This window comes from Thiemannella venezuelensis (assembly GCF_014203605.1).
GTDB classification, from domain to species: Bacteria; Actinomycetota; Actinomycetes; order Streptosporangiales; family Streptosporangiaceae; genus Planomonospora_A; species Planomonospora_A venezuelensis.
The window spans coordinates 57,672-115,342 of sequence record NZ_JACHJJ010000014.1; the positions used below are offsets into that span (position 1 = coordinate 57,672).

Below are 57,671 nucleotides of genomic sequence, written 5' to 3' on the forward strand. Positions count from 1 at the left end.
AGGCCGTCGGCGGCCAGGCCGACCCGGTAGCCCTCGTACTCCAGGCTGCTCTGCAGCGCCTCCCGGAGCGCGGGCTCGTCGTCCACGACCAGCACCCGCGCCGCCTCACCGTCACCACCCATGGCACCCACGGTAGGCACCCTTCATGAGAACCCCATGAAGGGGCACCGGCGTTTCCCCGGGAGGTCCCCTCCCGTCCCCCGGCGGGCACCGGACCCCGGCGCGGCCTCCGGCCTCTCAGCACCGGGTCCGGCGGGGCGCTCCCGCGGCGCCGTACCGCTCAGGGGCCTTCCAGCACCGCCATGGCCGCGTTGTGGCCGGGGATGCCGCTGACCCCGCCGCCGCGCCGGGCGCCCGCCCCGCAGAGCAGGACCCGCTCGTGGCCGGTCTCCACCCCCCAGGTCCCCGCCTCGCCGAACGGCCAGGACAGGTCGCGGTGGAAGATGTGCCCGCCGGGCAGGCCCGCCTCCGCCTCCAGGTCGACGGGGGTCTTGGCCTCCAGGCAGGGGCTCCCGTCCGGGGCGCGCAGCAGGCAGTCCTCGATCGGCTCGGCGAGGACCGCGTTCACCGAGGCCAGGGTCGCGCGCAGCGCCTCCTCCCGCGCGGCGGCCGGATCGCCGCGGAACAGCCGGGCGGGCATGTGCAGCCCGAACAGCGTCATCGTCTGGGCGCCTGCGGCGCGCAGCTCCGGGCCGAGGATCGACGGGTCGGTCAGCGAGTGGCAGTAGACCTCCGCCGGGGGCAGGCTCGGGACCTCCCCCCGCGCGGCCTCGGCGTAGGCGCGGGCGAGCTGGTCGCGGCCCTCGTTGATGTGGAAGGTCCCGCTGAAGGCCGCAGCCGGGTCCACCCGGGCGTCCCGCAGGCGGGGCAGCCGCGAGAGCACCATGTTGACCTTGAGCTGGGCGCCCTCCGGAGCGGGCTCCCCGCTCTCCGGCTCCCCCAGCAGGCGGGCCAGCACGGCGGGCGGCACGTTGGCGAGCACCCGCTCCCCGGTGACCGTGTGCTCCCCGGCCGCGTCGCGGAAGACGACCTCCCCGGAGGGGTCGACCGCCAGCACCTCGGCCCCGGTGCGGAGCTCCGCCCCGGCGGCGCGGGCGGCCTCCGCCAGGCCCCCGGAGACCGCGCCCATGCCGCCGACCGGGACGTTCCAGTCGCCGGTGCCGTCGCCGATCACGTGGTACAGGAAGCACCGGTTGGCCAGCAGGCTCCCGTCGCCCGGGTCGGCGAAGGTGCCGATGAGCGCGTCGGTGAGCACCACCCCGCGCACGGTGTCGTCGGCGAACCGCTCGTCCACGGTCTCGCCGATCGGCCGCTCGAACAGCTCCCGCCAGGCCTCGGGACCCACGAGGTCCCGCATCGCCGTACGGTCCGCGAGCGGTTCGAGCAGCGTCGGCGCGACCTTGGCGGCGACCTCGGCGGTCATCGCGTAGAAGCGCCGCCACGCGTCGAGGTCGGCGCCTCCGCCGGTGACCCCCTCGAACGAGGCGGCGGTGCGCCCGGCGTCGTCGTTGTCCACCAGCAGGCCGGTCTCCCCCACCGGCGTGTAGGAGGCGTACCGGCGGCGGCGCAGTTCCACCGCGAGCCCGAGGTCCTTGACGATCTTCGAGGGCAGCAGGCTGACCAGGTAGGAGTAGCGCGAGAGCCGGGCGTCCACGCCGGGGAAGGCGCGGGCCGAGACGGCGAGGCCGCCGACGTGGTCCAGGCGTTCCAGGACGAGGACCCGGCGCCCGGCGCGGGCGAGGTAGGCGGCGGCGACCAGGCCGTTGTGGCCGCCTCCGGCGATCACGGCGTCATAGCGGGAGAGCATGGGGCGTCCAGGGGTGAGGGCCTGCGGGGCTGCGGTCTTCTGGGACGTCCCGCGGGTCGTCCCGCGGGTCAGAGCCCGCTCTGCCAGTGCGGCTCGGGCCGGAGCACGCCCGCGATCTCGATCGGCGCCATGCCCGGACCCTACCCCGAATACGACAAATCGACCATAGTCACCTCAGGCCCGCGGTCACCTCGGGGACGCGGCCAGGCTGATGGCCAGGAGCGCGGCGGCGGGCCCGGTGGGAGTGCGGCCCCGCCGCCAGATCGCGCGCAGGCGCCGCTCCAGGTCGATGCCCCGGGTGGCCACCTCGGCCAGCCGCCCGGTGGCCAGCTCCGCCTCCACGGCGTAGCCGCTGAGCACCGCGGGGGCGGCCCCCTCCCCGGTGGCGCCCTTGACCGCCGCGTTCGAGCCCAGCTCCAGCCGGGGGGCCGCGGCGGCATGGCCGGCCAGCGCCCGGTCCAGGGTCTCGCGCGTGCCGGAGCCGCGCTCGCGGACCACCAGCGGGGTCGCGGCCAGCTCGGCGGCGAGCAGCGGGGTGCGGCGGCGCGCCCACGGGTGGCCCGGCGCGACCACGACCACCAGCCGGTCGGCGGCCACCACCCGGGAGGCCAGCCCCTGCGGCACCGACGGCCCCTCCACGAACCCGAGCTCGATCCCGCCGACCTCCCCGGCGACCAGCCTGGCCACCTCCGCGGAGTTCTGCACGTCCAGCCCGACCTGGACCTGCGGCTCCCGGTTCTGCAGCTCCCCCAGCCAGCGCGGGAGCAGGTACTCGGCCACGGTCATGCTCGCCGCGATGTGCAGGTGCGCCGCCCGCGCGTGCCGTACGGCCTCCGCGCCGCGCATCAGCTCCTCGGCCGCGTCCAGCACCTGCGTCGCCCAAGCCGCGATCATGGTCCCCTGCGAGGTCAGCGTGGAGCCGCGGGGGGTGCGCTCCAGCAGCGGCAGGCCGAGCCGGCGCTCCAGGATCGCGATCCGCTTGCTCGCCGAGGGCTGGGCGATGCCCGCCGCCCGGGCCGCCTGCCCGAGGCTGCCCAGCCGGTCGACGTCGACCAGCAGCCGGAGGGATTCGAGGTCGGGCAGATAGCTCATAGCCCTAGGCTATGACCTACGAGGGAGATGGCCGCTACCGGCCGCGTCCGCCCGGGCGAACACTCGGCTCATGACCGTCTTCCCGTTCTCCCGCCGCCCATCCCGCGGCACCGGGGCACCCCCCGCGCCGGACGGGACCGCTCGCCGATCCGAGCGGCCGCATCCGGCGCCCGTCCACCGCCGCGCCCACCCGGCGCCTCCCGGCCCGGGACGGGATGTTCCGCGGACCAGGTGCCTTTACACTGTAGATTCGTTTCGTCGGCTCCGCGCTCCCGCCCCCGGCCTGTGCCTGGCGGCCGCGGCCGTCGCCGCCTCGCTCTGGCTCAGCCGGGCCCTCACCGGAGTGAGCCCGGCGGTGATCGCGGTGGCCGGCGGGGTCGCCCTGGGCAACCTCGGCGGCGTGCACGCGTCCTTCCGCCCCGGTCTGCGGCTGGCGAGCCGCCCGCTGCTCCGCCTGGCGATCGTGCTCCTCGGCCTGCAGATCGCGCTCCCGGAGATCCTGGCGCTCGGCTGGCGGACGCTGGCCCTGGTGGCCGCGGCGACCGGCATCACCTTCGTGGCGACGCGGTGGGCCGGGCGGCTGCTCGGAGTGAGCCCGCGCAGGTCGCTGCTCATCGCGACCGGCGTGTCCGTCTGCGGGGCCGCGGCGATCGCCGCGATGCACGAAGTGGCCGGGGGCGACGACGACGACGCGGCCAGCGCGGTCGGCGTGGTCGTCCTGTACGGCAGCGCCGCGATCGTCGCGGTTCCGGCCCTCGGCGGCCTGCTCGGCCTGACCCCGCACCAGCTCGGGCTCTGGGCCGGGGCCTCGGTGCACGAGGTGGCGCAGGTCGCGGCCATCGGAGCGGCCGCCGGGACCGGCGCGCTGGCGACCGCGGTGGTGGTCAAGCTGGCCCGGGTGGTCCTGCTGGCGCCGCTGGTGGCACTGGTCTCGGCGGGCCTGCGCCGCGCCGCGGATCCCCGCCGGGCGGCGCAGGCCGGAGCAGCGGACCGCGGCGGCGCGACCGGCGGGAGGACGGGCGGCGGGGAGACGGGCGGCGGGGAGACGGGCGGGCGGAGGCCGCCGCCGGTGCCGCTGTTCGTCGCGGGGTTCGCGGCCATGATGGCGGTGCGCGGCACCGATCTCGTCCCGGAGGAGGTCACCTCCCTGGTCCCGGAGGTGACCGGGGCGCTGCTGGCCGCGGCGCTGTTCGGGCTGGGGACCGGGATCGACCTGGGATCGGCGGCCCGCGGCGGGCGGGCGCTCGCACTCGGCGGGGCGGCCACGGCCGTCATCGGCACGATCTCACTACTGGGAGCCCTCGCCATCGGCTGATCTCCCGATGGACGCCTCCGAAGCAGGACCCATACCGTGCTTTTTTAGAACAAGACCATCCGTTTACACCGTTCTCATCAGGCAAGCATACGGTCCTGACCCGAGGAGACAGAACCAGCCCATGCGTACCACCCAGCAGTCGGCCGACACCGTGTTCCGCCCGTCCCAGGAGGTGGCGGAGGCACTGGCGCAGGGCGCCCCGGTCGTGGCACTCGAGTCCACGATCATCTCGCACGGCCTCCCCCAGCCCCGCAACCTGGAGGTCGCGACCGAGCTGGAGGAGATCGTCCGCGGCTGCGGAGCGGTCCCCGCGACGATCGCGGTGCTGGACGGGGTGGCCCGCATCGGCCTGGACGCCGGAGAGCTCAAGCGGATCGCCACCGAGCCCGGCCTGCGCAAGCTGGGCTTCCGCGACCTGCCCGCCGCGGCGGCGCTGGGGGCCAGCGGGGCGACCACGGTCTCGGCGACCTCGTTCCTGGCCGCGCGGGCCGGCATCCGGGTCTTCGCCACCGGCGGTCTCGGCGGCGTGCACCGGGGATGGGCCGACAGCCAGGACGAGTCGGCCGACCTCGACCTGCTCAGCCGTACCCGCATCACCGTCGTCTGCGCGGGCGTGAAGTCGATCCTGGACGTGCCGGCCACCCTGCAGCGGCTGGAGACCCGGGGCGTCACCGTCGCCGGGTTCCGCACCGACGAGTTCCCCGGTTTCTACCTGCACACCTCCGGCGAGCGCCTCGACTGGCGGATCGAGAGCCCGGAGGAGGCCGCCCGGATCATGCGGGCCCAGGACGCCCTCGGCGGCCCGGAGACCGCGCTGATCGTGGCCAACCCGGTGCCGGCGGCCGAGCAGCTCGACCCGGCCCTGCACGACCGGGTCCTGGCCGAGGCGCTGGCCGCCGCGGAGCGGGAGAAGGTGGCCGGCCAGGCCATCACCCCGTTCCTCCTGGACTACCTGGTGCGCGGCACCGACGGTGCCTCACTGGAGGCGAATCTGGCCGCCGTACGTGGAAACACCCGCATCGCCGGACAGATCGCTGCATCATGGAGTAAGGAAAGTTGAGGTATCCGTGACCGAAATGGGCCTGCTGGTCATCGGCGACGTGGTCACCGACGTCGTCGCGCTTCACGGAGAACAGAACCTCGCCGGCCTCGCCACCGGGACCGACACCGCCGCCGACATCGTGCTGCGCCCGGGCGGCTCGGGGGCCAACACCGCCTCCTGGGCCGCCCGCCTGGGCGCCGACGCCCGGATCCTGACCAGGGTCGGCTCCGACACCAGCGAGTGGCACGGCGCGGAGCTGCGGCGCAGCGGCGTCCGGCCGCACCTGCGGGTGGACCCCGAGCGCCCGACCGCCGTGGTGATCGCCATGGTGGACGTGACCGGGGAACGCTCCATGCTGACCAACCGGGGCGCGGGCGGCCACATCGGCACCGACGACTGGGACGAGGAACTGCTCGACGGGGTGGCCCACCTGCACCTGTCGGGATACACCCTGTTCGCCGAGCCGGGCCTGCGGCTGTCCCGGCTGGCCCTGGCCGAGGCCGCCCGGCGCGGCGTCACCACCAGCGTGGACCCGGCCTCGGCCGGTTTCCTGCGGGCGTTCGGGCCCGAGCGGTTCGTCCGGGAGACCGCGGACGCCCGGCTGGTCATCCCCAACCTGGACGAGGCGCTGCTGCTCACCGGCGAGACCTCCGCCGAGCGGGCGGCCGAGAGACTCAGCGTCCTGTACGGCACGGCGGCGGTGAAACTGGGCCGCATGGGCGCGCTGATGGCCAGGCAGGGACGGCTCGTCGCCCGGGTCCCCGGGCTCCCCGTCGAGGTGGTCGACTCCACCGGCGCCGGCGACGCGTTCGCCGCCGGGCTGATCACCGCCCTGCTCACCGGGGCCGGGGACGAGGCCGCGCTGGACGCCGGACGCCGGGCGGGGGCGGAGGCCGTTACGGTCATCGGCGGCCGTCCGCGTATCCTTCAATCGGATTTGGCCACCAACTAGCTTTACCCTCTTAACACCAATTGATAGCTTGCGGCCTTAGACTGCACCATTAGCCACATGCGTCACTTTGGGGAGGTTGCGGTCCGCCGATGGATGCCGAGTCATCGATCTGCCTGAGTGATCTGGTCCCGGCCCTGCGCTGGAGCCGTCAGCAGCAGGTCGCCGAAGCCCTGGCCGATCCCCGCCTGCCCGCGGGCTGGTGGTCTTCCGTCACCCTGCCCAAGGCCCTGCGCGCCGCCGGCCTGGACTGGGTCTGCGACCGGCTGGCCCGGCTCTCGGTGGCCCGCTGGGATCACCTGCCGCTGAGCGACGTGCTGCCCGCCCTGCACGTGCACACGGTCGACCCGACGCTGCCCGGCTGGTCCGAGCCCGCGCGCGCGGCCATCACCGGCCTGGGCGGCTGGTCCCGGCTGCGCCGCCTGACCCCCGGAGACCTGGCGGGATCCTCGGTGCCCGCCTCCCCCGAGGTCCTGGTCACCGCGATGTTCCGGGAGGTGCTCGGCGGGATGCCCGGGATCTCCGAGCAGCCCGCCCAGGACGCCCAGGCAGGTCGGACCGCTCCGGCCGCCCAGACCGCGCAGGGCGCCCCCGCCGTCCCGGCCGCGGCCGCGGCGCCGGGCGTGCCCGCCGTGCCGAGTGCGCCCGCGGTGCCGCCCCAGGCTCAGCCCCAGGCGGCCCCGCAACCCCAGCCGGCCCCGCAGCCCCAGCCGGCCCCGCAGTCCGCACCGCTCGCCGCGCCGGCCGCCGCTCCCGCCGCCCAGCCCGACCTCAGCGCCTATCCGCTGGTGCGCCTGGTGGACACCATGTTCCGGGACTGGGCCCCGCTGGAGCGGGCGGTCGCCGTGGAACGCCTGTTCGCCGTCGACCCGATCAGCCTGCGCGCCCTCGCGCACAAGCTCAACGCCGACCTCGGCGCCCTCTCCGCGGCCCAGCGCGCCGCCGAGGAGCGCATCCTGCTCTGGCTGCGCTCCTCGGAATCCGCCCCGCTCACCGGTCACATGTTCGGTCTCACCGAGTGGCTGGGCGCCGCCGCCACCGAGGAGCAGCTCGTCGGCGCCGACCCCGCGCACCCCGTGGAGGTCCCCACGCTGCGCACCCCGCTCTGGCGCGTGCTGGTCACCCTCATGCCCGACCGGCGGCTCCAGGACGGCTGGCTCGTCGTCGGCGACCTGGGCGGCCTGCGCGACCGCACCCGGCAGCTGCTGGCCGGCAAGCCGGCCGACGCCGACGTCGTCGTGCTCATGGAGCACCAGCTCGGCATCCGCGCCCACTCCGCCCAGGCCTGGCTGGACGCGCTCGCCGCGGCCGCCGCGCCGCAGGAGCCCGCCGCGGCGGCCGCCTCCGAGGCCACCAGGCAGCTTCCCCGCCGTACCCCCGGCGTCAACGGCCACCACCGCGGCGGCCAGCCGATCCCGCAGGTCAACACCGCCTCGATCGACCCGCGTGCGGCTCTGGCCGCGCTCTCGGCGCTGTCCGGCAACAGCCGGCCGCACCTGATCACCAGCCAGCGCGCCGCGCCGCCGCCCCCGCAGACCAGCCCGTCCACCGACCCGAGCCGCTGGCAGCGGATCGAGGTGACCAGCGAGCACCTGCGGGGCGGTCCGGTGGCCGTGCCCGAGGGGTACGCGACCCGGCTCGGCATGCGCCCCGGCACCCTGCTCTCGGTGACCGGTCCGGGCGACAACGCGGTGGTCCTCGTCTGGCGGGACCACCCGGTCTTCGACTCGCTCCAGCCGGTGCTCATGCGGCTGAACGCCCGCCCGGGCGACCAGGTCTACGTGACGGTGGACGGCTACCGCCTGGACGCCCAGCTCCCCGCCTGAGACCGGGCGCCGCCGTGCGCTGGGCGCTCGCACCCGTCTGCGGCCGCGGAGCCGCTGCGGGGGCGGCCCCGTGGGGAACCGGGCGGATCGGGTACGGCTCCCGCCCGGGAACAACGGGCGGGAGCCGTACCCGATCAGGGGGCGCCGCGGGTCAGGCGGCGGAGCAGCTCACCGCGGACGGCGCCGGGTTGCTCCCGGTCCAGGTGCCGGTGAAGCCGAAGGAGGCGGACGCTCCGGAGGAGAGGCCGCCGTTGTGGTCGGCGTTCTTCACCGAGACGGCGGCCCCGCTCTGGGTGTGGCGGCCGTTCCAGAGCTGGCTGATCTTCTGGTCGCCGGAGAAGGACCAGTCCGCCGTCCAGCCGGACAGGGCCGCGCCGCCGGTGTTCTTGACCGTCACCTCGGCCTGGAAGCCGCCCTGCCAGGAGTTGACGATCTTGTAGGTGGCCGTGCAGGCCTTGCCTCCGGTCGGCGTCGCGGTGGGCGTCGCGGTCGGCGTCACCGTGGGGGTGGGGGTCACCGTGGGCGTCGCGGTCGGGGTCGGCGTGGCGGTGGGTTCGGGCGCCGCCATGGCCAGGTCGTAGGCCCGCTGCGGGACGAACCGGCCGGCCCCGGCGATGCAGCCGTCGGCCTCGCCCGGCAGCTTGATCCAGAGGAAGGCGTCGATCATCGAGTCGCCCGTCGCGGTCGTGCTCGGCGTGCCGATCGCCCGGCCGGCCGGGTCGCACCACTCGCTGCCCAGCGGGCCGTTGCCGTTGCGGCTGGTGTCGACGACCGCGCGGAGCCGGGAGATCCCGGTGGCGGAGATGACGCTCTTGGCGTACGCCACCTCGGTGGAGGTCCACCGGTAGTTGGAGACATTGAGCGAGATGCCGTCCGCGCTGCCGTCGATCCCCGCGGCCCTCAGCCGGTTGGCCGCCTCACCGGCGCCCAGCCAGCCGGAGTGCCCGATGTCGAAGTAGACCTTCGCCTTGGCCGAGCCGGCCTTCAGCTTCCTGCCTGCGTAGGCCATGGACGCGTTGACCTCCTGCTGCTGGGCGGAGCTCATGCAGTTGGTCATGATCGGGAGCACGTCCGGTTCGAGGATGATCGAGGCCGGGCGGTCCTGCAGGCCCGCGGCGAGCTCGTCGATCCACTGCCGGTAGGCCGTGTGGCTGGGCGCGCCGCCGGTGCTGGCGCCGCTGCAGTCGCGGTTGGGGATGTTGTAGACGACCAGGATGGGGGTCTTGCCCGCGTTCGCGGCCGCGCCGACGAACGCCGAGACCTGGGCGCGGACCGCGGAGGTGTTGGTCGTGGTGAACCAGCGCGCCTGGGGCACGGCGGCGATCCGGTCGCGGATGACCGGCGCCCGGGAGTCTCCGGGGTTGGCCGCGACCCACGTGGCGGCGCTGGTCTCCGGGTCCACGTAGAACGTGGAGTCGGCCGCCGAGGCCGCCGGGGTCGCGGCGGCCAGGGACACGGCGGTGCAGGACAGCGCGGCCAGCGCGGTGCAGACCGCGGCCAGGATGGATTTTCTCCGCATGGTACGGCTCCTTGAGGGTGAGGTGGGAGCGCTGCCAAGCTAGCCGCACACCGCCGTCCCGCACCTTCCCTGGGCCGCCCCCGCCCACCGCTGACCCCCCTGAACTGGGAAGACGCCTCTCCGAGCCCATGAAACTTTCACGGGCGGGGCCGGGCGTCTCAGGGCGCCTCCGGCTCGCGGATCTCCGCCAGGGAGAGCCGCATGATCTCGGCCGCACGCGTGAACCAGTCGGAGATGACGCCGAGCTCACCCGGGCCGTAGTCCTCGAAGAGCGCGATCAGCCGCCGGTAGACCGGCTCGTAGGCCGCCGTGACCCGGGCGGCGGCGTCGCCCTCCGGGACGATCCGGATGCGGCGCCGGTCGTCGGAGTCGGACAGCCGCCGGACGTATCCGGCTTTTTCCAGGCGGTTGACCACGCCGGTGACGGCGCCCGTGGTGAGTCCGGCACGCTCGGCGAGCCGGCCGGCGGTGATCGGATCCTCCGCCGCTTCGAGGATGAAGCCGAGGCAGGTCAGGTCCGTGACGTTGACGCCGAGCCGGTCGGCCATGGCCCCCTGCCCGACCAGGCTCAACGCGATCATCTGGTCCATCCGGGCCAGCGCGTCGGGCGGCGTCACCCCGGGCGGCTCGTTCTTCGCCACAAAATCCCCTTACTATCTAAGATATTTAGATCGTAAGATGAATCTTATCAGCGCGCCCGTCCCGGCGGCCCATGCCGTCATGGCCGCGGGCGCCCGGGAACGAAGGAGAAGGACCGTGGGGATCCACGAGGACCACGACCTGGGGCACACCGTCGCGGGCTGGACCGGATCGATCGTCTGCACCTCCGGGTTCGCCCTCGCCGGGCTGGGGATGGTGCTCGCCTCCACTCCCCTGATCTGGACGGGAGCCGGGGTCACGGCCCTGGGTCCGGCGCTGGGGCTGCTCCTGCACGAGCTGGGGCTCGGCAAGGAGATCGGGCCGAGACCCGTCGGCGAACGCGCCCTGCGCTGGCGCCCCTCGCTCGAGAGGTTCCGCGACCGCCGGTCCGCCCCGGCTCAGGAGGTACGGGAGAGGCCGGACCGCAGGACGGTCAGGACCTCGGCGGGGGTGTCGGCGAAGAAGCTGACCGAGGTGACCTCGGCGCGGCGGCCGAGAGGGCGGACGACGGTGACGGGCTCCGCCAGCTCGACGGCCACGTTCGTCTGGGAGGAGACCGCCACGCCGAGCCGGCCGTCCTCCACGGTCACCATGCCGGACTCGTTGTAGTTGCGCGCCACCCGCACCGAGGAGATCAGCTCGCGGGGGATGCGCAGGTCGAGGTAGACGCCGTAGCGGACGCGCAGTTCCGCCGCGGAGACGACGTGGGGCCGGGTCACGCAGGCCGCGGCGAGCGCCAAGCCGTACACGACCCCGTAGACGTCCAGCACCAGAACCGTGAGCCGCAGCCCGTCCGGCACCTCCAGCGCCCGCAGCAGCACCTCTACGCCCACCGTCTCCACGGCCATCGCGAACAGCATCAGCAGCAGCATCGTGGACTGCCCGCCCGCGTACGGCACGGCGGTGGCGCCGGGCGGCACGCCGTGGCGGCGGCGCGCCGCCCAGTGGGCGAGGGCGAGCACGCTCTTCAGCTCGAACTCCATGATCCTGAGCACCCGGGCGGGCACCAGCCGGTGGGCGGCCGCCCGGAGCGCCGCCCGCCGGTCCGCGCCGCTCCGGCGCTCGGCCAGGAAGAGCCGGCAGGCGACCACCGCCTCCAGGAGGAGCACCGACGCCACGGCCAGCTCGCCCGCCACGATCACCGGGACGGGCAGGGACACTCCTGACAGCAGCAGGACCACGAGGACCAGCTCTGCGGGGAGTGCCGCCAACAGCGCGGCGCGCGCGAGTCCGAGCATCACGTTCTCTCCTTCAGGACGGCCGCCATCAGCCGGAGGACCTCGGCCTGGGCGGGCGGCAACTCGGTGGACAGCGCCTCGAACCACACCCCGCCGTCGGCGTCCCGCGGACCCGGCCGAGGCGCGGCGGCGCCGCCCCCGGGCGCGGAGCCGGACGGGTCCGCGGAGGCGGGCAGGTGCTCGATCATCACCGCCGCCAGCTCGGCGGGGATGTGGGCGGCCAGGTCGGCGGCGAGCGCGGGGACGCGGGGGTCGCCGGGATCGGCGCCGGCCAGCTCGTCGAGCCGCGCGTAGAGGGCGTGGCTCCGGGCCAGGGCGCCGGGCTCGGTGAGCGGGCGCATCATCTCGAGCATCCGGTCGCGCTCGGCCGGGTCGGCCACGGTGTCCATCAGCGCCAGCATCTCGCGGTCGGCCGCGGCGAACGCCGAGCCCTCGGCGTGCAGGTCGCGCAGGACCGCCGTCATGTCGGGGGAGACCGCCGAGTCGGGATGCAGGTCCGCCTCCGCCAGCAGCGCGGCCAGCCGGGCCCGCCGCAGGGCGATCGCCTCCTGCTGCCCGGCCAGGTCGGCGTCCAGCTCCACCAGCACCTCGCGCAGTTCCCTGTCCCGGTCGTCGGCGAGCACGTCGCGGATCTCGTCCAGGGACAGACCGAGCTCGGCCAGCCTCCGCACCCGCGCCAGGGCGACCGCGTCGCGCAGCCGGTACTCGCGGTAGCCGTTGGCCAGCCGTACCGGCTCGGGGAGGAGGCCCAGGTGGTGGTAGTGCCGCACGGTCCGGGTGGAGACCCCGACGAGCGCGGCGAGTTCGCCGATCCGCATACCCCGATTAGAAACGTTGACGCTACGTCAAGGTCAAACGTGCCGGGGAACCGCAGCGGACGAGCTCCTCCCCGGAGAGCGTGAGGCCGGACGCGGATCGACCGGCTGCCCCCAGGGCGAACCAGGGTACGAACTGTTGGCTGTTTTCACTAAATGTAACCGAGCTATCACTATAATCAGTTCATGACGTTGCCCGGGCCTGCCATCACCACGGCATGGCCCGGCCACGGCCTAAGAACCCCGCGCCGACAGAGGGTCATTTCCCCGCCCTGTTCCGGCATCCGCCGAAGGGTTGGGCGATGACCGGGCAGATATCTCTGACATCGACCGCGTCGTGCACCGGCCTGCGCGCGGTCGCCGAGCACACCGGTGAGGCGGTCGGAGAGCGGGAGCTGGCCCGCCGGGTCGGCCACCTCACCGTGCTGATCCAGGCCATGGCCGCTCACCTGGTCGCCGCACACTGGACCAGTGCGGATCTGGACCTGCTCGCTTCCGGCAAGAGTCTTGACGGGCGGGCGCTGCCGTCCAAGGGGTGGATGGCGCTGCGCAGGCTGGGCTGGGCGGCTGCTGCTCCGGACGGGGTGGCGGTGTGCGACCGCCTACGGCGCTGCGCCGAGGAGGAGGCCGCCCGGACCTTGCGGCTGGCACTGCATCGCCGCCGGATCCTGGCCGCGCTCGTCGCGACCTGGCCCGAGCAGCCGGGCAAGCGCAGCCAGGTCGAGTGGACGGCACTACGTGCCGTGCTGCCGGACGGGGTGAGTCCGGTGGAGATCCGCAACCGGACCCGGCAGATACGCGCCTGGGCTGAGGCCCACGGCGTGGCACTGCCGGGCGATCTGGTCGAGGTGGAAGACCCGCCGCAGGTGGCGGCCCAGGCGCTGCTGGCCGCAGCCGACCGGCAGCTGACCACCCTGGAGCGCACTGGCGAGCAGTCTGCGGTGCTGCGGGTGCAGCTACCTTTGGTCGCCGCCCCGGCTAGCCGCCGAGACTGGGCCTGGCACGCCCTCCCCTTCACCCTCCCGCCGATTATCGCCGCCGAGGCGGTGCTGTGCGCGCCGACGCTGCGGTCGGCCGCCCACCGGGTGCGCCTCGACCTACCGCACCGCAGCCCTATCACCCACCCCTCCCCGGCCGGGCACACGACGGGCCTGGGCCTGGACTGGGGGGTCAACACGCTGCTGACCGGCGCGCTGGCCCGCCTGACCGACACTTCGGCCGGGCCGCGGGTGCTCTCCGACGGCCGCAGGCTGCGCTATGACGCGAGTGCGGTCTCGGCGAAGCTGCACCGGTTGCGGCAGGTGCGTGAGCACGTGGCGGCCCGCCGCGACCATTATGAGGCGCTACTAGCCGGGCTGGCCGCCCCGCAGCCGCTCTGGGCGGAGCTGCAGAGCAAGCACGCCGTCCTGGTTACTGAGCATGCGCGGATCTGCGCTCGGCTCCGGCAGCTGAACCGGGCGCTGGCGTGGTCGGCGGCCCGCTGGGCGGTCGACCAAGCGCGTGCGCTGGGCGCGAGCGTGATCTACCTCGAAGACCTGGCGACTCTGGAGGCGCGTGGTAAACGCTCCGGCAACGCCCGCCTGGCGGGACAGGTGCGCGGCCTGGTCGCCGAGGCGATCGCGCATCTGGCGGCCCGGGAAGGGATCGCGGTGGTGGCGGTCCCGGCCCGCGGCACCTCCAAATACTGCCCGCGCTGCGGGAGCGGCACCCAGCCCTTGAAGCATGTCGCAGCGCCCGACCGGATGCGGGAGTCGGGCTGGAAATGGGCGGCCTGCACCTCCTGCGGCCTGTCGTGCGACCGCGATCACGCCGCGGCCGAGCGCATCGCCGCCCGCGGCCTGCTCTCCCAGACCCGGGTGCGCACCGACCGCCACACCGGACGCCGCACCGTCACGATCGCGGTCGAGGGCAACGTGGCCCGCGCCCGCCGCCGCACCCCCCGCCCCACCCCGCCGAGAGCGGTGGTCGGCCGTCCGGCCGTGCGGGCCGATCGGGCCAAGACCGGCCCCACCCCGAAGCGGCCCGCCGCCGCTTCCCCTGGAGTTTCCCGCCGTGTGCCCGACCGGCGCGCGGTCCCCGCCCCACCATCCGGTGGCCAGTGTCCGGCGGGGCAGGCACCCCAGAACCACCCCCACCCGGGGGCGCGTTCAGGTCCTGCACACGGTTTCCCGAACCCCCAGCACGACCGGACCGGCTTCCACCGCGTCCGCGCCAGCCCCGTCCTCGCCCTCGGCGACTTCGGAGCAGGCGCGGACCGGCCACGTCACGCCCGGAATGTCCGATTCATTCAGACACACTCAGGAAACCAGAGACGCTGACCGTCGCCACCTTCACCAGCGGCGGCCGCCGGCTGCTGCCGTACGCGCTCCGCCGGTTCGTCGCCGGGCATCCGGAGGTCGAGGTCAACGTCGTGGAGGCCGAGCCCGAGGAGAGCCTGCCCATGGTCCGCGAGGGCCGGGCGGATCTGGCCCTGGCCTACCATTTCGACGGGCCGCTCCCCGCGGCCGGCGGCCTGGAGTGGACGCCGGTCATGGAGGACCCGATGTCGGCCGCGCTGCCGGCCGGACACCCGCTCGCCGGGCGGGAGAGCGTCGAGCTCGCCGAGCTGGCGGCCGACCCGTGGGTCATCGGCTGCAGCAAGACCGAGGCGTTCCTGCGCCGGTACGCCGCGCAGGCCGGGTTCGAGCTGAAGGTGGCGGGCAGCAACCGACTACTTCTTCGCGCAGGCGCTCGTGGCCTCCGGACTGGGCGTCGGCCTCATCCCCCGGCTCGGCCTGGACCCCTCGGCGGCCGAGACCGTCCTGGTGCCGGTCGGCCCACCGCGCCCGGCCCGGTACGTGGGGGTTGCCACCCCGCGAACGCGCCGCTCCCCGCTGGCCGGCGCCGTCACCGACGCCCTGCGCCAGGCCGCCGCGGCCGTACGGTGAGCCCGCCGGTGGAGCACCGCCCCCAGGAGGGGGCCTACGATCAGCGGGATGCGGATCGACCTGATCACGATCGTCGTGGACGACTACGACCCGGCCATCGCGTTCTTCACCGGCGCCCTGGGCTTCGAGCCGGCCGAGGACTCCCCGTCCCTGACGAACGACGGCCGCCCGAAGCGGTGGGTCGTCGTCCGCCCCCCGGGCGGCGGGACCGGCATCCTGCTCGCCCGGGCCGACGGCGAGCGGCAGCGCGCCGCCGTCGGGGAGCAGGTCGCCGGGAGGGTGGGCTTCTTCCTGCGGGTGGACGACTTCGAGGCCGCCCACCGGCAGATGACGGCGGCCGGCGTCGAGTTCGTGACCGCCCCGCGCACGGAGCCCTACGGCCGGATCGCCGTGTTCCTGGACGTCGCAGGCAACCGGTGGGACCTACTCGGCCCGGCCTGATCAGGAGGCGAGCAGGCGGCTGGTGAATCCGGCGGCCAAGAGAGCTTCATAGGCGGCATGCACGTCCTCTGGGATGTCCTGGGCAATGGCGAAGCCGAGCTGGGGATACTGGATCACCCGCTGCAGGTCGCCGACGAGCATGTCGATGACGAGCCGTTCGTCGCCGATACTTTTGATGTAGTCGTCGAACTCCAGCGGTTCGGACGCGCACACGAGCTCGGCCTCGGACCACAGCTTGCGGGCGGTGGCGAACGCGCGGCGCTCCATATAGGGCTTGGAGATCAGCAGCACCGAGGCCGGGTGGATGCCTGTCTCGGCCAGGACCTGCCGGGAGAAGGTGATGTTGTCGCCAGTGTTACCGGCGCGGGGCTCCAGCAGGATCGCCGAATCCGGCACACCGAGTTCCAGCGCGTGCTCGTGGTAATGCACAGCTTCGCCGCGCGGGAAGCGGGCGGCGGTGGTGGGGCTGTTGCCGCCGCTGAACACCACGACGGGAAACAACCCGGCGTGATACAACTCGGCGGCGAACGCCGCGACCCCGAGGTCGTGGCTGCCCAGGCCGATCGCGGCCTCGACGGGGCGCACCTGGTGGTGCATCTGGTGGTAGTCCCAGATCAGCTGGGCCTGGCGGAGCTGCTCGTCGGTGATGGCCTGCCGGTTGTCGATCACGTGCGTCTCTTCCTGGTCATCGTCGCCGGGGGCCGGATGTCCCCTTGCCTGACGGCCCTGATGTTCTCGATGCTGGCCAGCTGATGGCTCAGGCCGTATTCGGCGGCCGTCTGGGCCGCCTGATCGAGAACGCTCAGCCCATCATCCACGGTGGCCGGATCGGACAACAGGATGTGACCATAGGCGGTATCCAGCCGCACCCGCTGCATGGGTGCGTCGGTCACCGCGGTGCTGCGGGCGATGTCGATGAAGTGCAGGGCCTCATCCAGATGTCCGGCGCCGCGATGGGCCAGGGCGAGTTTCTGGTGGGCGACCGACCAGTCTTCCGGCTCGGCCAGCTCCTCGAAGTCACGGGTGGCGGAGAGCATGACGCGGGCGGCATAGTCGTGGTCGCCGTCCTTGCTGAGCGCGGTGCCCACCCACAGGCGGGCCCGGGCGCGGTCCCGGCGCGAGAGCCGGTCATCGACGGCCAGCGCCTCATACCGGCGCGCGGCGATCTCCAGCTTTCCCGACATCTCGGTGACCACCGCCAGCGACAGTTCCAGCTGGGCGATACGGCGGGGGATGTCGAGCTGGGTGAACACCGAACGGGCCCCGGCATAGGAATGCTGAGCCGACAGCGGCCCGATCACGGCGCCCTGGTCGCGTTGAAGGTCCCCCAGCAGGGCGGTGGAGCGGGCGAACAGATACAGGCCCTTGTCGTCGAGCTCCCCCGGTTGAAAGCGGGTCAGCCACCGGTTGAGCAGGGTGCCGGCGAAGGTGAAGCTCTGGCGCGAAAGCGCCACGATGGCCCGGTCCAGATCATCGGTCCATGATTCGTACTCCCAGGCGCGGGGGCCGACGACCGTCACCCGTCGGCCCGGACCGGCCGCAAGGCGGCCGGATTCCGACAGGTTCGTCTCAAAGCGCAGATGCACCGCGGCGTCCGCCCGCGCCAGCGCGGTGTCCAAGATGGCCTGGGTGTCGGGGCGGGGCTCGGTGCCGGTCAGGAGCTTCTCCCATTTGGAGACGGTGCGCACCCCAACGCCGAGATGCTCGGCAAAAGCGCGCACGCTCAGCCGCAACGCCAGCCGCAGGGCACGGGCCTCCAGGCCGCTCCAGTGATGCACGGTCGCCACGCGTCGCTCCCTTCCGCACCCGTCATGCAAGCACGGCGAAGGCAGGCGGGGACACGAAAGTGCGACGCAAGTGCAACAGCGGACCATTCACGCCGGTGAGCATCACGGCCACGCTCGAAGCATCACCACGTTCCCGCACTTGTTGGATGGTCATCGCGCATGGAACCCCTCACCGAACATCGCGACGTCAGTGACCTGGTCGTCTACGGTTTCCTGCGGCTGGTGCGCACCTCCGCCGCCCGGCAGGCGGCCCTGTCGGCGTCACTGATCGAGTACTGCCGACAACATGAGCTGCTGCTGTCGGGGGTGTTCACCGAACGCGCCCCCTACCTCACCTCGGCGGCGTTCGTCGGGCTGCTGGACGTGCTGGCGCTGCCCGGCACCTACGGGGTCGTCCTACCGGCTGCCTCCCACCTCGGGCCCAAAGCGATAGCGGCCCAGCGGCGACAGCAGATCGAGACGAGCGGGGCCCGGCTGCTGCTGGTGCGCGGCGCCTCCACGCCTGAGGCCTCCGGCCGCTCCGCCTCCAGATCGCCCGGCAGCGGCTACCGGCGCCGCCGCAGCCCGGGACCGGCACCCGCCTTGGACGCCGAGACATGAGGCAGCTCATGCGCGAGGCGGTGCAGCAGTTCTTCGACGCGACAGCGGAATCGGTCGGCCTGGCCCGCGATTTCACCACCGCGACCCTGACCGCCTGGGGCCTGACCGCCTGCGTCGAAGACATCCGGGTCTGTGTCTCGGAACTGGCCTCCAACGCCCTGGTCCACGGCACCGAGCCCGGATACGGGTTCCTGGTGAGGCTGGAGGCCGAAGAGGAGTTCGTCCGGCTGGAAGTGCACGACAGCCACAACAGGTGGCCCCGGATTCGCCACCCGGCCGATACCGACACCTGCGGACGCGGCCTGCTGATCGTCGAGGCGCTCGCCGAGGACTGGGGAGTGCAGGAAGGCGACCCGCTCGGCAAGGTCGTCTGGTCACGCCTCCCCGCGATCCCGCCTGATCCGGACAGCTTGCGAACCGGATGAGGCCACCGCGACCACCGGACCCTCGCCTGCCTGCAAACCCCCAGCCACCCCATGCACCACCCACCTTCACCGACGAGAGGGAACGGCCATGGAAGCCTTCGAACGCGCCCGGCTGGACGCCTACTTCGCCAAGATCGCCGAACGGTTCGCCCCCGAAGAGCAGGTCACCTCCTTTCTGATCACGCACCTGCTGGCCGAGCGGCCCGGTTTCGTCCGCGCGGTCGCGGCGATGAGCCGCCTGCGCGCGGTGCTGCCAAAGCCCAAGTCGATCAACCCCGCCGCCCAGCGCGAGATCGAGCAGACCATCCCGGTCGACGCGCTCTCCCGCGAGCTGTTCGCCGCTGCGGACGCGGCCCTGGACTACGTCGAGTCCCGGGCCGCGGCCGAGGAGATCGCGCTACTGGACGTCGGCGGCTACTTCGCCCCGTCCTTGACCGGCCTGCACAACCGCTTCTCCGGCCACCTGCTCGGCGTGATCGAAGACACCGAGAACGGCCACCGCCGCTACGCCGACCTCGACAAGCTGCCCTGCCCGGTGATCTCGGTCGCCCGCTCCCCGCTGAAGGACCCCGAAGACTTCCTCGTCGGCCAGTCGGTGGTCTTCTCCACCGAGGCCGTCATGCGCAGCCGCGGCGACATCCTGCACGGCCGCCCGGCCCTGGTGCTCGGCTTCGGCAAGCTCGGCAGCTCGATCGCCCGCCTGCTGCACGCCAAGGGCGTCCAGGTCACCGTCTTCGACATCGACCCCGTCCGCCGCACCCAGGCCCTGTCCCAAGGGTTTGCCGTCGCCCGCGACCGCCACAGCGCACTGATAGGCGCCGGACTCGTGCTCTGCGCCACCGGCGCAGTCTCCCTGCGCGGCGAGGACTTCCCCCACCTGCGCAACGGCGCCTACATCGCCACCGTCACCTCCAGCGAAGACGAACTGGAACTCAACGGACTGCCAGACGTCTACACCCGCACGATGGTCGGCGACCACGTCACCCGCTACCAGACGACCGGCCACTACTTCTACCTGGCCAACGGCGGCAACGCCGTCAACTTCCTGCACGGCGCCAGCGTCGGGCCGTTCATCTTCCTGGTCCAAGCCGAGATACTCGCCGGGATCAGGATGCTCACCCGCAGTGACCTCGCCCCTGGCATGCACGAGGTCTCCGCGGACGACCGCGCCGCCATCGCGGCGATTTGGCTCTCCTACTTCAACAGGTGATCGACTTGGCCATCACGGCAGACCACATCCGCGACGTCATCGGTGACTACCTCGACGCGCACCCCAGCGACAAAGCCGCCCTCGCCCCGATCCTGGAGTTGCTCGACGACGGCGCCGATCTGACCACCCGCAAGGAGTTCCGCGGGCACGCGACCGCCGGCGCGATCCTCACCGACCCCAACGGACTCATCCTGCACATCCACCACCGCGCCTTGGAGCGGTGGCTCCTGCCCGGCGGCCACCTGGAGGCGTCCGATGCCACTCTCTGCGGCGCGGCCCTGCGAGAGCTCGTCGAGGAGACCGGCATCCCCGCCGCCATGGTGATCGCGGTCGGCAACCGCCCCGTCCACATCGACGTCCACCCCATCCCCGCCAACGGCTTCAAGGGCGAGCCGGATCATCAGCACTTCGACTTCCGGTTCCTGTTCCGCACCATCGCCGACGTCGGCCAGCTCCAAACCGAAGAGATCACCGATGCCGCCTGGCGTGATGCCGACAGCATCAGCGATCCCATCCTGCGGCAGCGCGTCACTCAGGCTCTTGGCTGACCCTCCTCGATCAGGCCGCCCCGCGCTTGCGATCTCGACTCGCGCAGGGGCGGTCATCCATTTCAGGTCCGTCCACAGGAACGTGCCTAATGTCCCTCACACCTCAATACAGCTTCTATCAGTCGACGAGGACGGCGCCGGTATCGGCGGGCGCCTCATCCACCGGCCGGAGCCCGCCGGATGCGGCACGCGCCTTTCTTGCAGCACCGCACGTGTCCCGGGTCAGAGGTCGCCCAGGCCGAGCTGGCGGGCGATCAGCATGCGCTGGACCTCGCTGGTGCCCTCGCCGATCTCCAGGATCTTGGCGTCGCGGTAGAAGCGGCCGACGGGGTACTCGTTCATGAAGCCGTACCCGCCGAAGACCTGGGTGGCGTCGCGGGCGTTGTCCATCGCGGCGTCGGAGGAGACCAGCTTGGCGATGGCGGCCTCCTTCTTGAACGGCTCGCCGGCCAGCATCTTCTCCGCCGCGTGGTAGTAGGCCAGGCGGGCGGTGTGGGTGCGGACCTCCATATCGGCGATCTTGAACTGGATGGCCTGGTAGTGGCCGATCGGGTGGCCGAACGCCTGGCGCTCGCGGACGTAGCGCAGGCACTCGTCCACGCAGCCCTGGGCCAGGCCGACCGAGAGCGCCGCGATCGCGATGCGGCCCTCGTCGAGGGTCTGCAGGAACTGGGCGTACCCCCGGCCGCGCTCGCCGAGCAGGTTCTCCGCGGGGACCCGGCAGTCGGTGAAGGCCAGCTCGCGGGTGTCGGAGCAGTTCCAGCCGACCTTGGAGTACTTCTTGGCGACGGTGAAGCCGGGCGTGCCCGCCGGGACCAGGATCGTGGAGATCTCGGGACGGCCGTCGGCGCGCCGCCCGGTGATCGCGGCCACGCCGACGACGCCGGTGATGTCGGTCCCGGAGTTGGTGATGAACGCCTTCGAGCCGTTGATCACCCACTCGTTCCCGTCGAGCACGGCCGTGGTCCGCATGCCGCCCGGCACGTCGGAGCCGCCGCCCGGCTCGGTCAGGCCGAACGCGCCGAGCATCTCGCCGGTGGTCAGCTTCGGCAGCCACTGCGCGCGCTGCTCGGCCGTGCCGAACCGGTAGATCGGCATGGCGCCCAGCGAGACGGCGGCCTCCACGGTGATGGAGACGCTGGAGTCGACCCGGGCCAGCTCCTCCAGGGCCAGGCAGAGCGCGAAGTAGTCGCCGCCCATGCCGCCGTACTCCTCGGGGATGGGCAGGCCGAACAGGCCCATCCGGCCCATCTGGCGGACGATGTCGTAGGGGAACTCCTCGCGCTCGTACAGCTCCCCGATCACCGGGGCCACCGCGTCGCGGGCGAACGCCTCGACGGTCTTGCGCAGGTCTTCGTACTCTTCGGTCAGTTTCATGGTGCCTGCTTCCTGGGTGAGAGGGCCTGGACGACCCGGGAGGGGCTGGGACGGCCGAGCCGGGCGGCCAGCCAGGTGCTGGTCTCCACCAGCGCGGGCAGGTCGAGGCCGGTCTCCACGCCGAGGCCGTGCAGCATCCAGACCAGGTCCTCGGTGGCGAGGTTGCCGGTGGCGCTCTCGGCGTACGGGCAGCCGCCGATGCCGCCGGTGGAGGCGTCCACCACGGTCACGCCCGCGCGCAGCGCGGCCAGCGTGTTGGCCAGGGCCTGGCCGTAGGTGTCGTGGAAGTGCACCGCCAGCCGGTCGGGGCCGCCGAACGCATCGATCAGCGCGCTCACGTGGCCGGGGGTGCCGACGCCGATGGTGTCGCCGAGGGAGAGCTCGTGGCAGCCCAGGTCGAGCAGCCTGCGCCCGACCTCGGCGACCTGCGCGATGGGGGTCGGCCCCTCCCAGGGGTCGCCGAAGCACATCGAGACGTACGCCCTGACCTTGAGCCCGTGCTCCAGCGCCCGGGCGACCACCGGCGCGAACATCTCGAACTGCGACTCCAGCGTGCGGTTGAGGTTCTTGGCGGCGAACGTCTCGGTGGCGCTGCCGAAGATCGCGATCTCGGTGACGCCGTGCTCCAGGGCCCGGTCGAGGCCGCGCTCGTTGGGCACGAGCACCGGGTAGCGGACCCCGGGGACCCGCTCCATCACGGTCAGCAGCTCGGCGGCGTCGGCCAGCTGCGGCACCCACCGGGGGTGCACGAAGCTCGTCGCCTCGATCACCGTGTGCCCGGCCGCCGCCAGCCGGGCCACGAACTCGGCCTTCACCGCGACGGGCACCACCGCGGCCTCGTTCTGCAGCCCGTCGCGCGGCCCGACCTCGTAGACCGTGACCCGCTCCGGCAGGCCCTCCATCCGGTACGGCTCCCGCATCACGCCCTCCATCCCGTACGGCTCCCGCCCCGCGGCCCGGTCGTCGCGCCCGCCGCGCGGCCCCCGGGTCCGCCGGCCGCCGCGGCGCCCCCTGCGGAGGCCGACGCGGTCACGGCGCCTCCTCCGGCCGGACGACGGCCAGGACGGCGTCCATGTCGACCGCCTGACCGGCGCGGACCTGCAGCTCGGCGACCACTCCCCCGACCGGCGCGGTCACGGTGTGCTCCATCTTCATCGCCTCGACGATGACCAGCGGCTGCCCCTCCTCGACCCGGTCCCCGGCGGCCGCCTTCACCACGAGGACCGTGCCGGGCATCGGGCTGCGGACCACGCCGTCCCCGGCCCCGGCCGCGCCCGCCCGGTCCCCGGGGTCGCCGAGGTGGTGGCGGGTGAGCAGCCAGGCGTTCCCGTCCCGGCCGAGCCAGACCGCGTCGCCGTCGCGGGCGAGCGCGTAGCGCCGCCGTACCCCGTCGAGGGTGACGAGCAGCCCGGATCCGTCGCGCTCCAGCCGCGCCCGAAGGGTCCTGACCGCCGGTTCCGCACGGCCGCCGCCGGCCGGTTCCGTGCGGTCGCCGGCGTCCTGCACGGGCAGCCGGACCTCGGCTCCGGAGGCGGGCAGGCCGCGCACACCGATCTCCGCCACGCCGCCGCGGCCCTCCAGCCGCCAGGCGGTCCACGCCGCCGGGGCGCCGGGGCGCCAGCCGTCGGGCACGTCCCACGGGTCGGCCGGGGCGGCGGGCACCCGCTCGTACTGGAGGAGCAGGGCCGCGGCGGCCAGGACGTCCTCCGGCGTGCCCGCGGCGGGGAGCAGGTCGTCGAGGCGGCGCTCGACCAGACCGGTGTCGAGGTCGCCCGCCGCCACCTCCGGGTGGGTGACCAGCGCCCGCAGGAAGGCGATGTTCGTGGTCACGCCCAGGACGGTCGTCGCGGCGAGGGCGCCGTCGAGGGTGCGCAGCGCGCTCGCCCGGTCCGGCCCCCAGGCGATGACCTTCGACAGCATCGGGTCGTAGTCGCTGCCGACCGTCCCGCCGACCGCGAGGCCGGAGTCGACCCGGACCACCCCGGACGATGAGGTTCCGGATCCGCCCGGGGTGCCGGGGGCGCTCGGGAAGGCGGGACCGGCCGCCCCCGGGGCGCCGGGCTCGTGGAGGGCGAGGATGCGGCCGCCGGTCGGGAGGAAGCCGCGGGACGGGTCCTCGGCGTAGACGCGGGCCTCGACGGCGTGGCCGCGGAGCCGTACCCCGTCCTGGGTGACCGGGAGCGGCTCGCCCGCCGCCACCCGGAGCTGGAGCTCGACCAGGTCCAGGCCGGTGACCATCTCGGTGACCGGGTGCTCGACCTGCAGGCGGGTGTTCATCTCCATGAAGTAGTAGTCGGCCGTGGCGCCCTGGACGATGAACTCCACCGTCCCGGCCCCGACGTAGCCGACGGACCGGGCGGCCTCCACCGCCGCCGCACCCATCCGGGCCCGGGTCTCCTCGTCTAGCAGCGGGGACGGCGCCTCCTCGACGATCTTCTGGTGGCGGCGCTGCAGGCTGCACTCGCGCTCGCCCAGATGGACGACGTTGCCGTGGGCGTCGGCGAGCACCTGGATCTCGATGTGCCGGGGGTTCTCCACGAACCGCTCGATCAGCAGGGTCGCGTCGCCGAACGCGGCGGCGGCCGTACGGCGGGCGGACGCCAGGGCGTCCGGCAGCTCGGCGGCGGAGCGGACCAGCACCATGCCCTTGCCTCCGCCGCCCGCCGAGGGCTTGATCAGCGCGGGGAAGCCGATGTCCGCGGTGAGCAGGTCGTCGTCCGGCTCGGCCGCGCCGGGGACGACCGGCACCCCGGCCGCCGAGACGGTCGCCTTGGCGCGGATCTTGTCGCCCATGGCCTCGACGGCCTCCGCGGGCGGCCCGACGAAGACCAGCCCGGCCTCGGCGCAGCGCCGGGCGAAGGCGGTGTTCTCCGCCAGGAAGCCGTAGCCGGGGTGGACGGCCTGGGCGCCGGTGACCGCGGCGGCCCCGACGACGGCCTCGACGTCGAGGTAGCCGCCGGGCAGCCGGACCGCGACGTCGGCCTCGCGGGTGTGCCGGGCCCCGGCGTCGGCGTCGCTGTACACCGCGACGGAGCGCACGCCCAGCCGGCGGAGGGTGCGGATGATCCGCAGGGCGATCTCGCCCCGGTTGGCGATGAGGACGGTGTGGAACATCGCGGGAGGGGCGGTCGGTGAGCTGGTCATGGTCGCGGTCACATCCGGAAGACGCCGTAGCCGACGGGGTCGAGGGGGGCGTTGGCCGAGGCGGACAGGGCCAGGCCCAGGACGGTGCGGGTGTCGAGCGGGTCGATGACGCCGTCGTCCCACAGGCGGGCGGTGGAGTAGTAGGGGTTGCCCTGGTCCTCGTACTGCTCGCGGACGGGCCGTTTGAACTCCTCTTCCTCCTGCGCGCTCCAGGCGTCGCCGAGCTGGTCGCGGCGGACGGTGGCCAGCACGTTGGCGGCCTGCTCGCCGCCCATCACCGAGATGCGCGCGCCCGGCCACATCCACAGGAAGCGGGGCGAGTAGGCGCGCCCGGCCATGGCGTAGTTGCCCGCGCCGAACGAGCCGCCGATGACGACGGTGAACTTGGGCACCCGGGCGCAGGCGACGGCGGTGACCATCTTGGCGCCGTGCTTGGCGATGCCGCCGGCCTCGTACGCCTTGCCGACCATGAAGCCGCTGATGTTCTGCAGGAAGAGCAGCGGGATGTTGCGGCGGTCGCACAGCTCGATGAAGTGCGCGCCCTTGAGCGCGGACTCGGCGAACAGGATGCCGTTGTTGGCGATGATCCCGACGGGGTGGCCGTGGATCCGGGCGAAACCGGTGACGAGCGTGGCGCCGTACTCGGCCTTGAACTCGCCGAACCGGCTGCCGTCGACGATGCGGGCGATGACCTCGCGGACGTCGTACGGCGTGCGGGTGTCGGCGGGCACGATGCCGTACAGGTCGCGGGGGTCGTGGAGCGGTTCCTCCGGGGCGGCGCGCTCCCATGGCGCGGGCGGCCGGGGGCCGAGGGTCGAGACGATGTCGCGGACGATCCGCAGCGCGTGCGCGTCGTCCTCGGCGAGGTGGTCGGTGACGCCGCTGACGCGGGCGTGCAGATCGCCGCCGCCCAGTTCCTCTGCGGTGACCTCCTCGCCGGTGGCGGCCTTCACCAGCGGCGGGCCGCCCAGGAAGATCGTGCCCTGGCCGCGGACGATGACCGCCTCGTCGCTCATCGCCGGGACGTAGGCGCCGCCCGCGGTGCAGGAGCCGAGGACCGCGGCGATCTGCGGGATGCCCCGCGCCGACATGGTGGCCTGGTTGTAGAAGATCCGGCCGAAGTGCTCGCGGTCGGGGAAGACCTCGTCCTGCTTCGGCAGGAACGCGCCGCCGGAGTCGACGAGGTAGACGCACGGCAGGTTGTTGTGGAGGGCGATCTCCTGGGCCCGCAGGTGCTTCTTGACCGTGACCGGGTAGTAGGTGCCGCCCTTGACGGTGGCGTCGTTGGCGACGACCACGCACTCGCGGCCGGAGACGCGGCCGACGCCGGTGATGATCCCGGCGGCGGGGGCCTCGCCGCCGTACAGGCCGGTGGCGGCGAGCTGGGAGAGCTCCAGGAACCGCGAGCCGGGGTCGAGCAGGGTGTCCACCCGGTCGCGGGGCAGCAGCTTGCCGCGCGCGACGTGCCGGGTCCGCGCCCGCTCCGGGCCGCCCAGCGCGGCGTCCGCGACACGCTCGCGCAGCTCGGCGGCGAGCCGCTCGTTGCTGGCGGCGTTCGCCTTGAACCCCTCGCCGCCCGGGTCGCAGGTGCTCCTCAGCACCGGCCAGCCACTCATGCAGGCCCCCTCCACCCGGCTCCGTCGCCGGGGTTAACGGTCACTAACTCCGTTGGCGATGTTAGTCATCATTAACGCCACCGTCTACCATGCGAGGGTGACGACTGCCCAGACCCCTACCCGCAATCGCGGGTCACGGCGCACGGAGATCCTGGACGCCGCCGCCCGGCTGTTCGCGGCACGCGGCTTCCACGGCGTGTCCATCGAGGAGATCGGCGCGGCGGTCGGCACCTCGGGTCCCGCCCTGTACCGGCACTTCAGCGGCAAGGAGGCGCTGCTGGCCGAGATGCTGCTGGACGTCAGCGAGCGCCTGCACGCCTCGGGGGCCGCCCGGGTCACCGCCGCCCCCGACGCCGAGCAGGCCCTGGACGCGCTGCTGGCCGGGCAGGTCGAGTTCGCGCTGGGCCATCCCGCGCTCATCACCGTGCACGACCGCGAGCTCGGCAACGTCCCCGAGCCGGCCCGCCGGCAGATCCGCCGGCTCCAGCGCCTGTACGTCGAGGAGTGGGTCACGGTGCTGAGCGAGCTCTACCCCCGCTGCGCGCCGTCGCGGCTGCGCGCCGCCACCCACGCGGTCTTCGGGCTGCTCAACTCCACCCCGCACAGCGCGGGCGAGCTCCCCGCCGAGGCGATGGCCCCGCTGCTGCGGGACATGGCCCGCGCGGCGCTCGCCGGAGCCCTCGGCCGGGACGCGGTCACGCGCTGAGGGCGGGCCCCCGGCGGCAGCCCAGGTTATGGATCATTAACACCACATCCGGGCATTGCCCTGCCATGTTTATAGATATATCTTTGACTTATCGCGATATTCGACATATTTCGCCCTGCGGGCAACGACGGGACGGGAGGCCGGTCCGCGGAGAAGAATCAGACGCAGCCGCATGTACCGGCATACCGGCCCGGCGGCGGGCGGGGTGGGAGAACGGGTGACGATGGGCGAACCGGCGGTGGCCGTCAGGGGCCTCACGAAGACGTACGGGAAGGTCGAGGCCGTCAAGGGCGTCGACTTCGAGGTGGCCCCGGGCGAGGTGTTCGGCTTCCTGGGGCCGAACGGCGCGGGCAAGACCACCACGATCAGCATGCTCTGCACGCTCGCCGACCCCACGGGCGGCTCGGCCGCGGTCGCCGGGCACGACGTGGTGCGCGAGCGCGACGCGGTGCGGCGCAACATCGGGCTGGTCTTCCAGGACCCGACGCTGGACGGCTACCTGACCGCCGAGCAGAACCTCAGGTTCCACGCCGAGCTGTACGGCGTGCCGAAGGCCCTGGTGGGCGACCGCATCCGGCAGGTGATGGAGATGGTCGCCCTGTGGGACCGCAAGGGCGACAAGGTGCAGAACTTCTCCGGCGGCATGAAGCGCCGCCTGGAGATCGCCAGGGGACTGCTGCACTCCCCCAGGGTGCTCTTCCTGGACGAGCCGACCGTCGGCCTGGACCCGCAGACCCGCTCGGCGATCTGGGGCTACATCAACCGGCTCCGGCACGCCGAGGACATCACGATCTTCATGACGACGCACTACATGGACGAGGCCGAGTTCTGCGACCGCATCGCGATCATCGACCACGGGGAGATCGTCGTGATCGACTCCCCCGAGGCGCTCAAGGCGAGCGTCGGCGAGGACCGGGTCCAGATCCAGACCGCCGACGACACCGCCGCGATCGCCGCGCTCCGCGACCGCTTCGGCCTGGAGGCCGCGGTCCGCGAGGGCCAGGTGACGTTCGCGGTCGCCTCGGGCGAGCAGTTCGTGCCCCGGCTCTTCGCCGAACTGGGCGTGCCGATCCGCTCGGTGAGCGTCTCGCGGCCCTCCCTCGACGACGTGTTCATGTCCTACACCGGCTCGACCATCCGCGACGCCGAGGCCGAGGGCTCGGCGAACGCCTGGATGCGGGCCATGGCCCGCCGCTGAGCCCGGCGCGAGAGGAGAAGGCGATGGCCACCGACGTGGTGAGCGTGCGGGTCCCGCTGCGCACCGCCGGACACGACCTGCGAGCGGTCAAGGTCGTGCTCCACCGGGAGATGCTGCGGTTCGTCAACGACCGCACCCGCATGCTCTCGATGCTGGTCCAGCCGGTGCTCTGGCTGTTCGTGATGGGCACCGGGTTCGGCTCCCTGGCCCAGGGGGCGATCCCGGGGATCGACTACCGCACGTTCATGTACCCCGGGATGATCGCGATGACGGTCATCATGACCGCGATGTTCTCGGCCGGCTCCATCGTGTGGGACCGGGAGTTCGGGTTCCTGCGCGAGATGCTGGTCGCCCCGGTCAGCCGGGGCGCGATCGTGGTGGGCAAGTGCCTGGGCGGGGCGCTGGTCGCGGTCGGGCAGGGCGTCGTGATCCTGGCCCTGGCCGGGCTGGTCGGCGTGCCGTACGACCCGCTGCTGATGCTGACGCTTCTGGCGGAGATGTTCCTGGCGGCGTTCACCATCACCGCGTTCGGCGTCACGCTCGCGGCGCGGATGAAGAACATGCAGACCTTCTTCGGCCTGATGCAGATGGCCGTCATGCCGATGATGTTCCTGTCCGGGGCGATGTTCCCGCTGGCCGGCCTGCCCTCCTGGCTGCACGTGCTGACCACGGTGAACCCGCTCACCTACGCGGTCGACCCGATGCGCCAGGCGGTCTTCGCCCGCCTGGACGTGCCCGCGCAGGTGGACGCCGTGCTCAACCCGGGCGTGCGCTGGTTCGGCTGGCAGGTCCCGGTCCCGGTGGAGCTCGGCCTGGTCGCCTTGATCGGCGCCGCCCTGCTGGGGGTGGCGGTCGCCCAGTTCCGCCGGAGCGACTGACCCCCGCGGCGGTACGGCACGGCCGCCCGTCCCCGGGGGACGGGCGGCGGAGACGGGGACGGCCCGGGTGCTCGAGCACCCGGGCCGCCGTTCTCCGCCGGGCCCGTCCTCACCGAATCCTCGTGAGAGGGCGGGCCCGGGTCCGTCAGCGCCTGACGCGGACGTAGTCGCTCCGGCTGGAGTCGCCGTAGAAGTCCTCGTCACCCTTGAAGACGAATTTCCAGTAACCCGAGTTGTAGGCCTTGGCCTTGGTGGAGAGCTTGCCGCTCCCGGTGGACCACGTGGTCTTCACGAAGTACCACTTGTGCGAGCCCTTGGGCTTGAAGTACAGCCCGACCTTGGCGCGGTGGCCGTCCCAGCCCCAGTCGTCGCGGACCTGGAGCGCGCCGCGGAACTTCAGGTAGCGGCCGTAGCGGCCCGGCTCCGGCGAGGCGTTGAACTTGATCACCCGGCTGTCGGCGCGGTCCGGCTCGGGCTTGCGGACCGTCACGTGCTCGGCGTGGCTGCCGTCGCCCTCGACGCCGTCGTTACCGGCGAACTCGGCACGCCAGTGCCCGGAGCGCTCGGCGGTGACGTCGACGCCGAAGCGCCCGCGGTGGTCGGTCCAGTCGTTGGAGACGTGGTCCCACCGGTGCGAGCCGTCGGCCCGGAACAGGATGGCGACCTTCTGGCCCTTGTAACCCTCCCAGCCGTGCTTGCCGTCGACCTGCAGGGTGCCGCGCACGCTCAGCCTGTCGCCCTCGTCGACCGGGTCGGGCCCGGCGTCGAAGTCGACGATCCTGCTGTGTAGGGTCCTGCCCCTGACGTCCACGCGGTCCGTCTCGCTCTTGGCGGAGAGCGCGGTGGCCGAGCCGTCGTACTCGGCACGCCAGTGGCCGGTCTTGAACGCCCGGGCCGTCAGCTCGAACCTGCCCTTGGAGTCGGTCCCGTCGCTGACCGGGAGCCGGGTGTAGGAGCCTCCCAGCGGGCGGAAGGCGAGGTGCACCTTGACGCCGGCCAGTGCGCCCCAGCCGCTCGCGGTGTTCTGCCTGAGCACTCCGCCGAGGGTGATCCGCTCTCCCTCGCGGACGGCCGAGGGCCTGGCCGCGATGTCGTCGAAGTCGGTCTGGTAGACCTGCTTGACCGTGAAGGCCTCGGTCCTGCCGCCGCTGCCGCCGGAGTCGACGGCCGCGGTGAAGTTCCATCTGCCCGGAGCGAACTGCCGGTCGACGTCCTTGGTGTACTTCCAGCGGGCCTTGCCCGCCCCCAGGTCGTCGGTCTTCACGAGGTTGAACTGGGTCCTGGCGCCGACCGGAGGAGTCATCCAGCCGACGACCTGGGTGGCCGTGTCCGAGGTCTCGGCGGTGAAGGCGACCTTCACCGTCTCCCCGCCCGTGACCACGACGGGCGAGGGGTTGACCGAGACCGCCGTGACGGCGGGGGCGGTCGCCCCCGCTGATGCCGCCGTGACCGGGCCCGCGACCAGAGTCGCGCAGCCCGCTGCCGCCACGACGGCGACACGAATGCGTTTCACCATTCGGGTCTGCCGTCCTTCCCGGTTGATTCACGCGGCATTGAGGGTGCCACGTCGTTCTCCCAAGTAGACGCCTATACGGGGCAAACGGATCGTAGATCTGACAAATTGTTATTAATAACTGTCGAATAGGACCGATCCATGAGATCCGTCGAAGCAATGCGGCCAAGGGTGGCGACGGGACCGCCTTCCGGGGACATAATCGAGCCTGTGGTGCGCGACGTTGTTGAGACCCACTTCGCCCAGACGGTGGCGGCCCTGGCCCCCGGTGCCCCGCGCGACCCGGCCCTGCCGGTGCGCGACGGCACGGGCCTGACCGGGGCCCGCTGCAGGGAGCTGTTCGACCTGCAGCTCGGCAGCCGCCTGCTGGACGTGACCGCCCGCTGGCTGCGGGAGAAGGGCGAAGGCTTCTACACCATCGGCTCGGCGGGGCACGAGGGCAACGCGGCCGTCGCCGCGGCCCTGCGCACGACCGACCCGGCCCTGCTGCACTACCGCTCCGGCGCCTTCTACCTGACCAGGTCGGCGATGGCCGGCCGGCTTCCCGAGGAGGGTCTGCGCGACGTGCTGCTCGGCCTGGTGGCCGCCGCGGAGGAGCCGATCGCGGGCGGCCGCCACAAGGTCTTCGGCCACCCGGATCTGGCGGTGATCCCGCAGACCTCCACGATCGCCAGCCACCTGCCGCGCGCGGTGGGCGTGGCCTTCGCCATCGAGCGCGCCCGCCAGCTCGGCGTGCCGGGCGCGTGGCCCCAGGACGCGATCGCGGTGTGCAGCTTCGGCGACGCCTCGGTCAACCACGCCAGTGCCCTGTCCGGCCTCAACACCGCCGCCTACGGCTCCTACCAGGGCCTGGGCCTGCCGATCCTGTTCGTGTGCGAGGACAACGGGCTGGGCATCAGCGTGCGGACCCCCAGCGGATGGGTGGAGGCCGCCCGCCACCCCCTGCTGGAGTACTTCGAGGCCGACGGCTGCGACCTGGCCGACGTGCACGACGTGGCGCGGGTCGCCGCCGAGCACGTCCGCACCCACCGCTCCCCCGCCTTCCTGCACGTCAGCACCGTCCGGCTGATGGGCCACGCCGGCTCGGACGTGGAGCTCTCCTACCGGGCCAAGCGGGAGATCAACGCCGACCTGGAGCGCGACCCGCTGGTGGCGACCGCCCGGCTGCTCGTCGAGGCGGGCCTGGCCACCCCCGACGAACTGCTCGCCCGTTACGAGGCGACGCGGGAGCACCTGCTCAAGATGGCCATGGAGAGCTCCCGGCGCCCGCGCCTGACCTCCGCCACCGACATCGTGCAGCCGCTGGCCCCGCGCAGGCCCGAGGCCGTCGCCCCGGCCAGCGCGGTGGCGTCGACCTCGCGGGAGAAGGCCTTCGGCGGCAGGCCGCCCGAGCAGGAAGGCCCGCTGACCCTCTCCCAGGCGATCAACCGGACCCTCGCCGACACGCTGGCCGCCCACCCCGACGTGCTGGTCTTCGGCGAGGACGTGGCCCGCAAGGGCGGCGTCTACGGCGTCACCCGCGGCCTGCAGAAGCGCTTCGGCGCCGGGCGGGTGTTCGACACGCTCCTGGACGAGCAGGCCGTGCTCGGCCTGGCCCTCGGCTCCGGCGTGTCCGGCCTGGTGCCGGTCCCCGAGATCCAGTACCTCGCCTACCTGCACAACGCCCTGGACCAGATCCGGGGCGAGGCGGCGACCCTGCCGTTCTTCTCCCGCGGCGCCTTCCGCAACCCGATGGTGGTGCGCGTCGCCTCCTACGCCTACCAGAAGGGCTTCGGGGGCCACTTCCACAACGACAGCTCGGTCGCCGCGCTGCGCGACATCCCCGGCCTGGTCATCGCCTCCCCGGCCCGGCCCGACGACGCGGCCTCCATGCTGCGCACCTGCCTGGCCGCCGCCCGCGTCGACGGCAGCGTCTGCGTCTTCCTGGAGCCGATCGCCCTCTACAACACCCGGGACATGTTCGACGACGGCGACAACGGCTGGCTGGCGCCGTACGCCCCGCCGGCCCGGTGGGCGGAGACGCACGTCCCGGTCGGCCGTGCCCGCAGCTACGGCGACGGCCGCGACCTGACCATCGTGACCTTCGGCAACGGCGTGCGGATGAGCCTGCGCGCGGCCGTCAGGCTCACCGTCGAGGGCTACAGCTGCCGGGTCCTCGACCTGCGCTGGCTCTCCCCGCTGCCGGTGGAGGACCTGCTGCGCGCCGCGGAGCTGACCGGCAAGGTGCTGATCGCCGACGAGACCCGCCGCACCGGCGGCGTCTCCGAGGGGATCGTCGCCGAGCTGCTGGACGCCGGGTTCACCGGGAAGATCGCCCGGGTGACCTCCGCCGACAGCTTCGTCCCGCTGGGCGACGCCGCCAAGCACGTGCTGCTCTCCGAGGACGAGATCGAGGAGGCCGCCCGCAAGCTCCTCGGCTGAGCCCTCCGGAACGCCGGCGGGCGTTCCTCCGTTCACCGGATGGGCTCCCGGGTGGGTCCCGGCGGATGCCCGGCGCCTCCCGGCTGTCGCCACCGGAGGCGATGTCGTGGGACGCTGTGCTCCGCTGTTCCGGAATGTCCGCAAGGAGAAGTGATCGTTGTCCGAGGTCTGGGTGACCCTGACCACGGCCCAGCCCGGGCCGCCCGCATGGGTCGTGCTGCTGTCCGCCCTGTCCGCGCTGGCCGTGGTGGCGTGGTCCACCTCCTGGCAGCTCTCCCGCGGGCTGATCACGATCGCGCACGAGGGCGGGCACGCCCTGATGGCGCTGCTCACCCGGCGCAAGCTGCAGGGCATCCGGCTGCACTCCGACACCTCGGGCGTCACGCTGACCCGGGGCAGGCCCACCGGCCCGGGGATGGTCCTGACCGCCGCCGCGGGCTACGTCGCCCCGTCCCTGCTGGGGCTGGGCGGGGCGTGGCTGACCGCCTCCGGCTACGTGGCCGTGCTCATCGCGGTCATCATCGCGCTGCTGGTCTGCATGCTGCTGCTGATCCGCAACCTGTTCGGAGTGGTGAGCCTGCTGGCCACCGGCGGCGCGATCGCCGCACTCACCTGGTACGCCCCGCCGGACGTGGACGCGGTCATCGCCTACCTGGCGGTGTGGTTCCTGCTGTTCGGCGGCGTCCGGCCGATCCTGGAACTGCGGCGCAAGCGCAGTCACGGCCACGTGCCCGACTCCGACGCCGACCAGCTCGGCCGGCTCACCTTCCTGCCCGCGGGGTTCTGGGTGCTGCTGTTCCTGCTGGTCGCGGCCGCCTCCCTGGCGGGCGGCGCCTACCTGCTGGTTCCGCTGTCCCTCCTGCCGCTCTGAGGAGCGCGTCCTCCCGATTCGCGGACCGCGGCGGCCGGTCCGGCATAACACCGTGCACCGACTCCACATTATATTGACAAATATTCAGGCAATTGATTGCATGGCCAGGCGGAACCCGCCTTTTTGCCGTTAGGCAGTCAATGGCCGACCAGACCAACATTCCGGCGACGGTCGCATTCTTCGCCCTCGCCGTGGCCCTCGCCGTCATATTCCGTCTCACCCTGCGGATCGCGCGGCTCACGGCCGAGCGGGACGCGGCGGCCGCGCGGACCCGCGAGGAATTCGCCCGGGACATGCACGATCTGGTGGGCCACTGGCTCTGGCTGGCCTCGATCAGGAGCGAGACGGCCTACCGGCGCGCCGCCGGAGACCCGTACGTGAGCGAGGAACTGGGCGAGGCGCTCCAGGCGCTGCGGCATGCCGCGCACGCCGTCCGGAACGCTTCCAGGGGCGTCCTGCAGCCGCTCCTGGACGGGGAGGCACTGCGGGCGGAGCAACTGCTGGCGAGCCTGGACGTCGACTGCGTGACGCGGGTGGACGCCACCGGCCTGCCCGCACCCCTGAGCGCGGCGCTGGGCGCCGTCGTGCGCGAGGGCGTCACCAACCTGCTACGGCACAGCTCGGCCGGGAAGTGCATGATCGAGACGACCTGCCGTGAAGGCCGGATCCGGCTGACCGTCGCCAACGACGGCGTCCCCGGCCCCGGAGGCCCGCGGGCTCCCGGCACCGGACGGCCGCCCGCCACCGGTCCGGACCCGTCCGGCCGGGCCCGCGCCGCCGCTCCGGCGCCGCCCGGCGGCCTGGAGAACCTCCGGCAGCGGATGGCCGCGGTCGGGGGCGCCGCCTGGACCGCCGTGGACGAGGACGGCTGGTTCCGCCTCGTCGCCGAGGCCCCCCTCGACCGCCCCGCCTGATCCCCACTCACATCAATTTCCGCGCCCTACTTCACGCATGGTTCAGTGAATTTTACACATATGATCGATTGAAATTGTAACTAGGAATCTCCCGGCGGGTCCGCGATCGTTTTCCGTGAAGGACATCGAGGAGATCACCGTGAATGACCGGTACGAGCTTTACTGCCTAGCGGACCCGTTCTTTTATGACACCCTCGACGGCGGCGGGAACGACCATCCGGACTTCCCGCTCGCCGGCCGGGAGGTCCCCGACGGCTGGGCTCACCAGCGGACCGACACGTGGCTGCACTACGCCCCGCTCGACTGGCCCGCCCCGGCGCAGGGCTGGAAGATCCATGTCTCCGCGTGCGCCCGGGACGCCGAACGCGCTCTGGAAGCGGTGTGGGACTACTGCGTGCCGCGGGGCATCGCCTTCAAGTTCCTGCGGAGCCTGCCGGTCATGACGATGCTGAACTCCAAGGCGGCGGCGCGCGGCTCCAGCGGCAAACTCGTGACGATCTATCCCGAGGACGACGACCGGCTGGAGCCGGTGCTCAAGGATCTCGATGTCCTGCTCCACGGGATCGAGGGGCCCTACGTCCTCAGCGACCTGCGCTACGGCGACGGCCCGCTGTTCGTCCGGTACGGCGGCTTCTTCCCGCGCCACTGCCTGGACGGGAACGGCGAGATGGCGCTGGCCGTCGAGGACGGCGAGGGAAACCTGGTTCCGGACGTCCGGGGGCCTGTTTTCAGCACCCCCGCCTGGGTGACGCTGCCGGCGTTCCTCCAGCCCCACCTCACGGCCCGGAACGCGGTCACCGTCGAGGGCCTGCCGTACACGATCGAGAGCGTCATGCAGTTCTCGAACGGCGGCGGCGTCTATCTGGGCCGGGACACGCGCACCGGTGAGCGCGTGGTGCTGAAGGAGGCCCGGCCGCACGCGGGGCTCGACGTCGCGGGCCGGGACGCCGTGGCGAGGCTCGCGCACGAGCGGGACATGCTGGAGCGGTTGTCCGGCCTGCCGGCGGTGCCCGCCCTGCTGGACCACTTCTCCGTGGGAGAGCACCGCTTCCTGGTCCAGGAGTTCGTGGACGGCAACCCTCTGCAACGACTCCTGCTGCAGAGGTACCCCCTGACCCGGGCGGACTGCCGGCAGGAGGACCTCGACGACTACACCGCCTGGGTGCTCGACGTGCTGCCCAGGGTCCGGCAGGCCCTCGGCTCCCTGCACGGGCGCGGAGTGGTCTTCGGCGACCTGCACCCGAACAACATCCTTCTCACCCCGCAGGGCCGCCTGGTCCTCATCGACTACGAGGTGGCCACCCTCGCCGAGGACCGCGGACGCGCCGCCCTCGCCCACCCGGCGTTCGCCGCGCCGCGCGACCGCCGGGGCCTCGACGTCGACGCCTACGCGATGGCCTGCCTCTGCCTCGGGCTGTTCGCCCCCCAGCTGACGATCATGCTTCCGCTCGACGGGTCGAAGGCGCACCACCTGGCCGAGCTCATCGCACGCACCTTCCCCGTCCCGGAAGGGGTCGTCGAAGAGGCGATCACCGTCATCACGGGCGGTCCCGCCGCGGACGGCGGGCCGGTGGCCCCGTCGCGGACGCCCCGGCCGGGCCGCGACGAGTGGCCGCGCCTCCGGGAGGCGATGGTCCGGGCCATCCTGTCCAGCGCCACCCCCGGCCGCGACGATCGGCTCTTCCCCGGCGACCCGGCCCAGTTCGAGCCCGGCGGAGGCCTCGGTTTCGCCTACGGCGCGGCGGGCGTGCTCTACGCCCTGGACAGGGCCGGAGCGGAGCGCCTCCCCGAGCACGAGGCGTGGCTGCGCCGGCGGGCACGCTCTCTCGGGCGGGGCGCTCCCCTCGGGTTCTACAACGGGCTGCACGGCATCGCCCATGTCCTGGACCTGCTCGGCCACCGCCAGGACGCCGTCGGCCTCGTGGCCGGCCGGCTGGACGAGAAGTGGGAGAGCCTGGACCTGAGCCTGTTCGGGGGACTCTCCGGGATCGCGCTGAACCTGCTCCACCTGGCCGGCACCGCCGATGAGCCCGCCTTCGCGGACACGGCCCTGCGGATCGCCGGCATCTGCGCCGACCGCCTCGGCGGGCCCGAGGACGTGCCGGAGACCAGCGGCGGAGCCAACCCCCGCGCGGGCCTCATGCACGGCTCGGCAGGGGTCGCCCTGCTCTTCCTCCACGCCTACGAGCGGACCGGTGACCCGGCGCTGCTCGACCGGGCGGCCGTGGCCCTCCGCCAGGACCTGCGGCGTTGCACGACGGGCCGGGACGGCACGCTCCAGGTCGACCAGGGCTGGCGCACGCTGCCCTACCTCGACGAGGGCTCCGTGGGGGTCGGCCTGGTCCTGGCCCGCTACCTGGCCCACCGCGAGGACGCGTCCTTCCGGGTCGCGCTCGACGCCTGCCGGCGCGTCGGCCTGGGACGGTTCTTCGTGCAGTCCGGCCTGTTCGCCGGCCGGAGCGGGGTGATCGCCGCCCTCGCCGGAGGGCTGGGACCCGCGGCGGACGGGACCGGCTCCGTCCTGGCCGAGCAGCTGCGCGGCCTGCAGTGGCACGCGCTGTCCTGCGGCGGCGGGCTCGCGTTCCCCGGCGACCAGTTGCTCAGACTCTCCATGGACTTCGCGACCGGCACGGCCGGAGTCCTGTTCGCGATGAGCACCGCGCTGCACGAGCGCCCGGTGTTCCTCCCCTTTGTCCAGCCGCCCGGCGGCACAGGCGCCACGGTCACGGAACGGCCTGTGCACACCGACGCCGGGCGGCCCAACTCCGGCGAGACACCGAAGGAGGTGTGAACAGATGGTACTTCTCGATCTCCAGTCCCTGGAAGCCCCCACCGGGGGCGGCCACGGCGGCGGGGGCGGCAGCACGCTCACCGTCGCGAGCTGCCACTCCGGCCAGCCGAGCAACCTGAGCGTCCTGCTCTGCCACTAGTTCATCGCAGACCCTGTTCACGAAACCAGCAGAACCGGAGAGATCCAATGGTCCTTCTCGACCTTCAGTCCCTGGAAGCCCCCACCGGCGGCGGCCACGGCGGCGGGGGCGGCAGCACGCTCACCGTCGCGAGCTGCCACTCCGGCCAGCCGAGCAACCTGAGCGTCCTGCTCTGCCACTAGCGGAGTGAGTGCCCGGGACGGCCCGCGGACCGTCCCGGGCACTCCCGCCACCTGTACGCACCTGCCAGCGGAGACGGAGAGGAGGCGCCGGTGCAGTCGGCGGATCGGCTGGTCGCCCAGACCGTACGGCACGGCGGCCCCTGGCCGGCCGTCCTGGCGGTCGTGTCGATCGCCGGAGCCCTCGCGGAGCTGGCACTCCCCTTCTCCCTGGGCCGGGCCGTGGACGGTCTCACCGCCACCGGCCCGGTGCCCGGGGACCGGCTCGCCGTGTGCGCCGCGCTCGTCGCCGTCGCGGTGTCCTGTGACGCCGTCGGCGTGTGGGCGGCCGGGGCGGGCGGGGCCCGGGCCTCGCGCTGGCTGCGCGACCGGCTGGTGCGGCACGTGCTGGGCGTCGGCCCCGCGGTGACCCGCCGCATCCCCGAAGGGGACCTCGTCACCAGGGCGGGCGTCAACGCCGAGGAGGTGGGCCGCGCGCCGGAGACCGTCGTCACCGGCGCGGCGCTGCTCCTGCCCACGGCGGGCGGCCTGGTCGCGCTCACCCTCATCGACCCCTGGCTCACCGCCGCGCTGGCCGCCGGCCTCGTCGTCATCGGCTTCGTGCTCCGCGCCTTCCTGCGGGTGAGCACCTCGCTCGCCGGCGACTACCAGCAGGCCCAGGGCGACATCGCGGCCCGCCTGGCCGACGCCCTGGCCGGAGCGCGCACGATCGCCGCCGCGGGGACCGCCGGCGAGGAGCGGGCGCGGGTGCTGGCCGTGCTCCCCCGGCTGCGCGTCCACGCCATGGAGATGTGGCGGGTCAACGCCCGCGCCGGAGTCCAGGCGGGCGTCGTGGTCCCCCTGCTGGAGGTGGTCGTGCTCGGTGCGGGAGGGCTCCGTCTCGCCTCCGGGGACCTGTCCGCCGGCGAGTTGTACTCCGCCGCGCGCTATGTCGTGCTCGGCGCCGGGGTCGGCGCGGCCCTGGGCCACCTGGGCGGCCTCGCCCGGGCGCGCGCCGCCGCCGGGCGGATCTGCGGCCTGCTCGCCGGCGAGCCCCGCGGATACGGTGACCGCACGCTGCCCCCCGGTCCGGGAACCCTGGAGCTGAAGGACGTCTCCGCCGCCGGCCTGGCCGATGTCGACCTGGTCGTCCCGGGCGGGTGCGCGGTGGCGGTGGTCGGCCGCTCCGGCGCGGGCAAGTCGCTCCTGGCCGCCCTCGCCGGCCGCCTGGCGGACCCGGAGCGCGGCGCGGTCCTGCTCGACGGCGTCCCGATGCCCGCGCTCTCCCGCGAGGCGCTGCGCGGGGCCGTCGGCTACGCCTTCGAGCGCCCCGTCCTGGCCGGCGACACGATCGCCGACGCCATCGGGCTGGGCCTGCGCGACCGTGATCCCCGCACGGTGCGTGCGTCCGCCCGCGCGGCGTGCGCCGACGCCTTCGTCCTGCGGCTTCCCCTGGGCTACGACACCGCGCCGGGGGACGCGCCGATGTCCGGCGGGGAGCGGCAGCGCCTCGGCCTGGCCCGCGCCTTCGCGCACGGCGGCCGCCTGCTCGTCCTGGACGACGCCACCTCCAGCCTGGACACCGTCACCGAGCGGCAGGTGAGCGAGGTGCTCTCCGGCCGGTTGCGGAACCGCACCCGGCTGGTCGTGACCCACCGGGTCGCGACGGCGGCGGCGGCCGACCGGGTGATCTGGCTGGAGGACGGCCGGGTCCGCGGCTACGACCGGCACCGGGCGCTGTGGGCCGACCCCGCCTACCGGGCCGTCTTCCAGCCGGACGCGCCGCCGGCGGACAGCCCGTGAGCCGGGAACCGGGCGGGTCCCCCGCGAACCGGCCGGTCCGGCGGGCCCTGCTCCGTGATCCGCGCCTGCTGGTCCGGCTCGGTCTCTGGTCCGCGGTGGAGGCCGCGCCCGCGCTCGTCATCGGCCTGGCCGTCGCCCGGGCGATCGACGACGGCTTCGCGGCGGGACGGCCGGCCACGGGTTTCGCCTGGCTGGCACTCCTCGGCGGGGCATGGCTGGTGGCCGCGGCGGGCGCGCGGCAGGTCGTGCTGGCCGTCGCCGCGATCGCGGAGCCGTTCCGCGAGGACCTGCTCGGCCACGTCGTGGAGAGCGCCCTGAACCAGGCCACCGCCTCGGTCCGGGACACCGGCTCCCGCGCCGTGGCCCGGTCGAACCTCCAGGTCGAACTGGCCCGCGACGCCTTCGCCTCGGTCGTCATGGTGGCCAGGTCCTTCGTCTTCACCTCCGTGGGCGTGCTGCTCGGGCTGGCCACCCTGATCCCGCAGGTGCTCGTGCTGGTGCTGCCGCCGTTCGTCACCGGCCTCGGCCTGTTCCTGCTCTCCCTGCCCGCGCTGGCCCGGCGGCAGCGCTCGTTCCTGCTGGCCGACGAGCGGACCGCGGCCTCGGTCGCCGCCATGGCCGGCGGCCTGCGGGACATCGCCGCCTGCGGAGCGCAGGAGCGCGTGGCCCGGGCCGTCGGCGTCCGGGTGGCGGAGCAGGCCGCGGCGGCACGGGCCCTGGCCCGGATGACCGCGCTGCGCACGCTGTCGCTGGCGGTGGGCGCCTGGCTGCCCGTCCTGCTGGTGCTCGCAGGCGCCCCCTGGCTCATGGCGCAGGGCACGGGAACGGGCACGGGAACGATCCTCGGCGCGCTCGCCTACGTCTCGCAGTCGCTGGCCCCCGCCCTCGGGAACCTCGTCCAGGGCCTGGCCGTCAGCGGGGTACGGCTGCGGGTGTCGCTGGAGCGCATCCTCGGCGACGACTGTCCCGGATCCCGGCCGGCGGCGGCCCGTGTCCGCGGCCGGGACGGGAGCGCCGAACTGCGCGGCGTGACGTTCGCCTACGGCCCGCACGCCGAACCGGTGGTCACCGCTCTCGACCTGTCGGTCCCCGACGGGGACCACCTCGCCGTGGTGGGACCCAGCGGCATCGGGAAGTCCACGCTCGCCGCGCTCCTCACCGGCGGCCTGCTGCCCGGAGCGGGCCGGGTCACGGTCGGCGGCGTGCCCGCGCACCGGCTCGACCCGGCGGACCGGGTGCTCATCCCGCAGGAGGCCTACGTCTTCCGCGGGTCGCTCCTGGAGAACCTGACCTACCTCGCCCGGACACCCGGGAACCCGGAGGGGACGGCGGAGGTGGAGGCCGCCGTCGCCGCCATCGGGCTGCGCCGCCTGGTGGACCGGGTGGGCGGCTACTCCGCCGAGATCCGTCCCGGCATGCTCTCGGCGGGTGAACGCCAGCTCGTCGCGCTGTGCCGGGCCTACCTCGCCTCCGCCCGCCTGGTGATCCTCGACGAGGCGACCTGCCATCTCGACCCGGCGGCGGAGGCCCGTGCCGAGGAGGCCTTCGCGCGCCGGGGAGGGACCTTGATCGTCATCGCCCACCGGCTCAGCTCGGCGCTGCGCGCCCGCCGCGTGCTCGTCATGGACGGCGCGCGCGTGTGGCTGGGCGGGCACGGGGACCTGCTCGCCTCCTGCCCGCTCTACGCCGACCTGGTCGGGCACTGGACGCCCTCCGACATGCAGGAGCAGATGTCATGATCTATCCCCCTGCCGAGCGGGGACCGGTCGTCGACCGTCTCCACGGCCACGCCGTACCCGATCCGTACCGATGGCTGGAGGACCCGGAGAGCCCGGAGAGCAGGCGGTGGCTGGCGGCCCAGGACGGCCTGTGGCGCGCCCGCGCCGCCGCGCTGCCCGGCCGCGACGGCTGGCGCGCCCGCGTGGCGGAGCTCACCGCCGTCGGAACGGTCACCGCGCCGGTGTGGCGCGGCGGGCGCCGCTTCTTCCTGCGCCGTACGGCGGAGCAGGAGCACCCGGTGCTCTACACGGCCTGCTCCGACGGGGCCGAGCGCGCGCTGATCGACCCGGCGGGACTCGATCCCGAAGGCCTGACCACGCTCGAGGCCTGGCAGCCCGCCCCGGACGGCCGCCTGCTGGCCTACCAGCTGTCCCGGCGCGGAGACGAGCGGTCGGAGCTGCGCGTCATGGACGTGGCCACCCGGCGGACCGTGGACGGCCCGATCGACCGCTGCCGTCGTTCCCCGGTGGTGTGGCTGCCGGGAGGCACGGCGTTCTTCTACGTCCGCGACCGGCGGGTCCGCCTGCACCGGCTCGGCTCGCGCGCCGCGGACGACCCCGTGATCCGCGCCGAGGAGCGATCCTACGGGCTGGGGATCAGCCCCGACGGACGCTGGCTGACGGTCTCGGCGGCGGCCGGGGCGGGCAACGACCTGTGGCTGGCCGATCTCGGCGCCTCCCCCGCCGAGCGGCCCGCCCTGCGGGTGGTCCAGGAGGGGACGGACGCGACGACGGTGCCCGCCGTCGGCCGGGACGGGCGCATGTACCTGCTGACGACCCTGGGCGCGCCCAGGGGCCGGTTGTGCGTCGCCGACCCCGCCCGGCCCGATCCCGGCGGGTGGCGGGAGCTGGTCGGCCCGGACCCGGAGGCGGTGATCGGCGACTTCGCGGTCCTCGGCGGCTCGGTGCTCCTCGTCGGCCGGACCCGTCACGCGGTCAGCGAGATCGGCGTGCACGACCTGGCCACCGGCGAGCAGGTCGGCGAGGTGCCGCTGCCGGGACTGGGAACCACCGGGCGCATGTCCGCGCGCGCCGAGGACGGACACGAGGTCTGGTTCTCCTACACCGACGCCGTCACGCCCGCGAGCGTGCACCGCTACGACACGCGCACCGGGCGCACGACGCTCTGGGCCGCCGCGCCCGGCGCCGCGGAGGTCCCCGAGCTCACGGCGCGCCGGATCTCCTGCACCTCGGCCGACGGCACCACGGTGCGCGTGGTCGTGCTCGCCCGGCCGGGGACCGGTCCCCGGCCGGCGGTCCTGTACGGCTACGGCGGGTTCGGGGTCCCGATGACGCCGTCCTACTCCGGTTACGTCCTGCCCTGGGTGGAGGCGGGCGGGGTCTTCGCGATCGCCCAGCTCCGCGGCGGCGGCGAGGAGGGCGCGCAGTGGCGCCGCGACGGCATGCTGGAGCGCAAGCAGAACGTCTTCGACGACTTCGCGGCCGCCGCGGAGCGGCTGATCGCCGGCGGCTGGACCACGCCCGCGCAGCTCGGCGTCTGCGGGGAGTCCAACGGCGGGCTCCTCGTCGGGGCCGTGATCACGCAGCGCCCCGAGCTGTTCGCCGCCGCGGTCTGCTCGGCCCCGCTGCTCGACATGGTCCGCTACGAGCGGTCCGGTCTCGGCCCCGCATGGCGGGACGAGTACGGCTCCGCGGAGGATCCCGAGCAACTGGTCCGGCTGCTGGGCTACTCCCCGTACCACCGGGTCCGCGAGGGAGTGGACTATCCGGCGACGCTGCTGGCCTCCTTCGGCGGCGACTCGCGGGTGGACCCCCTGCACGCCCGCAAGATGTGCGCGGCGCTGCAGCACGCCACGTCGGGCTCGCGGCCGATCCTGCTCCGTCACGAGGAGGGCGTCGGGCACGGGGCACGGGCGGTCGGCCGGTCGGTGGGGCTGGCCGGCGACATGCTCGCCTTCCTCGCCGAGCACACCGGGCTCGGCCGCGGGACCCGGTCCCGCCCTGGTCACGCGGGCCGGCCGGCCGGGTGAAGGGGACGCCCGGACTCAGGTCCGGGAGCGGTAGCGGACCATGCCGATCTCGGCCACGTCGTCGGGCCAGAGCCAGCCGTCCTCCTTGGCGATCCTGATCGCCTCCACCCGGGTCCTCGCCCCGATCTTGCTGAGGATCCGCGACAGGTAGTTGCGGACGGTGCCTCCGGACAGGAAGAGCCGGTCGGCGATCTCCCCGACCGGGGCCCCTTCCGCGGCCACTCTGAGGACCTCCAGCTCCCGCGAGGTGAGCGGGTTCTCCCTGGCGTTGAGCGCGGCGACGGCCAGGTCGGAGTCGACGACCTGCTCCCCGCCTGCGACCCTGCGCACGCACTCGGCCAGCTGGCCGGCCGGGGTGTCCTTGACGAAGAAGCCGCAGGCGCCGGCGGCCAGCGCCCTGCGCAGCGCCGTCGGCGTGGCCAGACCCGTCAGGATCACCGTGCGGCAGGAGGGGAGCCGGCGGTGGAGCTCCGCCGCGGAGGTGATGCCGTCGGTGCCGGGCAGGCCGATGTCGACCAGCGCCACATCGGGCCGGTGGCGCAGGCACGCGTCCACCACCTTGTCACCGTGCCCCACCCCGTCGACGACCGTGATGTCCTGCTCCGCGGAGAGCAGAGCCATCATCGCCCCCCGGATGAGATGCATGTCCTCGGCGATCAAGACGCTTATCAAGGGTCGTCTCCTTATGCGCGGCGGCCCGTCGGTGTCTTCCGGCTCTCAGCGTCACCCAGGGAGTCCTCGGTGTCGCCCGAGGAGGTCAAGCGTCACCCAAGGAGGTCAAGCGGCTACCACTTACCCGGCTTCGACTTGATGTAACGGGAGATGTCCGACGATTCCGTCCGCCCGCGCGTCACGGCCGTCGCGGGCCCTGCGCGGTCGCGCCCCGGCCGGGGACGGCTCCTCGGGACGGGGATTGTCGGGCGCAGGCCGTACGGTATACCGCGTGCCAGAGACGAACCACGAGATCACGCTGGACTCCGCCCTCGGCGAGGAGGCGGTGCTCGCCACCTACCGCCGCATGTTCGCCGCGCTCGCGCGCGACAGCGGCGCGGTCGTGGACGACCCCGCGCTGGTCGACATCGCCGAGACGCTGTTCGCGGCGTTCGCCGAGGCCGGCGAGGAATGGCTGACCCACGAGCAGATGCGGCACGCCTGCCGGGACCACCCGCTGGAGATGTTCGAGAACCGGCTGCGGGTGCTCAGGGGCCTCGGCGCGATCCGCGAGGTGTTCCCCAAGCCCAACCAGCTCCGCTACCGGGCCTCGTTCACCAGCGTGGTGGGGCTGATGTTCATCCGCCGGATGATGGACGACGGCGGCCAGTCGGAGATGCACCGGCTGCTCGCGCTGGAGGACCTCAACGTCGCCGACCCGCGCACGACCATGGAGGAGGCGCGCGCCAGCGCGCAGAACCTGGCGCGGGCGTTCCGGCTCTGGGCGCTGGAGCTCGTCACGCTGACCGGCGGCACCATCGAGGAGCTGCGCGAGCAGGCCCCCAAGCTCTGGGGCACCGAGGAGATCGCCCGGCGGGCGCAGAGCCTGCACGGCACGATCCTGACCCGCTGGCCCGACCTCGACCGCACCTGCACCGAGCTGCGCGCCGCGATCTACGCCTACAGCGACGCCTCCCGGCGCGCCGCCGGCCGGCTGGCCGACTCCGCCGGCACGACGCGGAACCTGACGCTGCTGCCGGCGGAGACCTGGCGGACCTTCGCCCAGACCGCCAGCAAGGAGCGGCTGGCCGCGGTGCTCGACGGTTTCGTCTTCGACGCCCCCGCCCCGTGGCACGACCCCGCGGCGATCGTCCGGGCCGTCGACGAGAGCCCGCGCCCGGCCCCCGCCCAGCCGGCTCCCCCGCGCTCGGCCCTGCCCGACCCCGGCCCCGCCGACTCCCACCAGGCGGACTCCGGCGGGCTCGACCGGCTGGCCTCCGTCGCCGAGACCGCGCTCGCCGGACGCTCCGCGGCCCGGCTGGAGGAGCTGCTCACCGCGGACGGCGAGTGGGTCTCCGCCCGCCGCCTCCTGGCCGACCTCGTCTCGATCGACCTGCGCCCGGAGTCGCCCTACCGGCTGCGCTGGACCGACGGGCTGACCGCGGACCCCGGGACCGAGCCCGCCTGGCTCTCCCACGGCCTGCTGGAGAGGACCGGGCATGACGGCTGAGACCCGTCCGCCCCGGACCGCGGCCGCCGGAGGTCCGGGCGCGGCCGCCGGGGATCCGGCCGTGCCCGGGCTCGCGCACGCCCGGGCGCGGGCGACCGGCCCGCTCCCGCTGGGCGCGGACGAACCCGCCCCGCCGGGGATGGCGCGCCTCTCGCACGGCGACGGCACCGGTTTCGCGCTGCCCGCCTGGCCCGACGGGGCGACCCCCTCCCTGCTGGAGGAGTACCACACCGCCCCGGTCCACGTGGAACGGTCCGGGGAGACCCGCCGGGTGCTGGCCGCGGCGCTGAAGTGCTGCTGGAGGGATCTGGCCGCCGACCCCTGGCCGGGGGCGCCCGCACCGGTGGACGACGTGCTGGCGGCCTACCGGGCGCTGATCGGGCGCGGCGACGACCTCATGCGCAACTGGGCCGTCGGCGCGCTGCGCCGCCTGCACGACTCGGCCTGGCTGGTGGTGGGCGACGGCCTGGTGCGGCTCGGCCCCCGGTGCGCCTCCTGGCCCGCCGGGTCCCACGCGCAGTTGCGGGAGCTCATGCGCCGCCTGCCCGCCCCGGGCGAGGAGGCGGCCGGTCTCGACGTGCTGCCCGCCGCCGGGCGGGCCGAGGGCGCCGCGAGCGTCACGGTGCCCGAGGAGGTGGACGAGGACCTGCTCGGGCCGCTCGACGAGCGCCGCCGGGCGGAGGTCGTCGCCGCCTTCATGGCGGTGGAGCACGCCGCCGAGCCGGTGCACGAGGCCCGGTTCCCCGCGCTGCGCGACCCGGTGCTCCGCCGCGTGCTCGCCGAGCTGCTCCAGCGGCGGGGCCGGGTCCTCGTCCAGGGACGCGAGACGTGGACCTCCGGCTACGCCGACGGCACGGCGTCCGGGACGGGGGGCGGGACGGGGGGCGGCCCCGGGGCGGGCACCGTCCCGGACGAGGCCGGGCGCGCCGTCCTGGCGCTGGTGCTCGTCCACTCGGTGGCCATCCCCCGTGCCGAGGGCCTGCTGCCCGCCGACAGCTGGCTCTCGCCGTTCCCCACCCAGGTGGAGGAGCTGCGGCGGCACACCATGCTGCCGATCGGCGAGCTGGAGGCCGCGCTGCGGAGCCTGCGCCACGCCGGGCTGGTGAGCCAGGTGAAGGCCGGGGAGGAGGCGGGGGGCTACGTGCCCGGCCCGCAGTTCCACCGGCTGACCGGCCCGGCCCGGCGGCGCCTGCAGGAGGAGCTGATCCTCGCCGCGGGGCCGCACACCCCGCTGGCGGCGGCCGTGCGGGCCCGGCGCCGGTGAGCGCGGCGGGCGGGGGGACGACCGGGCCGAAGGCCGTGCCGGGGTCCGGATCGAGGACCGTATCGAGGGAAGGAAAGACAGGGTTGACCGAGCAGCCGAGCCGGACGGCGAAGGCCTCACGCGGAGCGGGGACGGCCGGCAGGAGGACCGGAGAGCGGGCGGCGCAGGAGGGCGGGACGGGCCCGACGCACGGGAGTCAGGCGAGCCTGGTGGCGGTGGACGCCCAGGCGGCCGCGCCGAGCGAGAACGTGGTCGGCGACCGGGTGCTGATCGCCGTGCAGGCCGTCAACATCTCCCGGCTCTCCACCCATCCGGTGCCGACCGTGCCGGGCACCCTGATCGTGGTCGCCGGGGCCGGGCCGAAGGACTCCAACGGCGCGGGCAAGTCGTCGTTCATCGCGATGATCACGGCGCTGCTCGGCGACGAGCAGTGGCGCTTCGCCTCGGGCGCCAAGGCCGTCTCCGAGCTGCTGTTCAACGCCGAGCTCGCGGCCGGGGCGGGCGGGCGGACCTGGGCCAGCGCCGCCCACGGCTACATCGTGGGCGTCTTCGCGAGCCCCGGCACGATGGACGACGCGGTGACCGTGTGGCTGAGGGTGAACCAGGAGGCACCGCACCTGGAGATCCGGTGGACCCGCGGGGTGCGGATGGCCTCGGCCGCCTCGGAGGCGGAGCGGGTGGCGCGGGCCGACGAGGTCTGGGCGACCCTGCCGCGCTCGGCCGGCCGGCGCGACGTGGTCGCGCGCGACCTGACCAGGTTCCTGTACGGCGACCGCGTGCGGTGCGTGTCGTTCCTGTCCACCTCGGTGCGGAGCAAGGTCGCCACGAACCTGCTCTCCCAGCCGCTCAACGAGATCTCCCCCGAACGGGTCTTCGAGGCGATCGCCGCGCTGACCGGGCTGGACTCCGAGCTCGACCAGGAGCGGGAGGCCAGACGCGACGAGCACGCCAAGCGGGTCCGGGCCACCCGGGCCGTGGAGCTGCTCAAGGAGTTCGAGGACGAGTCCCGGGCGCTGCTGGAGACCTTCGACCGGCGCGACCGGGCGCGGGTGCGCCTGGCGGAGGCGCTGCGCTGCTGGCGGGGCCGGCTGGCGCGCAGGCTCGCCGACGCGGCCGGGCGGGACGAGGCGCTCACCGCCGAGCTGGAGCGCCTCCGCCAGGCGGGCGAGCGCGCCGCGGAGTCGATCGAGACGGTCCGCGCGGAGATCGCCACGCTGAAGGACGACACGCTGGACCGCGGCCTGGCCGAGGCCCGCGAGCGGCTGGCCGGGCTGCAGGCCCGCGCGGCCGCGCTCGACGCCGACCGGGCGGTGGCGGAGAACTCCGCGGACGAGCTCCGCGGCGCGATCCCCGGTCTGGAGGAGCGGCGGCGGCTGGCCGACGGCCGTGACGTGGCGGCCGCCGAGAGCGAGCTCGCGCAGGCCAGGGTCCGGCTGAACGGGACGCTGAAGGCCCTGGGCGTGGCCGACCGCGAGGCCGAAAGCGCCCGGGCCGCGCTGGACGACGCCGAGGGCGGCCCGGCCGCCGCTCAGCTCAGGGCGCTCGCCGAGGCGGGCGTCGGGGCGACCGGCCTGCTCGACGCGATCGACGTGGCCGAGCAGGCCCGCGACGGTGCGGCCGCCGGGGAGGCGTCCGCTGCGGCGGGCGTCGCGGCGGGCGCGGTCTCCGTGGCGGGCGGCAGGGGGTGGCCGCAGGAGCACGCGGTCGTCGTGGACGCGGGCGACCTGGCGGCGGCGGAGCGGGCGCTGTCCGCGCTCCCCGGATCGGTCCTGGTCAGCGCGGCCGGGGTCACGGTGGTGGGCGCGTTCGAGGCGGTGGCCACCGGCCGGGACGCCCGCATCAAGGCAGCGGAGGTGCGGCTGCACCGGGCCCGCGACACGCAGGAGGCGGCGGCGGAGGCCGTACGGGCGGCCGAGGACGGGGTGGCCGAGGCGGAGCGGCGGCTGGAGGGCGCCCGGGCGGCCGTGCAGCTGGCCGGCGTCGAGCGGCGGCTCGCCGAGCGGCGGGCGCGGCTCACCGAGCTGACCGGGGCGCTGACCGAGCTCACGCCCAGGGTCGGCGAGGCCGAGCGGCACGCGAGCGCCCTGGACTTCCGCGCGAGGACCAGGAACATGGAGATCGAGCGGCTGGAGGGCCGCCGGGCCCGCCACGAGGCGGAGCTCGGCCAGGCCGGGCAGCAGGCGGCCAGGGTGTCCGCCGACCGCGACGCCCTTCGGCTGGACGCGCTGACCCGGGAGTGGGGCGGCACCGCCGGCGGGGCGCACGAGTGGCTGGGCGCGCTGGGCGAGGACGAGCGCCCGCTGACCGCGGAGGAGTGGTGGCGGGCGGCCGAGCGCCACCTGGACGAGGCGCTGCGCGACACCTTCCCCGGCGATGACGGGGAGATGCCGGAGGAGCTCCGGTTCCTGCTGCGCGACCGCGCCGAGCCCGGGGCGGGCCGGACCGCGCGGGAGCAGGCCTCCTTCCCCGGCGTGTGCGCGGCGCTGGCGTCCTACCTGCGCGGCCAGGAAGAGTACGAACGGCACCAGCGCCGGCAGATCGAGGCCCAGCTCGCCACCCGGCAGCGCGACCTGACCGCCGCCGCCCGGGGCGCGGAGGAGGCCGCCCGGTCCACCGCAGTGCACCGCGCGGCGCTGACGGCGGCGATCAAGGCGCGGCTGGCCCGGGTGTCCGAGGAGTTCGACCGGCTCGACACCTCCTACGGCGGATACGGCGCGACGCTGGAGTTCCCGGTCCCGCCCGCCCCCGCCGACCCGGAGCAGCGCTGGGCGTGGCGGGTCACCCCGAAGTGGCGCCGGGGCGAGGGCCAGGGCTTCGTGCCGTACAACCGGCGGGCCAACACCGCGCTGATGGACGAGAAGGCCGTGAAACTGGTCTGCGCGGCGGCGATCGCCTCCTCCGGCGGCGGGCACCTCTGCCTGGTCCTGGACGAGCTGGGCCGCAACCTCGGCAAGGAGCACCGGCGCGAGGCCGTGGCGCTGTTCCGCAGGATCGGCGAGACCTACGGGATCACGGTGATCGGCGCGCTCCAGGACGACATGGAGCCCTACGCGGTGGACGCCTGCGGCCAGTACATCAAACTGCGCCGTTCCTCCGACGCCATGCCGTACAACGAGCCGCCGGTGGTCGTCGGCCATGACCGCCACGCCGAGCGGGTGCGCGCCCTGGCCGCCGCGGTCAGCAGATAACCTCGTGACGGAGTTCGTTTCGACAGGACCTCCGGAGGCCCGGCGCGTGCCCGCCGGTCCCGCCGTGGCGCGCCGCCGCTCCGCCGCGCGCGGCGGCGGGCCCGGCCGGCCGGGCTCCGCGGGACACGACGTGGAGGGGCCGGTGCCGGGGTCGTCGCTGGACCAGGCACCCGTTCAGCGCGACGCCTACCGCGCCATGGCCCTGGCGCTGCGCGTGGGCGAGCTGCTGCTCGGCAGCGGCGAGGCCACCGAGACCGTCTCCGGGAGCATGCGCAGGATCACCAACGCCTACGCCGTGCCGCACTGCGAGGCCGACGTCAACCTGTCGGCCATCACGCTGTCGCACGTTCCCGCCGACGGCCGGGCCCCGGTCACCGCCGAGCGGCGGGTACGGCGCCGCCTGCCCGACTACGACCGGCTGATCGCCGTCCACGACCTGGTGAGGGAGGCCTCCGACGGATCGGTCCCGCTCGGCGAGGCCGAGGCGCGGCTGAAGCGGATCACCCGGCGGGTGCCGGTCTACCCGAACTGGTTCCTGGTCACCGCGCTCGCCCTGATCGCCGCCTCGGCGAGCCTGCTGGTCGGCGGCGGCGCCCGGGTGGCGGCGGCGGCGTTCGCCGCCACCGTGCTGGGCGACCGGGCGAGCGCCTGGCTGGCCCGGCGGGGCGTGGCGGAGTTCTTCCAGCTCGCGGTGGCCGCGCTGCTCGGTTCGCTGGTCGCGGTGCTGATGATCGCGGTCGACGCGCCGGTGCGGGCCTCCGCGGTGGTGGTCGGCGCGGTGGTCGCGCTGCTGCCGGGGCGGCTGATGGTGGCCTGCGTGCAGGACGGCATCGCCGGCGAGTACGTGACGGCGACCGGCCGGCTGTTCGAGGTCTTCTTCACCCTCACCGCCGTGATCTCCGGAATCGGCCTCACGCTGTACGCGGCGGTGCGCTTCGGCGTGCCGCTGAGCGTGGAGAACGTGCCCGTCGCCCCGCTCTCCCTCCGGACCGACCAGATCGTCGGGGCGGTCGGGGTGACGCTGGCGTTCGCCGTCGCGCTGCTCGTGCCGCCCCGCTACCTGCTGCAGGCCTCGATCGGCGGCGGGCTGATCTGGGTGGTCTTCGTGCAGCTCATCACCGTGTGGCAGGTCCCGGTGGTGCTGGCCACGGCCGTCTCCGCGACGGTGATCGGCCTGCTCGGCACCGCCTACGCCCGGCGGGCCCTGATCCCCTCGCTGGTCCTCACCGTCCCGGCCGTCTGCCCGCTGCTGCCCGGCACGGCCCTGTACCGGGGCATGCTGGAGATCAGCCTCGGCCATCCGGAGGCCGGTCTGGTCAGCCTGCTGCAGGCGCTCTCGACCGCCCTGGCGCTGGGCGCCGGCGTCATCCTGGGCGCGGAGATCCTGCGGGCGGTCACCGGTTCCGAGGTGACCAAGCGGGTCCTGCGGCCGGCGGCCCGCCGTACCCGCGGCTACTGACCGGAGGCGGCGGGAGGCGCCGTGGCCCCGGCCGCCGGAGCGACCACGGAGTGGGGGACGCGGAACCGGGGCGCGCGGGCGGCGGGCGGGGCCGCCCGCACGGCGCGGTCGCGGCCGGCCTCCTTGGCGGCGTACAGCGCGGTGTCGGCGCGGCGCAGCAGCTCCAGCGGCGTCTCGCGGCCGTCCCACAGGGCCAGGCCCGCCGAGAAGGTCTGGCCCTGCGGAGTGACGACCCGCAGGGCCGCCAGCAGATGCTCGGCGTCCTCCAGACCGCGGCCGGGCATCAGCAGCACGAACTCCTCACCGCCGTAGCGGGCCAGCATGTCGGCATTGGTGATCACCAGGCTCCAGGCCGTGGCCGCGCCCGCCAGCAGCTCGTCCCCGGCCTGGTGGCCGTGGGTGTCGTTGAACAGCTTGAAGCGGTCCAGATCGACCATGGCCAGGGCGAGGGGGGTACCGTCGCGGGCGGCGCGCCCGTACTCCCGGGTGAGCTGGGCGTCCAGGGTGCGGCGGTTGGGCAGCCCGGTGAGGGTGTCGGTGCGGGCCACCTCGTCCAGGCGCCGGGCCTGCTCCTCAAGACGGCGCAGCATGATGGCCATCCGGGCGACCACCAGGACGAACAGCAGGACCGAGGCGACCGCGACCGGCCACGCGCTCGGCTCGAACCCGAAGGTCAGCTGCGCGATCAGGGTGCCGGGGGCCAGCAGGACCACGGTCGTCAGCGTGAACAGGCGCCGCGCGGTCAGGAACGGGGCCGGCTCCGGGGCGGTCCGCAGCAGGTCGGCGGCCGAGGGGTGCAGCGCGGCGGCGCCCCAGATCAGATAGGCCGCCAGGAAGGGCAGCACCCCGAGCGACAGGCTGAATCCCTGCGGATCCTCCAGCAGGACGAAGATCACGTCTCCGGCGAGGATGCAGACCAGGGCCGTGGCGATCATCCGGAAGGCGGGCGTCCGGGCGCCCGAGCCGGTCAGCAGCCGGACGAGCGCGGCCAGCAGCAGCACGTCGCCGAGCGGATAGCCCAGCGCGGTCACCTGGACGAGCAGGGAGTCGTAGTGGCCGATCTTCGGGCTGATCAGCAGCACCCAGTAGGGAAGGCTCAGCCCGACGATGAGGATCGCGGCGTCCAGCCGGCCCTCCCGGTCACCGGGAGAACGGTGGTGCCGGGCGAGCATGAGCAGGGCGGCGACGACGATCGGGTACTGCAGCAGGTAGAGCCCGTCGGCCGCGGAGGGGAAGGGGTTCACCTCCGCGATGTGCTCGTAGTAGACCCAGAGGCTGTCGCCGACGACCGCGCAGAGCTGGCCGATCCCCATCAGGGCCCACGGGAGGGCGGCGACGTTCCGGAGGCGGGCCGCCGAGAACAGGGTGACCGTCACGCAGGACAGTCCGATCAAGGCGTACAGCAGGTCGCGCGGCATGCCGTACGGCAGCAGCACGAAGACCGCCAGAACGGCCGCACCGCCCAGGAGGTAGACACACCACGCTCGAGAACCGCCCATACTGCTCCATCGGCAGACCGGCCAGACCCTCAAACTTCAGGGAGTCGTCATCCTATTACAAATTGTTACCGGCGGCGGGTAAAGCCGTGACGTTCCGCACCGCCGGGGCCGCCCGCACGGCGCGGTCGCGGCCGGCCTCCTTGGCGGCGTACAGCGCGGTGTCGGCGCGGCGCAGCAGCTCCAGCGGCGTCTCGCGGCCGTCCCACAGGGCCAGGCCCGCCGAGAAGGTCTGGCCCTGCGGAGTGACGACCCGCAGGGCCGCCAGCAGATGCTCGGCGTCCTCCAGACCGCGGCCGGGCATCAGCAGCACGAACTCCTCACCGCCGTAGCGGGCCAGCATGTCGGCATTGGTGATCACCAGGCTCCAGGCCGTGGCCGCGCCCGCCAGCAGCTCGTCCCCGGCCTGGTGGCCGTGGGTGTCGTTGAACAGCTTGAAGCGGTCCAGGTCCAGCAGGGCGAGACTGATCGGCGTGCCGTCGCGGGCGGCGCGCTCGTACGCGCGGACGAGCTGGGCGTCCAGGGTGCGGCGGTTGGGCAGCCCGGTGAGGGTGTCGGTGCGGGCGATCTCGTCCAGGCGCCGGGCCTGGTCCTGCAGGCGGCGCAGCATGATGGCCATCCGGGCGACCACCAGGACGAACAGCAGGACCGAGGTGATGGAGACCGGCCAGGCGCTCAGCTCGAACCCGAAGGTCAGCTGCGCGATCAGGGTGCCGGGAGCGAGCAGGACGACCGCGGTGAGGGTGACCAGCCGCCGGGTGGTGAAGGAGGGCGCCGTCTCCGGCGCGGCCCGCAGCAGGTCGGCGGCCGAGGGGTGCAGCGCGGCGGCGCCCCAGATCAGATAGGACGTCAGGAAGGGCAGCACCCCGACCGCCGTGGTGGACACCCCCTCCTCGTCCAGCACGAAGATCACGTCTCCGGCCATGACCAGCACCAGGGCGACGGTGACCATGCGCCCCGAGGGGGTTCGCGCGTGCGAGGCGGCCAGCAGCCGGACGAGCGCGGCCAGCAGCAGCACGTCGCCGAGGGGGTAGCTCAGGGTGATCGCCTCTTCGAGGGCGGAGTCGTAGCCGCCGATGCTCGGGGCGATCACGAGCACCCAGTAGGGCAGGACGAGACCGACGATGAGGATCGCGGCGTCCAGCCGGGCCTCCCGGTCACCGGGAGAGCGGTGGTGCCGGGCGAGCATGAGCAGGGCGACGGCGACGATCGGGTACTGCAGCAGGTAGAGCCCGTCGGCCGGTGAGGGGAACGGGTCGACGTGGGCGATGTGGTCGTAGTAGGTCCACAGGGCGTCGCCGAGGGCCGCGGAGAGCTGGCCGATCCCCATCAGCAGCCAGAGCAGGCCGACCGCCCCGCGGCAGCGGGCGGCCGCCGCGAACGCGGCCGCGGCGCTGGACATCCCGATCAGGCTGTACAGCCCGTCACGCGTGAGGCCGTACGGCAGCAGCGCGCAGACCACCACGGCGACCGTGCCGCCGAGGAGGTAGAAGCGCCATGCCGGGGAATTGCCCACACCGCCCCATCGGCAGGGCGGGAGGCCACCTTAGAGTACCAGGGCCGTCACGCAGAGTGGGCGGCCCTGTCGCGCTCCGACGCGGACGGCGGGTGCCGCCCGCGCGCGGTCGTCCCCGGTGTCAGGGGTGGTCCGGATGAGATCCGTGCGCGAACCGCACGGCGACGGACAGTCCGCCTTCGGGGCGTGCGCTGGTGGTGAGGGTGGCGTGGTGGGCCCGGATGACGGCGTCGACGATGGCGAGACCGAGACCGTAGCCGTCGCTGCGGCCGTGCCGTTCGGGCGCCAGTCTCTGGAAGGGCTGGAAGAGACGCTGGAGCTGGTCGCCGGGGATGACCGGCCCGCTGTTGGTGACCGTGAGGACCGCCTGCGTGCCGGAGGTCCGCGTGGTGATCTCTACGTGCCCGGCCGCGTGGTTGTGGCGGATGGCGTTGTCGACGAGGTTGGCGACGAGGCTTTCGATCAGTCCCGGGTCCCCGGCCGTCACCGCGGGCGTCAGGTGCTCGGCGAGGCCGATGCCTGCCCGCGCTGCCCGGTCGCGGCGGGAGGCGAGTACTCCTTCGACGACGTGGGCGAGGTCGAGGGTGTCCCGGCGGGTGACACCGCGCTCGCCGGTGGCCAGAGCGAGCAGCGCATGGACGAGCCGCTCCTGGTGCCCGCCCAGGGCGAGGGCCTCCTGACAGGCCGAGCGCAGGGTGTCGGCATCGGCGTCGGGGTCGGCGAGAGTGACTTCGAGCAGGGTGCGCAGGCCGGCGAGAGGGGTGCGCAACTCGTGGGAGGCGTTGGCGACGAAGTGGCGCTGGGCGTCGAAGGATGCCTCGAGGCGGGCGAACAGGTCGTCGAGGGTGTGGCCGAGCTCGGTCAGCTCGTCCGTGGGCTCGCCGAGGTCGAGGCGCCGGTGGAGGCTGCCGGCGGAGATGATCCTGGCGGTGGCGGTGATGGCGCGCAGCGGGTGCAGGAACCGGCCGGCGACGAACCAGCCGAGAGCCAGGGCGACGGGTGCCAGAACGACCAGGGCGACGGCCGATCCCGTGAGAAGCCGGGGCAGGCCGATCCCGGGCCCGGTCTCGGTGATCACGCTCGATGAGGGGCGGCCCTCGGGAGTGGCCGCATGGACGCCGGCGAGCGGGACGGCGACGAGGACGACCGCCGAGGCCCCGGCGGCGTAGACGCCCGCCGCGTAGGCGAGCGCGAGCCGTGTCCGCAACGACCTTCTGGCGGGCTTGCGGGAGGTCATGCCGGTCCGATGCGGTAGCCGCCCTCGCGGACGGTCTCGATCACGGGCGGGTCGCCGAGCTTGGCCCGCAACCGGTGCACGGTGTGCTTGACGGCGCTGCTGAAGGGGTCGGCGGCCTCGTCCCAGACGCGTTCGAGCAGTTCCTCTGCGGAGATGACCAGGCCCGGTACGGCGAGCAGGCATTCGAGCAGGGCGAACTCCCTGGGGCTCAGCTCAAGGCGCCGACCGGCCCGGAACGCGGCACGGCGGGCCGGATCGAGGGTGATGTCCTCGCATGCCAGGATGGGCGGCAGCGGCGGGGTGGCGCGGCGGGCCAGCGCACGGACGCGGGCGACCAGTTCGGCGAACGCGAACGGCTTGGGCAGGTAGTCGTCGGCGCCGAGGCCGAGCCCGTCGACGCGGTCCTCGATCGTGCCGGAGGCGGTGAGCATCAGGATACGGGTCTGGCAGCGGCTGCGGGCGAGTCGCCGGCAGATCTCGTCCCCGTGCACGCCGGGCAGGTCGCGGTCGAGGACCACCACGTCGTAGCGGGTGGCGGCCAGGCGGTCGAGGGCGGCGGTTCCGTCCAGGACGACGTCGACGGCCATGCCCTCGCGGCGCAGCCCGGTTCCGACGGAGCGGGCGAGGACCTCGAAGTCCTCGACGACGAGGACCCTCACCGCCGGTCACCGCCGGTCGTCGTACGGGCGGGGCGGCCGGACCGGCCACCGGGTCGGGGTGCCATGGCTTCACGATGCCAGATCCCCGGTTCCAACCGGGTCTCGGCGGCTGCGACCCGGCGGGAACCGGGGGTCCCGTACAACCGCCGGCATGAGTTCATTCACACCTCACCGATCCGACCGGCGGGCCGGCCGGGACGGCTTCCCCCGTCTGCTGCGCGCGGAGTGGACCAGGTTCCGCTCCGCGCGGAGCCGGGTGCTCGCCGTGGCGGCCTCCGTACTGGTCACCGTCTCGCTCGGGCTGCTGGTCGCCGGGGGTGCCCGCAGCACCTGCGTGACCTGGAGGGGGGAGGGCCCCTGCCCCGCGCCCCTGGTGGGTCCCGACGGCACGGCGGTGAGCGACAGGTACTACTTCGTGCACCAGCCGCTGAAGGGGAACGGCGGCATCACCGCCCGCGTGTCGGACATGACCGGGCGGCTGCGGATGCCGGACGCCGTACCCGGGGTGCGCAACGTCAAGGAGGGGGTGGCGCCCTGGGCGAAGGCCGGGCTCCTGGTCAGGCAGAGCCTCACGCGGGGCACGCCGTACGCCGCCGTCATGATCACCGGTGGCCATGGCGTGAGGATGCAGCACGACTTCGTCCACGACGTGGCCGGCGGTCCTGCCCGCGGGCCCCTGTGGCTGCGGCTGACCAGGTCGGGCGAGACCGTCACCGGCTACGAGTCGGGTGACGGCGAGACGTGGACCGAGGTCGGCACGGTCAGGCTGACCGGGCTGCCGGAGACGGTCGAGATCGGGATGTTCGCCGCCTCACCGGGCGCGATGTGGGAGACGGCGGAAGCCTTCGCCCAGGTCACCGCCGCCTTCGACCGGATCACGCTGCAGGGAGCGGACGGTCCGTGGCGGCATGACGACGTCGGCGTCTCCCCGGGGCCCGACGGCAGGACCCCGCATCACCCGGGCGGGGCCGTCGAGTCCGGCGGCAAGCTCCTCGTGACCGGGGTCGGTGACATCGGGCCCGCCACAGTGGACGGCGGCCTGCGCGCCGACCTCGCGCTGATCGGCGGGGGCGTGGGGCTGATCCCGCTGCTCGTGGCGGCGGTCACGTTCTTCACCGCCGGACACCGGCGGAGGCCGGCCGGGACCGGCCTGCCGGCCGGGCCGCATCCGGCGCGGCTGCTGGCGGCCGGGGCCGTGGTGGTCGGCGCGGTC

At 73.9% G+C, this 57,671-nt stretch carries 47 protein-coding genes and 2 pseudogenes (2 of these 49 cut by a window edge); 30 read left to right on the top strand and 19 right to left on the bottom strand.

Features of this window, described 5'->3' with window-relative positions; all coding sequences use genetic code 11:
- The 3 genes from FHS22_RS20645 to FHS22_RS20655 all read right to left on the bottom strand — a co-directional run.
- A protein-coding gene (locus FHS22_RS20645; protein WP_184943918.1) for a response regulator transcription factor crosses the window boundary here: on the bottom strand, positions 1-122 show its start. It extends 589 nt beyond the left edge of the window; only the first 122 of its 711 coding nucleotides appear in the window; it begins with the start codon at positions 120-122; its stop codon lies beyond the left edge, outside the window.
- Between the two features lie 158 nt (positions 123-280).
- Complete coding sequence (locus tag FHS22_RS20650; RefSeq protein WP_184943920.1) at positions 281-1,807, bottom strand: phytoene desaturase family protein; 1,527 nt, start codon at positions 1,805-1,807, stop codon at positions 281-283.
- 186 nt (positions 1,808-1,993) lie between these two features.
- Entirely contained in the window at positions 1,994-2,899 is a 906-nt protein-coding gene (locus FHS22_RS20655) for a LysR family transcriptional regulator (protein WP_184943922.1), read from the bottom strand.
- Positions 2,900-3,188: 289 nt separating this feature from the next.
- Between FHS22_RS20655 and FHS22_RS20660 the strand changes: the two genes are divergently transcribed.
- The 4 genes from FHS22_RS20660 (at position 3,189) to FHS22_RS20675 (ending at position 8,031) form a co-directional block, all read left to right on the top strand.
- A complete protein-coding gene (locus FHS22_RS20660) occupies positions 3,189-4,214 on the top strand; it encodes a YeiH family protein (protein ID WP_260408140.1) in 1,026 nt (341 codons plus the stop codon).
- A gap of 121 nt (positions 4,215-4,335) precedes the next feature.
- A complete protein-coding gene (locus tag FHS22_RS20665; RefSeq protein WP_184943926.1) occupies positions 4,336-5,274 on the top strand; it encodes a pseudouridine-5'-phosphate glycosidase in 939 nt (312 codons plus the stop codon).
- A 16-nt stretch (positions 5,275-5,290) separates the two neighbouring features.
- Positions 5,291-6,208 (top strand): carbohydrate kinase family protein, encoded by a 918-nt coding sequence (locus tag FHS22_RS20670; protein WP_184944104.1) that lies wholly within the window; start codon positions 5,291-5,293, stop codon positions 6,206-6,208.
- A gap of 89 nt (positions 6,209-6,297) precedes the next feature.
- The gene (locus FHS22_RS20675; protein WP_184943928.1) at positions 6,298-8,031 is read left to right on the top strand and encodes a hypothetical protein; all 1,734 of its coding nucleotides are present in this window, start codon (positions 6,298-6,300) and stop codon (positions 8,029-8,031) included.
- A gap of 151 nt (positions 8,032-8,182) precedes the next feature.
- Here FHS22_RS20675 and FHS22_RS20680 read toward each other — a convergent pair whose 3' ends face one another.
- Together FHS22_RS20680 and FHS22_RS20685 are read right to left on the bottom strand one after the other, a co-directional pair.
- Entirely contained in the window at positions 8,183-9,550 is a 1,368-nt protein-coding gene (locus tag FHS22_RS20680; RefSeq protein ID WP_184943930.1) for a glycoside hydrolase family 6 protein, read from the bottom strand.
- 158 nt (positions 9,551-9,708) lie between these two features.
- The gene (locus tag FHS22_RS20685) at positions 9,709-10,191 is read right to left on the bottom strand and encodes a MarR family winged helix-turn-helix transcriptional regulator (RefSeq protein WP_221473900.1); all 483 of its coding nucleotides are present in this window, start codon (positions 10,189-10,191) and stop codon (positions 9,709-9,711) included.
- A gap of 79 nt (positions 10,192-10,270) precedes the next feature.
- Here FHS22_RS20685 and FHS22_RS39640 point away from each other — a divergent pair.
- Positions 10,271-10,480: pseudogene (locus FHS22_RS39640) on the top strand (HGxxPAAW family protein); the annotation flags it as partial.
- A gap of 107 nt (positions 10,481-10,587) precedes the next feature.
- On the opposite strand, the gene FHS22_RS20690 reads toward FHS22_RS39640, so the two are convergent.
- Together FHS22_RS20690 and FHS22_RS20695 are read right to left on the bottom strand one after the other, a co-directional pair.
- Positions 10,588-11,427, bottom strand: coding sequence for a hypothetical protein (locus FHS22_RS20690; protein WP_184943932.1), 840 nt, complete (start codon positions 11,425-11,427; stop codon positions 10,588-10,590).
- Positions 11,427-12,245, bottom strand: coding sequence for a MerR family transcriptional regulator (locus FHS22_RS20695; protein WP_184943934.1), 819 nt, complete (start codon positions 12,243-12,245; stop codon positions 11,427-11,429). The genes FHS22_RS20690 and FHS22_RS20695 overlap by 1 nt, the downstream gene beginning before the upstream one ends.
- A gap of 299 nt (positions 12,246-12,544) precedes the next feature.
- On the opposite strand from FHS22_RS20695, the gene FHS22_RS38205 reads away from it, so the two are divergent.
- From FHS22_RS38205 to FHS22_RS20705, 4 genes and pseudogenes are all read left to right on the top strand, one after another.
- Positions 12,545-14,560, top strand: a complete 2,016-nt coding sequence (locus tag FHS22_RS38205) for a zinc ribbon domain-containing protein (RefSeq protein WP_260408126.1) — start codon at positions 12,545-12,547, stop codon at positions 14,558-14,560.
- 35 nt (positions 14,561-14,595) lie between these two features.
- Positions 14,596-14,877: pseudogene (locus FHS22_RS38210) on the top strand (LysR substrate-binding domain-containing protein); the annotation flags it as partial.
- Between the two features lie 97 nt (positions 14,878-14,974).
- Positions 14,975-15,169, top strand: a complete 195-nt coding sequence (locus tag FHS22_RS38215) for a LysR substrate-binding domain-containing protein (RefSeq protein ID WP_338047857.1) — start codon at positions 14,975-14,977, stop codon at positions 15,167-15,169.
- Positions 15,170-15,217: 48 nt separating this feature from the next.
- Positions 15,218-15,610 (top strand): VOC family protein, encoded by a 393-nt coding sequence (locus FHS22_RS20705; RefSeq protein ID WP_184943936.1) that lies wholly within the window; start codon positions 15,218-15,220, stop codon positions 15,608-15,610.
- On the opposite strand, the gene FHS22_RS20710 is transcribed toward FHS22_RS20705, so the two are convergent.
- The gene (locus FHS22_RS20710; protein ID WP_338047858.1) at positions 15,611-16,279 is read right to left on the bottom strand and encodes a YdcF family protein; all 669 of its coding nucleotides are present in this window, start codon (positions 16,277-16,279) and stop codon (positions 15,611-15,613) included.
- Positions 16,276-17,397 carry a helix-turn-helix domain-containing protein gene (locus FHS22_RS20715; RefSeq protein ID WP_184943937.1) on the bottom strand — a complete coding sequence of 374 codons (1,122 nt, stop codon included), beginning with the start codon at positions 17,395-17,397 and terminating at the stop codon, positions 16,276-16,278. The genes FHS22_RS20710 and FHS22_RS20715 overlap by 4 nt, the downstream gene beginning before the upstream one ends.
- A 159-nt stretch (positions 17,398-17,556) precedes the next feature.
- Between FHS22_RS20715 and FHS22_RS20720 the strand changes: the two genes are divergently transcribed.
- The 4 genes from FHS22_RS20720 (at position 17,557) to FHS22_RS20735 (ending at position 20,180) form a co-directional block, all read left to right on the top strand.
- Positions 17,557-17,997, top strand: a complete 441-nt coding sequence (locus FHS22_RS20720) for a hypothetical protein (RefSeq protein ID WP_221473901.1) — start codon at positions 17,557-17,559, stop codon at positions 17,995-17,997.
- An 8-nt stretch (positions 17,998-18,005) separates the two neighbouring features.
- Positions 18,006-18,422, top strand: a complete 417-nt coding sequence (locus tag FHS22_RS20725) for an ATP-binding protein (protein ID WP_184943939.1) — start codon at positions 18,006-18,008, stop codon at positions 18,420-18,422.
- A gap of 88 nt (positions 18,423-18,510) precedes the next feature.
- A complete protein-coding gene (locus FHS22_RS20730) occupies positions 18,511-19,632 on the top strand; it encodes a Rossmann-fold NAD(P)-binding domain-containing protein (RefSeq protein ID WP_184943940.1) in 1,122 nt (373 codons plus the stop codon).
- The gene (locus tag FHS22_RS20735; protein WP_221473902.1) at positions 19,629-20,180 is read left to right on the top strand and encodes an NUDIX domain-containing protein; all 552 of its coding nucleotides are present in this window, start codon (positions 19,629-19,631) and stop codon (positions 20,178-20,180) included. Before FHS22_RS20730 ends, FHS22_RS20735 begins: the two co-directional genes overlap by 4 nt.
- A 222-nt stretch (positions 20,181-20,402) precedes the next feature.
- Here the strand turns inward: FHS22_RS20735 and FHS22_RS20740 are convergent, their stop codons facing one another.
- From FHS22_RS20740 to FHS22_RS20755, 4 genes are all read right to left on the bottom strand, one after another.
- Entirely contained in the window at positions 20,403-21,557 is a 1,155-nt protein-coding gene (locus tag FHS22_RS20740) for an acyl-CoA dehydrogenase family protein (protein ID WP_184943942.1), read from the bottom strand.
- Entirely contained in the window at positions 21,554-22,477 is a 924-nt protein-coding gene (locus FHS22_RS20745; protein WP_184943944.1) for a hydroxymethylglutaryl-CoA lyase, read from the bottom strand. Before FHS22_RS20745 ends, FHS22_RS20740 begins: the two co-directional genes overlap by 4 nt.
- A gap of 109 nt (positions 22,478-22,586) precedes the next feature.
- Positions 22,587-24,701 (bottom strand): acetyl/propionyl/methylcrotonyl-CoA carboxylase subunit alpha, encoded by a 2,115-nt coding sequence (locus FHS22_RS20750; RefSeq protein ID WP_377296612.1) that lies wholly within the window; start codon positions 24,699-24,701, stop codon positions 22,587-22,589.
- 8 nt (positions 24,702-24,709) lie between these two features.
- A complete protein-coding gene (locus FHS22_RS20755; protein ID WP_184943946.1) occupies positions 24,710-26,317 on the bottom strand; it encodes a carboxyl transferase domain-containing protein in 1,608 nt (535 codons plus the stop codon).
- Positions 26,318-26,414: 97 nt separating this feature from the next.
- Between FHS22_RS20755 and FHS22_RS20760 the strand changes: the two genes are divergently transcribed.
- From FHS22_RS20760 to FHS22_RS20770, 3 genes are all read left to right on the top strand, one after another.
- Positions 26,415-27,023, top strand: coding sequence for an SACE_7040 family transcriptional regulator (locus FHS22_RS20760; protein WP_338047859.1), 609 nt, complete (start codon positions 26,415-26,417; stop codon positions 27,021-27,023).
- Positions 27,024-27,195: 172 nt separating this feature from the next.
- Positions 27,196-28,221 carry an ATP-binding cassette domain-containing protein gene (locus tag FHS22_RS20765; RefSeq protein ID WP_338047860.1) on the top strand — a complete coding sequence of 342 codons (1,026 nt, stop codon included), beginning with the start codon at positions 27,196-27,198 and terminating at the stop codon, positions 28,219-28,221.
- 23 nt (positions 28,222-28,244) lie between these two features.
- Positions 28,245-29,099, top strand: coding sequence for an ABC transporter permease (locus FHS22_RS20770; RefSeq protein ID WP_184943951.1), 855 nt, complete (start codon positions 28,245-28,247; stop codon positions 29,097-29,099).
- A 145-nt stretch (positions 29,100-29,244) separates the two neighbouring features.
- Here FHS22_RS20770 and FHS22_RS20775 read toward each other — a convergent pair whose 3' ends face one another.
- Positions 29,245-30,615: a flagellar basal body-associated FliL family protein gene (locus tag FHS22_RS20775; protein WP_184943953.1), complete on the bottom strand. Its 1,371-nt coding sequence runs from the start codon at positions 30,613-30,615 to the stop codon at positions 29,245-29,247.
- 210 nt (positions 30,616-30,825) lie between these two features.
- Here FHS22_RS20775 and FHS22_RS20780 point away from each other — a divergent pair, with 210 nt between their 5' ends.
- The 9 genes from FHS22_RS20780 (at position 30,826) to FHS22_RS20820 (ending at position 43,478) form a co-directional block, all read left to right on the top strand.
- Entirely contained in the window at positions 30,826-33,033 is a 2,208-nt protein-coding gene (locus tag FHS22_RS20780) for a thiamine pyrophosphate-dependent enzyme (RefSeq protein ID WP_338047861.1), read from the top strand.
- Between the two features lie 157 nt (positions 33,034-33,190).
- On the top strand, positions 33,191-33,904 hold the full coding sequence (locus tag FHS22_RS20785; RefSeq protein WP_184943957.1) for a M50 family metallopeptidase: 714 nt from the start codon (positions 33,191-33,193) through the stop codon (positions 33,902-33,904).
- A gap of 140 nt (positions 33,905-34,044) precedes the next feature.
- Positions 34,045-34,818 carry a sensor histidine kinase gene (locus FHS22_RS20790; RefSeq protein WP_184943958.1) on the top strand — a complete coding sequence of 258 codons (774 nt, stop codon included), beginning with the start codon at positions 34,045-34,047 and terminating at the stop codon, positions 34,816-34,818.
- A gap of 139 nt (positions 34,819-34,957) precedes the next feature.
- Complete coding sequence (lanKC, locus tag FHS22_RS20795) at positions 34,958-37,609, top strand: class III lanthionine synthetase LanKC (protein WP_184943960.1); 2,652 nt, start codon at positions 34,958-34,960, stop codon at positions 37,607-37,609.
- Positions 37,610-37,613: 4 nt separating this feature from the next.
- The gene (locus FHS22_RS20800) at positions 37,614-37,748 is read left to right on the top strand and encodes a SapB/AmfS family lanthipeptide (RefSeq protein WP_184943961.1); all 135 of its coding nucleotides are present in this window, start codon (positions 37,614-37,616) and stop codon (positions 37,746-37,748) included.
- Between the two features lie 47 nt (positions 37,749-37,795).
- Positions 37,796-37,930, top strand: a complete 135-nt coding sequence (locus FHS22_RS20805; RefSeq protein ID WP_184943961.1) for a SapB/AmfS family lanthipeptide — start codon at positions 37,796-37,798, stop codon at positions 37,928-37,930.
- A gap of 90 nt (positions 37,931-38,020) precedes the next feature.
- Positions 38,021-39,709 carry an ATP-binding cassette domain-containing protein gene (locus FHS22_RS20810; protein ID WP_184943963.1) on the top strand — a complete coding sequence of 563 codons (1,689 nt, stop codon included), beginning with the start codon at positions 38,021-38,023 and terminating at the stop codon, positions 39,707-39,709.
- A complete protein-coding gene (locus FHS22_RS20815; RefSeq protein ID WP_184943965.1) occupies positions 39,706-41,448 on the top strand; it encodes an ATP-binding cassette domain-containing protein in 1,743 nt (580 codons plus the stop codon). Before FHS22_RS20810 ends, FHS22_RS20815 begins: the two co-directional genes overlap by 4 nt.
- Positions 41,445-43,478, top strand: coding sequence for a prolyl oligopeptidase family serine peptidase (locus FHS22_RS20820; RefSeq protein ID WP_184943967.1), 2,034 nt, complete (start codon positions 41,445-41,447; stop codon positions 43,476-43,478). Before FHS22_RS20815 ends, FHS22_RS20820 begins: the two co-directional genes overlap by 4 nt.
- 15 nt (positions 43,479-43,493) lie before the next feature.
- On the opposite strand, the gene FHS22_RS20825 is transcribed toward FHS22_RS20820, so the two are convergent.
- Positions 43,494-44,150, bottom strand: coding sequence for a response regulator transcription factor (locus FHS22_RS20825; protein WP_184943969.1), 657 nt, complete (start codon positions 44,148-44,150; stop codon positions 43,494-43,496).
- 271 nt (positions 44,151-44,421) lie between these two features.
- On the opposite strand from FHS22_RS20825, the gene FHS22_RS20830 reads away from it, so the two are divergent.
- The 4 genes from FHS22_RS20830 (at position 44,422) to FHS22_RS20845 (ending at position 51,550) form a co-directional block, all read left to right on the top strand.
- The gene (locus tag FHS22_RS20830; protein ID WP_184943971.1) at positions 44,422-45,639 is read left to right on the top strand and encodes a hypothetical protein; all 1,218 of its coding nucleotides are present in this window, start codon (positions 44,422-44,424) and stop codon (positions 45,637-45,639) included.
- Positions 45,629-46,903: a hypothetical protein gene (locus FHS22_RS37390; protein WP_260408127.1), complete on the top strand. Its 1,275-nt coding sequence runs from the start codon at positions 45,629-45,631 to the stop codon at positions 46,901-46,903. The genes FHS22_RS20830 and FHS22_RS37390 overlap by 11 nt, the downstream gene beginning before the upstream one ends.
- A gap of 83 nt (positions 46,904-46,986) precedes the next feature.
- On the top strand, positions 46,987-50,091 hold the full coding sequence (locus tag FHS22_RS20840) for a coiled-coil domain-containing protein (RefSeq protein ID WP_260408128.1): 3,105 nt from the start codon (positions 46,987-46,989) through the stop codon (positions 50,089-50,091).
- A gap of 4 nt (positions 50,092-50,095) precedes the next feature.
- Entirely contained in the window at positions 50,096-51,550 is a 1,455-nt protein-coding gene (locus tag FHS22_RS20845; RefSeq protein ID WP_338047862.1) for a threonine/serine exporter family protein, read from the top strand.
- Here FHS22_RS20845 and FHS22_RS20850 read toward each other — a convergent pair.
- From FHS22_RS20850 to FHS22_RS20865, 4 genes are all read right to left on the bottom strand, one after another.
- A complete protein-coding gene (locus FHS22_RS20850) occupies positions 51,544-53,049 on the bottom strand; it encodes a GGDEF domain-containing protein (RefSeq protein WP_184943973.1) in 1,506 nt (501 codons plus the stop codon). The genes FHS22_RS20845 and FHS22_RS20850 overlap by 7 nt on opposite strands.
- Positions 53,050-53,104: 55 nt before the next feature.
- Positions 53,105-54,562 carry a diguanylate cyclase domain-containing protein gene (locus tag FHS22_RS39305; RefSeq protein WP_184943975.1) on the bottom strand — a complete coding sequence of 486 codons (1,458 nt, stop codon included), beginning with the start codon at positions 54,560-54,562 and terminating at the stop codon, positions 53,105-53,107.
- A 121-nt stretch (positions 54,563-54,683) separates the two neighbouring features.
- On the bottom strand, positions 54,684-55,799 hold the full coding sequence (locus FHS22_RS20860) for a sensor histidine kinase (RefSeq protein WP_184943976.1): 1,116 nt from the start codon (positions 55,797-55,799) through the stop codon (positions 54,684-54,686).
- Positions 55,796-56,458, bottom strand: a complete 663-nt coding sequence (locus FHS22_RS20865) for a response regulator transcription factor (protein WP_184943978.1) — start codon at positions 56,456-56,458, stop codon at positions 55,796-55,798. Before FHS22_RS20865 ends, FHS22_RS20860 begins: the two co-directional genes overlap by 4 nt.
- Before the next feature lie 151 nt (positions 56,459-56,609).
- On the opposite strand from FHS22_RS20865, the gene FHS22_RS20870 reads away from it, so the two are divergent.
- Positions 56,610-57,671: the 5' portion of a DUF1349 domain-containing protein gene (locus tag FHS22_RS20870; RefSeq protein ID WP_184943979.1), read on the top strand. Its footprint extends 471 nt past the window's final position; the window shows 1,062 of its 1,533 coding nt (coding positions 1-1,062); its start codon is at positions 56,610-56,612; the stop codon falls past the right edge of the window.

Excerpts from the sequence above, each read along its gene's own strand:
- FHS22_RS20850 (WP_184943973.1), bottom strand. The coding sequence starts at position 53,049 with ATGGGCGGTTCTCGAGCGTGGTGTGTCTACCTCCTGGGCGGTGCGGCC.
- FHS22_RS20800 (WP_184943961.1), top strand. The coding sequence starts at position 37,614 with ATGGTACTTCTCGATCTCCAGTCCCTGGAAGCCCCCACCGGGGGCGGC.
- FHS22_RS20765 (WP_338047860.1), top strand. The coding sequence starts at position 27,196 with ATGTACCGGCATACCGGCCCGGCGGCGGGCGGGGTGGGAGAACGGGTG.
- FHS22_RS20860 (WP_184943976.1), bottom strand. The coding sequence starts at position 55,799 with ATGACCTCCCGCAAGCCCGCCAGAAGGTCGTTGCGGACACGGCTCGCG.
- FHS22_RS20665 (WP_184943926.1), top strand. The coding sequence starts at position 4,336 with ATGCGTACCACCCAGCAGTCGGCCGACACCGTGTTCCGCCCGTCCCAG.
- FHS22_RS20740 (WP_184943942.1), bottom strand. The coding sequence starts at position 21,557 with ATGAAACTGACCGAAGAGTACGAAGACCTGCGCAAGACCGTCGAGGCG.
- FHS22_RS20655 (WP_184943922.1), bottom strand. The coding sequence starts at position 2,899 with ATGAGCTATCTGCCCGACCTCGAATCCCTCCGGCTGCTGGTCGACGTC.
- FHS22_RS20790 (WP_184943958.1), top strand. The coding sequence starts at position 34,045 with ATGGCCGACCAGACCAACATTCCGGCGACGGTCGCATTCTTCGCCCTC.
- FHS22_RS20690 (WP_184943932.1), bottom strand. The coding sequence starts at position 11,427 with ATGCTCGGACTCGCGCGCGCCGCGCTGTTGGCGGCACTCCCCGCAGAG.
- FHS22_RS20805 (WP_184943961.1), top strand. The coding sequence starts at position 37,796 with ATGGTCCTTCTCGACCTTCAGTCCCTGGAAGCCCCCACCGGCGGCGGC.
- FHS22_RS38205 (WP_260408126.1), top strand. The coding sequence starts at position 12,545 with ATGACCGGGCAGATATCTCTGACATCGACCGCGTCGTGCACCGGCCTG.
- FHS22_RS20730 (WP_184943940.1), top strand. The coding sequence starts at position 18,511 with ATGGAAGCCTTCGAACGCGCCCGGCTGGACGCCTACTTCGCCAAGATC.
- FHS22_RS20680 (WP_184943930.1), bottom strand. The coding sequence starts at position 9,550 with ATGCGGAGAAAATCCATCCTGGCCGCGGTCTGCACCGCGCTGGCCGCG.
- FHS22_RS20770 (WP_184943951.1), top strand. The coding sequence starts at position 28,245 with ATGGCCACCGACGTGGTGAGCGTGCGGGTCCCGCTGCGCACCGCCGGA.
- FHS22_RS20775 (WP_184943953.1), bottom strand. The coding sequence starts at position 30,615 with ATGGTGAAACGCATTCGTGTCGCCGTCGTGGCGGCAGCGGGCTGCGCG.
- FHS22_RS20650 (WP_184943920.1), bottom strand. The coding sequence starts at position 1,807 with ATGCTCTCCCGCTATGACGCCGTGATCGCCGGAGGCGGCCACAACGGC.
- FHS22_RS20820 (WP_184943967.1), top strand. The coding sequence starts at position 41,445 with ATGATCTATCCCCCTGCCGAGCGGGGACCGGTCGTCGACCGTCTCCAC.
- FHS22_RS20705 (WP_184943936.1), top strand. The coding sequence starts at position 15,218 with ATGCGGATCGACCTGATCACGATCGTCGTGGACGACTACGACCCGGCC.
- FHS22_RS20725 (WP_184943939.1), top strand. The coding sequence starts at position 18,006 with ATGCGCGAGGCGGTGCAGCAGTTCTTCGACGCGACAGCGGAATCGGTC.
- FHS22_RS20745 (WP_184943944.1), bottom strand. The coding sequence starts at position 22,477 with ATGCGGGAGCCGTACCGGATGGAGGGCCTGCCGGAGCGGGTCACGGTC.
- FHS22_RS20675 (WP_184943928.1), top strand. The coding sequence starts at position 6,298 with ATGGATGCCGAGTCATCGATCTGCCTGAGTGATCTGGTCCCGGCCCTG.
- FHS22_RS20750 (WP_377296612.1), bottom strand. The coding sequence starts at position 24,701 with ATGACCAGCTCACCGACCGCCCCTCCCGCGATGTTCCACACCGTCCTC.
- FHS22_RS20695 (WP_184943934.1), bottom strand. The coding sequence starts at position 12,245 with ATGCGGATCGGCGAACTCGCCGCGCTCGTCGGGGTCTCCACCCGGACC.
- FHS22_RS20670 (WP_184944104.1), top strand. The coding sequence starts at position 5,291 with ATGGGCCTGCTGGTCATCGGCGACGTGGTCACCGACGTCGTCGCGCTT.
- FHS22_RS20720 (WP_221473901.1), top strand. The coding sequence starts at position 17,557 with ATGGAACCCCTCACCGAACATCGCGACGTCAGTGACCTGGTCGTCTAC.
- FHS22_RS37390 (WP_260408127.1), top strand. The coding sequence starts at position 45,629 with ATGACGGCTGAGACCCGTCCGCCCCGGACCGCGGCCGCCGGAGGTCCG.
- FHS22_RS20755 (WP_184943946.1), bottom strand. The coding sequence starts at position 26,317 with ATGAGTGGCTGGCCGGTGCTGAGGAGCACCTGCGACCCGGGCGGCGAG.